At 38.3% G+C, this 57,671-nt stretch carries 53 protein-coding genes, 1 pseudogene and 1 riboswitch (2 of these 55 cut by a window edge); of the genes and pseudogenes, 39 read left to right on the top strand and 15 right to left on the bottom strand.

The features are described 5' to 3' along the window. The 4 genes from M1D60_RS00280 to M1D60_RS00295 form a co-directional block, all read left to right on the top strand. A protein-coding gene (locus M1D60_RS00280) for a malate:quinone oxidoreductase (RefSeq protein WP_456277237.1) crosses the window boundary here: on the top strand, positions 1-1,101 show its 3' portion. Its footprint begins 435 nt before the window's first position; 1,101 of the gene's 1,536 nt are visible here — the last part of the coding sequence; its start codon lies off the left edge, out of view; the stop codon is at positions 1,099-1,101. Between the two features lie 276 nt (positions 1,102-1,377). Continuing rightward, the gene (locus tag M1D60_RS00285; protein ID WP_456277238.1) at positions 1,378-2,580 is read left to right on the top strand and encodes a chromate transporter; all 1,203 of its coding nucleotides are present in this window, start codon (positions 1,378-1,380) and stop codon (positions 2,578-2,580) included. Positions 2,581-2,714: 134 nt separating this feature from the next. After that, entirely contained in the window at positions 2,715-4,772 is a 2,058-nt protein-coding gene (locus tag M1D60_RS00290; protein WP_456277239.1) for a bifunctional diguanylate cyclase/phosphodiesterase, read from the top strand. 413 nt (positions 4,773-5,185) lie between these two features. Then, entirely contained in the window at positions 5,186-7,582 is a 2,397-nt protein-coding gene (locus M1D60_RS00295) for a S8 family serine peptidase (protein WP_456277240.1), read from the top strand. Positions 7,583-7,701: 119 nt separating this feature from the next. Here the strand turns inward: M1D60_RS00295 and M1D60_RS00300 are convergent, their stop codons facing one another. After that, positions 7,702-8,529 (bottom strand): hypothetical protein, encoded by an 828-nt coding sequence (locus M1D60_RS00300; protein ID WP_456277241.1) that lies wholly within the window; start codon positions 8,527-8,529, stop codon positions 7,702-7,704. A gap of 314 nt (positions 8,530-8,843) precedes the next feature. Between M1D60_RS00300 and M1D60_RS00305 the strand changes: the two genes are divergently transcribed. The 3 genes from M1D60_RS00305 to M1D60_RS00315 all read left to right on the top strand — a co-directional run bounded on the left by M1D60_RS00305 (position 8,844) and on the right by M1D60_RS00315 (position 11,753). After that, positions 8,844-9,992 (top strand): iron-containing alcohol dehydrogenase, encoded by a 1,149-nt coding sequence (locus M1D60_RS00305; protein WP_456277242.1) that lies wholly within the window; start codon positions 8,844-8,846, stop codon positions 9,990-9,992. 48 nt (positions 9,993-10,040) lie between these two features. After that, positions 10,041-11,459 (top strand): NAD-dependent succinate-semialdehyde dehydrogenase, encoded by a 1,419-nt coding sequence (locus tag M1D60_RS00310; RefSeq protein ID WP_456277243.1) that lies wholly within the window; start codon positions 10,041-10,043, stop codon positions 11,457-11,459. Between the two features lie 99 nt (positions 11,460-11,558). Next, positions 11,559-11,753, top strand: coding sequence for a class F sortase (locus M1D60_RS00315; RefSeq protein WP_456279535.1), 195 nt, complete (start codon positions 11,559-11,561; stop codon positions 11,751-11,753). 58 nt (positions 11,754-11,811) lie between these two features. Here the strand turns inward: M1D60_RS00315 and M1D60_RS00320 are convergent, their stop codons facing one another. Continuing rightward, entirely contained in the window at positions 11,812-12,687 is an 876-nt protein-coding gene (locus M1D60_RS00320; RefSeq protein WP_456277244.1) for a MerR family transcriptional regulator, read from the bottom strand. Positions 12,688-12,865: 178 nt separating this feature from the next. Here M1D60_RS00320 and M1D60_RS00325 point away from each other — a divergent pair, with 178 nt between their 5' ends. The 8 genes from M1D60_RS00325 (at position 12,866) to M1D60_RS00360 (ending at position 21,409) form a co-directional block, all read left to right on the top strand. Beyond that, positions 12,866-12,940: a DUF378 domain-containing protein gene (locus M1D60_RS00325; protein ID WP_456279536.1), complete on the top strand. Its 75-nt coding sequence runs from the start codon at positions 12,866-12,868 to the stop codon at positions 12,938-12,940. Positions 12,941-13,120: 180 nt separating this feature from the next. Beyond that, on the top strand, positions 13,121-14,596 hold the full coding sequence (locus M1D60_RS00330; RefSeq protein WP_456277245.1) for a phytoene desaturase family protein: 1,476 nt from the start codon (positions 13,121-13,123) through the stop codon (positions 14,594-14,596). Between the two features lie 212 nt (positions 14,597-14,808). Further along, entirely contained in the window at positions 14,809-16,068 is a 1,260-nt protein-coding gene (locus tag M1D60_RS00335) for an ATP-binding protein (RefSeq protein WP_456277246.1), read from the top strand. A 235-nt stretch (positions 16,069-16,303) separates the two neighbouring features. Continuing rightward, entirely contained in the window at positions 16,304-16,996 is a 693-nt protein-coding gene (locus M1D60_RS00340) for a Na-translocating system protein MpsC family protein (protein ID WP_456277247.1), read from the top strand. Between the two features lie 245 nt (positions 16,997-17,241). After that, positions 17,242-17,655, top strand: a complete 414-nt coding sequence (locus M1D60_RS00345) for a hypothetical protein (protein WP_456277248.1) — start codon at positions 17,242-17,244, stop codon at positions 17,653-17,655. Positions 17,656-17,788: 133 nt separating this feature from the next. Then, positions 17,789-18,526: a Na-translocating system protein MpsC family protein gene (locus M1D60_RS00350; RefSeq protein WP_456277249.1), complete on the top strand. Its 738-nt coding sequence runs from the start codon at positions 17,789-17,791 to the stop codon at positions 18,524-18,526. A gap of 13 nt (positions 18,527-18,539) precedes the next feature. Then, positions 18,540-19,217, top strand: coding sequence for a Na-translocating system protein MpsC family protein (locus tag M1D60_RS00355; protein ID WP_456277250.1), 678 nt, complete (start codon positions 18,540-18,542; stop codon positions 19,215-19,217). A gap of 347 nt (positions 19,218-19,564) precedes the next feature. After that, the gene (locus tag M1D60_RS00360) at positions 19,565-21,409 is read left to right on the top strand and encodes a sensor domain-containing diguanylate cyclase (RefSeq protein ID WP_456277251.1); all 1,845 of its coding nucleotides are present in this window, start codon (positions 19,565-19,567) and stop codon (positions 21,407-21,409) included. Positions 21,410-21,457: 48 nt separating this feature from the next. Here the strand turns inward: M1D60_RS00360 and M1D60_RS00365 are convergent, their stop codons facing one another. Next, on the bottom strand, positions 21,458-21,973 hold the full coding sequence (locus tag M1D60_RS00365; protein ID WP_456277252.1) for a GNAT family N-acetyltransferase: 516 nt from the start codon (positions 21,971-21,973) through the stop codon (positions 21,458-21,460). A gap of 12 nt (positions 21,974-21,985) precedes the next feature. Then, on the bottom strand, positions 21,986-22,996 hold the full coding sequence (locus tag M1D60_RS00370) for a glutathione S-transferase family protein (protein WP_456277253.1): 1,011 nt from the start codon (positions 22,994-22,996) through the stop codon (positions 21,986-21,988). A gap of 222 nt (positions 22,997-23,218) precedes the next feature. Between M1D60_RS00370 and M1D60_RS00375 the strand changes: the two genes are divergently transcribed. Beyond that, complete coding sequence (locus tag M1D60_RS00375; RefSeq protein ID WP_456277254.1) at positions 23,219-25,159, top strand: electron transport protein; 1,941 nt, start codon at positions 23,219-23,221, stop codon at positions 25,157-25,159. Between the two features lie 143 nt (positions 25,160-25,302). After that, positions 25,303-25,671, top strand: a complete 369-nt coding sequence (locus M1D60_RS00380; protein WP_456277255.1) for a hypothetical protein — start codon at positions 25,303-25,305, stop codon at positions 25,669-25,671. A gap of 295 nt (positions 25,672-25,966) precedes the next feature. Here the strand turns inward: M1D60_RS00380 and M1D60_RS00385 are convergent, their stop codons facing one another. After that, complete coding sequence (locus M1D60_RS00385) at positions 25,967-27,391, bottom strand: cryptochrome/photolyase family protein (protein ID WP_456277256.1); 1,425 nt, start codon at positions 27,389-27,391, stop codon at positions 25,967-25,969. Between the two features lie 108 nt (positions 27,392-27,499). Here M1D60_RS00385 and M1D60_RS00390 point away from each other — a divergent pair, with 108 nt between their 5' ends. The 12 genes and pseudogenes from M1D60_RS00390 to M1D60_RS00445 all read left to right on the top strand — a co-directional run bounded on the left by M1D60_RS00390 (position 27,500) and on the right by M1D60_RS00445 (position 36,846). Beyond that, a complete protein-coding gene (locus tag M1D60_RS00390) occupies positions 27,500-27,940 on the top strand; it encodes a hypothetical protein (RefSeq protein WP_456277257.1) in 441 nt (146 codons plus the stop codon). A gap of 282 nt (positions 27,941-28,222) precedes the next feature. After that, positions 28,223-28,525, top strand: a complete 303-nt coding sequence (locus tag M1D60_RS00395; RefSeq protein ID WP_456277258.1) for an urease subunit gamma — start codon at positions 28,223-28,225, stop codon at positions 28,523-28,525. A 12-nt stretch (positions 28,526-28,537) separates the two neighbouring features. Further along, positions 28,538-28,858 carry an urease subunit beta gene (locus tag M1D60_RS00400; protein ID WP_456277259.1) on the top strand — a complete coding sequence of 107 codons (321 nt, stop codon included), beginning with the start codon at positions 28,538-28,540 and terminating at the stop codon, positions 28,856-28,858. Continuing rightward, entirely contained in the window at positions 28,859-30,568 is a 1,710-nt protein-coding gene (ureC, locus tag M1D60_RS00405; protein WP_456277260.1) for an urease subunit alpha, read from the top strand. 11 nt (positions 30,569-30,579) lie between these two features. Continuing rightward, positions 30,580-31,026 carry an urease accessory protein UreE gene (gene ureE, locus M1D60_RS00410; protein WP_456277261.1) on the top strand — a complete coding sequence of 149 codons (447 nt, stop codon included), beginning with the start codon at positions 30,580-30,582 and terminating at the stop codon, positions 31,024-31,026. Further along, positions 31,019-31,705 carry an urease accessory protein UreF gene (locus tag M1D60_RS00415; protein WP_456277262.1) on the top strand — a complete coding sequence of 229 codons (687 nt, stop codon included), beginning with the start codon at positions 31,019-31,021 and terminating at the stop codon, positions 31,703-31,705. The genes ureE and M1D60_RS00415 overlap by 8 nt, the downstream gene beginning before the upstream one ends. A gap of 27 nt (positions 31,706-31,732) precedes the next feature. Beyond that, complete coding sequence (gene ureG, locus M1D60_RS00420; RefSeq protein WP_456277263.1) at positions 31,733-32,347, top strand: urease accessory protein UreG; 615 nt, start codon at positions 31,733-31,735, stop codon at positions 32,345-32,347. Continuing rightward, complete coding sequence (locus tag M1D60_RS00425) at positions 32,344-33,162, top strand: urease accessory protein UreD (RefSeq protein WP_456277264.1); 819 nt, start codon at positions 32,344-32,346, stop codon at positions 33,160-33,162. Before ureG ends, M1D60_RS00425 begins: the two co-directional genes overlap by 4 nt. Before the next feature lie 114 nt (positions 33,163-33,276). Further along, a pseudogene (locus tag M1D60_RS00430) lies at positions 33,277-33,543 on the top strand (urease accessory protein UreH); the annotation flags it as partial. 279 nt (positions 33,544-33,822) lie between these two features. Then, positions 33,823-33,908, top strand: a riboswitch (cyclic di-GMP riboswitch). A gap of 46 nt (positions 33,909-33,954) precedes the next feature. After that, positions 33,955-34,821: an amidase gene (locus tag M1D60_RS00435; protein ID WP_456277265.1), complete on the top strand. Its 867-nt coding sequence runs from the start codon at positions 33,955-33,957 to the stop codon at positions 34,819-34,821. Between the two features lie 122 nt (positions 34,822-34,943). Next, complete coding sequence (locus M1D60_RS00440; RefSeq protein ID WP_456277266.1) at positions 34,944-35,912, top strand: phosphotransferase; 969 nt, start codon at positions 34,944-34,946, stop codon at positions 35,910-35,912. A 229-nt stretch (positions 35,913-36,141) separates the two neighbouring features. After that, on the top strand, positions 36,142-36,846 hold the full coding sequence (locus tag M1D60_RS00445; protein WP_456277267.1) for a Dps family protein: 705 nt from the start codon (positions 36,142-36,144) through the stop codon (positions 36,844-36,846). A 49-nt stretch (positions 36,847-36,895) separates the two neighbouring features. Here the strand turns inward: M1D60_RS00445 and M1D60_RS00450 are convergent, their stop codons facing one another. Then, a complete protein-coding gene (locus tag M1D60_RS00450; RefSeq protein WP_456277268.1) occupies positions 36,896-37,990 on the bottom strand; it encodes a nitric oxide synthase oxygenase in 1,095 nt (364 codons plus the stop codon). Between the two features lie 216 nt (positions 37,991-38,206). On the opposite strand from M1D60_RS00450, the gene M1D60_RS00455 reads away from it, so the two are divergent. Both M1D60_RS00455 and M1D60_RS00460 read left to right on the top strand, forming a co-directional pair. Then, positions 38,207-38,467 (top strand): YuzF family protein, encoded by a 261-nt coding sequence (locus tag M1D60_RS00455; protein ID WP_456277269.1) that lies wholly within the window; start codon positions 38,207-38,209, stop codon positions 38,465-38,467. Positions 38,468-38,578: 111 nt separating this feature from the next. Next, positions 38,579-38,830, top strand: coding sequence for a DUF2642 domain-containing protein (locus tag M1D60_RS00460; RefSeq protein ID WP_456277270.1), 252 nt, complete (start codon positions 38,579-38,581; stop codon positions 38,828-38,830). 53 nt (positions 38,831-38,883) lie between these two features. On the opposite strand, the gene M1D60_RS00465 is transcribed toward M1D60_RS00460, so the two are convergent. Then, the gene (locus tag M1D60_RS00465) at positions 38,884-39,015 is read right to left on the bottom strand and encodes a hypothetical protein (RefSeq protein ID WP_456277271.1); all 132 of its coding nucleotides are present in this window, start codon (positions 39,013-39,015) and stop codon (positions 38,884-38,886) included. A gap of 66 nt (positions 39,016-39,081) precedes the next feature. Then, a complete protein-coding gene (locus tag M1D60_RS00470) occupies positions 39,082-40,338 on the bottom strand; it encodes an MFS transporter (RefSeq protein WP_456277272.1) in 1,257 nt (418 codons plus the stop codon). 254 nt (positions 40,339-40,592) lie between these two features. On the opposite strand from M1D60_RS00470, the gene M1D60_RS00475 reads away from it, so the two are divergent. Further along, positions 40,593-41,861 carry an L-lactate MFS transporter gene (locus tag M1D60_RS00475; RefSeq protein WP_456277273.1) on the top strand — a complete coding sequence of 423 codons (1,269 nt, stop codon included), beginning with the start codon at positions 40,593-40,595 and terminating at the stop codon, positions 41,859-41,861. A gap of 44 nt (positions 41,862-41,905) precedes the next feature. On the opposite strand, the gene M1D60_RS00480 is transcribed toward M1D60_RS00475, so the two are convergent. From M1D60_RS00480 to M1D60_RS00490, 3 genes are read right to left on the bottom strand one after another with little or no spacing between them, the layout of a single operon-like run. After that, a complete protein-coding gene (locus M1D60_RS00480; RefSeq protein WP_456277274.1) occupies positions 41,906-43,732 on the bottom strand; it encodes an adenylate/guanylate cyclase domain-containing protein in 1,827 nt (608 codons plus the stop codon). Between the two features lie 16 nt (positions 43,733-43,748). Further along, positions 43,749-44,090 carry a DUF3307 domain-containing protein gene (locus tag M1D60_RS00485; protein WP_456277275.1) on the bottom strand — a complete coding sequence of 114 codons (342 nt, stop codon included), beginning with the start codon at positions 44,088-44,090 and terminating at the stop codon, positions 43,749-43,751. Next, on the bottom strand, positions 44,087-45,241 hold the full coding sequence (locus M1D60_RS00490; RefSeq protein WP_456277276.1) for an HD-GYP domain-containing protein: 1,155 nt from the start codon (positions 45,239-45,241) through the stop codon (positions 44,087-44,089). Before M1D60_RS00490 ends, M1D60_RS00485 begins: the two co-directional genes overlap by 4 nt. A 229-nt stretch (positions 45,242-45,470) precedes the next feature. Between M1D60_RS00490 and M1D60_RS00495 the strand changes: the two genes are divergently transcribed. Then, entirely contained in the window at positions 45,471-46,157 is a 687-nt protein-coding gene (locus tag M1D60_RS00495; RefSeq protein ID WP_456277277.1) for a spore coat protein, read from the top strand. 260 nt (positions 46,158-46,417) lie between these two features. Here the strand turns inward: M1D60_RS00495 and M1D60_RS00500 are convergent, their stop codons facing one another. Further along, the gene (locus M1D60_RS00500) at positions 46,418-46,813 is read right to left on the bottom strand and encodes an acyl-CoA thioesterase (protein ID WP_456277278.1); all 396 of its coding nucleotides are present in this window, start codon (positions 46,811-46,813) and stop codon (positions 46,418-46,420) included. A gap of 229 nt (positions 46,814-47,042) precedes the next feature. Between M1D60_RS00500 and M1D60_RS00505 the strand changes: the two genes are divergently transcribed. The 4 genes from M1D60_RS00505 to M1D60_RS00520 all read left to right on the top strand — a co-directional run bounded on the left by M1D60_RS00505 (position 47,043) and on the right by M1D60_RS00520 (position 53,005). Continuing rightward, positions 47,043-48,788, top strand: coding sequence for a sigma 54-interacting transcriptional regulator (locus M1D60_RS00505; RefSeq protein ID WP_456279537.1), 1,746 nt, complete (start codon positions 47,043-47,045; stop codon positions 48,786-48,788). A gap of 147 nt (positions 48,789-48,935) precedes the next feature. Beyond that, the gene (locus M1D60_RS00510; RefSeq protein WP_456277279.1) at positions 48,936-50,132 is read left to right on the top strand and encodes an iron-containing alcohol dehydrogenase; all 1,197 of its coding nucleotides are present in this window, start codon (positions 48,936-48,938) and stop codon (positions 50,130-50,132) included. A 31-nt stretch (positions 50,133-50,163) separates the two neighbouring features. Next, positions 50,164-51,507: a GntP family permease gene (locus tag M1D60_RS00515; protein ID WP_456277280.1), complete on the top strand. Its 1,344-nt coding sequence runs from the start codon at positions 50,164-50,166 to the stop codon at positions 51,505-51,507. Between the two features lie 40 nt (positions 51,508-51,547). Beyond that, positions 51,548-53,005: a CoA-acylating methylmalonate-semialdehyde dehydrogenase gene (locus tag M1D60_RS00520; protein WP_456277281.1), complete on the top strand. Its 1,458-nt coding sequence runs from the start codon at positions 51,548-51,550 to the stop codon at positions 53,003-53,005. Positions 53,006-53,053: 48 nt separating this feature from the next. On the opposite strand, the gene M1D60_RS00525 is transcribed toward M1D60_RS00520, so the two are convergent. Then, positions 53,054-53,479, bottom strand: a complete 426-nt coding sequence (locus M1D60_RS00525; RefSeq protein WP_456277282.1) for a hypothetical protein — start codon at positions 53,477-53,479, stop codon at positions 53,054-53,056. Positions 53,480-53,621: 142 nt separating this feature from the next. Here M1D60_RS00525 and M1D60_RS00530 point away from each other — a divergent pair, with 142 nt between their 5' ends. Beyond that, positions 53,622-54,944 carry an ATP-binding protein gene (locus M1D60_RS00530; RefSeq protein ID WP_456277283.1) on the top strand — a complete coding sequence of 441 codons (1,323 nt, stop codon included), beginning with the start codon at positions 53,622-53,624 and terminating at the stop codon, positions 54,942-54,944. Between the two features lie 29 nt (positions 54,945-54,973). Next, complete coding sequence (locus tag M1D60_RS00535; protein ID WP_456277284.1) at positions 54,974-55,861, top strand: DMT family transporter; 888 nt, start codon at positions 54,974-54,976, stop codon at positions 55,859-55,861. Between the two features lie 43 nt (positions 55,862-55,904). Here the strand turns inward: M1D60_RS00535 and M1D60_RS00540 are convergent, their stop codons facing one another. Continuing rightward, a complete protein-coding gene (locus M1D60_RS00540) occupies positions 55,905-56,510 on the bottom strand; it encodes a CPBP family intramembrane glutamic endopeptidase (protein ID WP_456277285.1) in 606 nt (201 codons plus the stop codon). An 86-nt stretch (positions 56,511-56,596) separates the two neighbouring features. Continuing rightward, positions 56,597-57,671: the 3' portion of a peptidase T gene (gene pepT, locus M1D60_RS00545; RefSeq protein WP_456277286.1), read on the bottom strand. 158 nt of this gene lie beyond the right edge of the window; only the last 1,075 of its 1,233 coding nucleotides appear in the window; its start codon lies off the right edge, out of view; it ends in the stop codon at positions 56,597-56,599.

Raw genomic sequence — 57,671 nt, forward strand, 5'->3', positions numbered from 1 at the left:
GAGTACTCTGAGGATCCTGAAAAGCTAAAGGAATGGATACCACTTGTGATGCAAGACCGAACATCCAATGAACCTATAGCAGCAACGAAAATCGACTCTGGAACAGACGTCAATTTTGGTGCGTTAACACGCATGTTATTTGATCACTTAAAGAGTAAAAATGTAGATATAAATTACAACCACAGTGTGAACGATATTAAACGTAATAGCGAAGGCTTATGGGAGCTGAAAGTACGGAATCAGGGTAGCGGTATAGTTGAACGACATACTGCGAAATTCGTCTTTATTGGAGGCGGAGGAGGAAGCCTACACCTATTGCAAAAAGCCGGTGTTCCTGAAGGGAAAAATATCGGTGGATTCCCAGTAAGTGGAATATTTATGGTGTGTAACAACCCTGCGGTTGTCGCCAAGCACCATGCAAAAGTTTACGGTAAAGCAAAAGTTGGAGCACCACCAATGTCTGTCCCACATCTGGACACACGTTTCATCGACAATAAAAAATCACTACTGTTTGGACCGTTTGCTGGTTTCTCACCGAAGTTTTTAAAGACAGGCTCTATGTTTGATTTAATCACTTCCGTAAAGCCAGACAATCTCCTAACTATGCTGGCAGCTGGTGCAAAAAATATGTCACTGACAAAATATTTAATTCAGCAAGTGATGCTATCAAAAGAACAGCGAATGGAAGAGCTCCGTGAGTTTATCCCGAATGCCAAAAGCGAAGATTGGGACTTAGTCGTAGCGGGTCAACGTGTGCAAGTAATCAAAGATACCGATGCAGGTAAGGGGACTCTTCAATTCGGAACTGAAGTCATTACTGCTGCTAATGGTACAATTGCGGCACTACTCGGAGCATCTCCAGGTGCATCTACTGCCGTCCATGTAATGCTTGAAGTTATCACAAAATGCTTCCCTGATTACACAGAAGAGTGGGAGCCAAAAATTAAAGAAATGATTCGCTCTTATGGTGTATCCTTAATGGATCATCCCGAGCTTTTACAGGAGATTCATACTTCCACAGCAGAAACATTAGGTCTAGGTGGAAAAAATGGATCCAATCCTTTGGATAAAAAAAACAAAGTTTTAAATGAGAAAATATAAGCAATATGCCTAAGGAGTTACCTAAATATAATTGAAAATAAAAGAAGCTGTTTTCACAGCTTCTTTTATTTTTTGCATGAATTCTTACTTTCATATAGGATCGGATTTATAGAGAGTTTTGTTCTTTCAGGTATCCGGATGGTAAAATCTAATGGAAAAGTCCTAACTTGAATTAGGGAAAAGTTGATTACATACATCTTTCTATAAAACTATGAGCAAACATAAAGAAACTGAAGCTAACCAAATCATAATGAGTATAAGTGAGGGGGAAAAGATATGAATCAACCTAGTAAAGAAAAGCAAGATTTATTTAAAACCTTATTAGAAATATTAATGGTTTCTACAAGACTTGGTTTTACATCCTTTGGTGGTCCTGTTGCACATTTAGGTTATTTCCATGAAGAATATATTCGAAGAAGGAAATGGATGGATGAGAAGAGCTATGCAGATTTAGTAGCACTATGTCAGTTCCTTCCTGGCCCAGCAAGCAGTCAAGTAGGAATTGGTATAGGTGTGATGCGGGCAGGTGTTCTAGGTGGAATTGTTTCCTTTTTGGGATTTACATTACCATCTGTCCTTGCTCTTATAATCTTTGCTTTAGTACTTCAAGGTTTAAATGTAGGTGATGCAGGCTGGATCCACGGATTAAAAATTGTTGCGGTTGCGGTTGTCGCACATGCAATTTTAGGAATGGCTCAAAAGCTAACACCAGATCTGAAAAGAAAAGCTATCGCACTGTTGGCATTAGTGGTCACTCTATTTTGGCAAACTGCCTATACACAGGTAGGAATTATCTTATTATCTGCTTTGATTGGTTTCCTCATTTATAAACATCAAAAGGAAGAGCTCGATTCAAGGGTTCAATTTCCTATAACACGAGGCTTTGCATCTGTTTGCTTAGTGCTATTTTTCGGATTGCTGATCATTCTGCCAATTTTAAGAGAGGCAACATCCCTTGAATGGGTGGCGATGTTCGATAGCTTCTATCGTTCTGGTTCTCTGGTATTTGGGGGAGGTCACGTTGTTTTACCGCTCCTAGAACGGGAATTTGTACCGACCGGTTGGCTGACTGAAGAAGCGTTTTTAGCTGGTTATGGAGCTGCACAAGCAGTTCCAGGACCTTTATTTACATTTGCAGCATACCTGGGAGCTATCATGAATGGTTGGACAGGGGGAATACTAGCAACGGTTGCGATATTCTTACCGGCTTTTCTATTAATTTTAGGAACATTACCTTTTTGGGACCAATTGCGTCGGAATCCAAAGGTAAAGGGGGCCTTAATGGGAGTAAATGCAGCCGTAGTAGGTATTTTAATTTCAGCATTCTATCAACCAATTTGGACTAGTTCTATTTTAAGTCCTATTGACTTTGCGTTTGCATCAATATTATTTAGCATGCTAGTGTTCTGGAAGCTCCCACCTTGGATTATTGTGGTGACAGGTGCAGTTGGTGGAGCGATATTAGCAACAATTTTCTAAATTTCCTTCATAAAACAACTGGGAATATATTTTCCTGGTTGTTTTTTTGAATAAAATAAATTATTAAATGCAATATTATGCCGATATAAAAGTTATATAGAATCTAAATTAAAACAAACGAGGTAGTTATTAATATGTTCTCTGTACCAGATTTGCATAATCAACATATACTCCATGGGGAATATTCTCTTTCAATCGTTATTCTTTCTGTTGTGATAGCTTGTTGTGCCTCATATACTGCTTTATCCATGAATCAGCGTATGCAACAAAATACTTTCTTTCATAGATCCTTCTGGCTCTTACTTTCATCTATTGCTATGGGACTAGGAATTTGGTCCATGCATTTTGTTGGAATGAGTGCATTTATGCTGCCAATTCCAATGGAATACGACCTGCTTCTAACGACTATTTCTATACTCCCTGCAGTCTGTGCCTCGTATTTAGCCTTTTTTATTGCAAATGGGAAATATAAAACACATCGTCCATATATAATGGCAGGAATTATTATGGGAATCGGGATCTCAGCCATGCATTATATTGGTATGGCTGCTATGGAGATGGAGGCTAGCTATTATTATCGAGTTTGGATATTAATAGCATCTATAGCTATTGCGATTACTGTTTCATATGTTGCCTTGTATATTTTTTCTACCTTGCAAAAGTACATGGGAAATATACTAATTAAATTAGTCACTTCACTCTTAATGGGTGTTGCAATAACTAGTATGCATTATACGGGCATGTCTGCAGTTGTCTTTTATGTGGAAGAATCAATGATTGATAGATTATCACACATGCATGAAATGGATGTCACGTTATTAATCATAGTAATAACGATTGGAATCTCAATCCTGTTTGCTATATCAGGCTTAACGAACCTATTAGATCGATATGTAGAATATCGCCTACATCATTTCGATGCACTCACTCTATTTCCTAATCAGAGACAATTTGAGCAAGATTTGAATCAAACAAAGAAACTTGCAAGTATTGCCATCCTTCACATCCAAAACCTAGAGAGGTGGATTAGTAGTCAAGGGTATACATTTGGTGATGAATTGATTAAGGAAGTAGGTAAACAAATTCAAGAATGTAAGCCTGCTTCTATTAAGGTATATCGTATTGAAGGAAATCGATTTGCCCTAATTAACCATGAAGAAGATAGAGATAAAAATATGAAGGTTGTAATGGGAAAAATCTTATCAATCTTTAAGAAACCTATTTTAATAGATAAAAACTATATTGTGGTTGATATGGTCTGTTCAATAGCTAAATCAGATCAAAAAAAGAGTGCTAGGGAAACCTTTTCCAATAGTATGGCAGTCCTTCAAGATCCTTCTATAAGATTTAAACATGAGGTAATAGAGTATGATCCGGCTATTCATATGTTTAGCTTTGAGAGACAGATCGTCAGTGATATTAGTAGAGCCATGGAGAATGATGAACTTTTCTTACAATATCAACCGAAAGTTTGCTCAAAGTCATTACAAACTTCTGGGGTAGAAGCATTATTACGTTGGAAGCATCCTGAGTTAGGAATGATATCCCCTGGTGTTTTTATACCGATTTTAGAGGATAACGGCAAGATTTTTGATGTAACAGACTGGGTGATTCAAGCAGTTTGCAAACAAATATCAGCTTGGATAAAGGGAGATATTCCATTTCATCAAGTTTCTATTAATATCCCGGGGCCATATGTTACTTCACCAAGATTATTAATGATGCTTAGCCAAAACCTATCTACTTATAAAATTGATAGTAATATGATAGAACTTGAAATCACTGAAACAAGTGTCATCGACGATATCGAAAACGCCATTACTGCGGTTAGCAAGTTTAGAGAGCTAGGTTTATCTGTTGCGCTTGATGATTTTGGAACAGGATTATCATCCTTGTCGTATTTAAAAAGAATTCCAATCTCAACTATTAAGATAGATAAATCATTTGTTGATGGAATTCCAGTATCTGAAAAGGACTCAGCTCTATTAAAAGCAATCATAACTCTTTGCTATTCGTTAAATTTACAAGTAGTCATTGAGGGAGTAGAATCCAAGGAACAAATGGAATTCATTATATCTATGACAAAAACACCTCTGATCCAAGGGTATTATTTCTCACGACCATTACCAGCTAAGGAACTAGTCGAGTGGTTGCAGGAAAGGGAAAGTGCGCAAACAGGAGTGAGTAGATAAAAGTTAGATTAATGTCCTATATTAAGTTGAATCCAAACTGGAATGAATTCCATTGGATTCAGCTTTTTTATTTGCTTTTTAAATGAAATACATTGTCAGAATTTGAATGCAAACCAGGATGATAGACCTACTGTAAATTCCAGTAAAAGGTAAAAAACTAATAATTCCATCAAATTATGTAATTTTAGGTAATTTTATGAGAATTAAGTACAATATTTATTGTCGTAAATAGTCAGAAATTTAAGACTATTTTACCAAGGATATTGAGAAGAAATCTATAATTATATAGGATGTAAGAACTTTTCGAATTTACTTACTATTCAATGTTTAGGGGGTGCCTTTTTACATAGGGGGATGAGTAGGGTCGGAATTGATTCTTAACAATTATTTAAGAGAGAGGATGTATGAAGAGGATGAAGAAAAAGTTTTCAAGAAATTTATTTAGTCTCTTAGCATTTGTTCTTATTATTTCAACATTTAGCTTTGGGGCAGCAGCAAATGAAACATCAACTACATCAGTTAGAGAATTACCTTTAGCTGAAATTTTTGGAGAAATTGAATTATCCTCAAGTAGACCAACTTCAGTAATTGTCGAGATAGATGCTGAATCGATTGTAGAAGCAAAACATAAAGGGAAAAGCCAATCAAAGGCGAACCTAAAGTCTGAAAGAGGAAAAGTAGTTAAGGCATTAGAAGCAGCAGTTAAAACTGCTGATGTAAATAGAGAATATGATTATGTATTTTCTGGATTCTCTGTAGAGCTTCCAGCCAATGAAATTATTAAACTATTAGCAGTTCCTGGTGTAAAAGCTGTATATCCAAACGTACACTATACGGCTGAAGTTATCTCTGCTGAGGAAGTGTCTGCAGAAGAGTTCAGCCCAGCTATGGCCGATAGTGCACCATTTATTGGTTCTAACGAAGCATGGGATGCTGGATTCACTGGTGAAGGTGTAACAGTAGCAGTTATTGATACAGGTGTTGACTATACTCATCCAGACTTAGCTCATGCATTTGGTGATTATAAAGGTTATGATTTTGTGGATGACGACACAGATCCACAAGAGGGAGAAGGACAATATCATGGTACACACGTATCTGGTACAGTAGCAGCAAATGGTGCAATTAAAGGTGTAGCTCCTGACGCTACATTATTAGGGTATCGTGTATTAGGTCCGAATGGTGGTTCAACTGAAGATGTTGTTGCTGGTATTGAAATGGCAGTTCAAGACGGTGCAGATGTTATGAACTTATCTTTAGGAAATACATTAAACAACCCTGACTGGGCAACTTCAATTGCTCTAGACTGGGCAATGGCTGAAGGGGTTGTAGCGGTAACTTCAAATGGTAACGCAGGTCCTGATAACTGGACAGTAGGATCTCCAGGTACTTCTCGTGAAGCGATTTCTGTAGGGGCTACACAGCTTCCTTACAATGTGTATACTTCAGACATCTCAACTTCTGAAGGTGTTGAATATCCAACTGCGAAAGTAATGGGATTCCCTTCTGATGAAGAGTTATTGGCTTTAAATGAAGGTGAGTATGAGCTTGTATATGTAGGTCTTGGAGCAGCAGAAGATTTTGAAGGAAAAGATCTTGAAGGTAAAATTGCTTTAATCAGCCGTGGTGGTTTTGCATTTGTTGATAAAGCTGATAATGCTAAGGCAGCAGGAGCAGTTGGTGCAATTATTTTTAACAATGTTGCAGGTGAGCATGCGGATGTTCCAGGTATGGCAGTACCGACTATTAAAACTGAACTTTCTGATGGACAAAAGCTTTTAGCTGAATTAGAAGCTGGTAATAACACAATTTCGTTTGACATTGCATTTGATAGTGCTGTTGGTGAAACAATGGCTGACTTCTCATCTCGTGGGCCAGTTACATTAACTTGGATGATTAAGCCAGATGTATCTGCACCTGGTGTCAATATTGTAAGTACATTCCCAGGGAATGGTTATGCAGCACTACAAGGTACTAGTATGTCAGCACCACATGTAGCAGGTGCAGCAGCATTAGTACTTCAGAAGAACCCTAATTGGGGAACTGAAGATGTAAAAGCTGCTTTAATGAATACAGCAGCTGATGTCATTGATCCCGCAACAGGCGAAGCTTATGCACATAATTCACAAGGTGCAGGAAGCATCCGTATTGTTGATGCATTAAATACGAAAACACTAGTAGCTCCTGGTAGCCATTCATTTGGTAAGTTTGTGAAGGATAGTGGGAAACAAGTAGAAAAACAAAGCTTTGAAATTAAAAACCTTTCAAACGAAAGAAAGAATTATAGCTTTGATGTAGAGTTTGCTGGGAATCCAAAAGGTATTAAAGTAATGACTAGTAAAAATACAAAGGTTAACCCTGGAAAGTCTCAAAAAGTGAACTTCAATGTTCAAGTTGATACTTCTAAGTTAGAGCCAGGTTATTACGAAGGAACGATTGTTGTGAGTGATGGCTCTCAGACATTCGATGTGCCAACTATCTTATTCGTTGGTGAACCAGATTACCCTCGTGTAACTGGTGCATATATGGAGAACGCTGGTGAAGAAGGCTACTATGTTGGTGCTTACTTACCTGGTGGTGCGGAAGTGCTAGAGTATGATTTATATGAATTAACTGCAGCTGGAGGAATTGGTGGTTTAGTAGATACATTAGGGTCATTTACTGATGCTCCAACTCCATATCATGAATTCCTTTGGGATGGCACGGTTCAAGACGGAATTGAAATTCCTAATGGGGACTGGGTACTAGGTGTTTATGTAGAACAAGCAGGTGTGACTGAGTATAAAGCCTATTTAGTGACAAAAGAATAAATTAAAAAACTCCAGCTAGGATTCTAGTTGGAGTTTTTTATGGTAAGTGAAAATAACCTCATCGTATTAGGAGATTTAAATTAACCCTATAAACTCCTTACTACTAATAAAAAACAAGCCTATGAACGAACATAAACAGGATATAAGGTTCGTATACTTTTTCTATCAGGACTCATATACAATCTTAGTTTATACTTTATATTATTTATTATAAAATCAACTGAATCAGTTTCGGAAAAGGCTGCCCGCACAGTTCCCATAGCCAACAGCCCCTCTGCACTTAACCCCAGAAAAAATGCACATTTCCTTTTATGTAATTCGACCAATCTCCTTTTCTTATAATCAAAGGCATGAAGGTGATAATTAATTGAAATAAAGTCAGAAGTAGTGGGCTGATCATCGTGGTCCAAACTGACTCGTTCAACCTGATCTTTATAACGAGCACTTTCTTCAAGCCAAAACTTATACCAAAAATGGTGACCTACTAGATTTCTTTCTTTTTGTTCTCCGATAAAGACATGTTCAAATCCTGATAAATCCCTTCCACTGTCGTAATTAAACGGTTTAAACCAAAGGTCATATAGATGTGTAAACCATTCCTTCTGATTAAATTGTTTATTAAACTGTTTCTCAACAAAACCTTTTGCTAATTGACCGGGTGCTGAATCAATCACCATTACTAAGAATTCTTTTATTTCTTTTGATTCAGAGGGAGAAACTCTTTCCTGGTTATTCTGGTTTAAACTATAATTATCAAATAGCTTTTCAACTAACTGGTAACTGCCTAGTTTTCTGTCAGGGATATAGACTTCTTTAAAAATGAGCTGGCTCCTCTTTGTGTCGACCCAAACATATCCATCTGAATGATTGATAGTTTCAGTACTTACAACCGGTTGAACACCATTTCCATCCATGTCTGCATCCCAAATTTCTTGATAAATCTCCATCCCGATTCCCCCAGCTTGTCTACCTCAAAAGTTAACTTCTTACGTGGAGTTGATTTTTAATAAATATCCCTATTATGTATCAAATAATGGATGTTTATTCTTTATTAGGGAATACGGAAAACTCTACGATGCTGATAGATGGTAAGAAAGGCGAGTCAACCAAATAGAATATGGTCGTAATAAATTTAAAAATATAATCTTTACGCTAAAGCCATTCATTCTTAGAGTGGCTACTTCTATATTTTTTACTAGTAACATTATATAATAGTATTTAGATAATTCAGATTAGATAGATAGGGGGAGGAGCAAGGTCTATGAGTATTTCAGTTTTCAAGATTGCCAATAAGCTAATCACGGGTGCAGGATCCATTGAACGATTACAGGAAGAAGTGGAGCGTCTTCTGATTAAAAAACCACTTATTGTAACAGATGAAATCCTCCAAAGTATTGGAGTTGTCGAAAAGGTACAAGCAAAATTGAAAGGGGTTACATCTGGAGTATATACAGGTGTTAAACCAGAGCCTGAAATTGAAATTGTAGAAGAATGCACCTCCGTATTCCGAACCGGGGAGTATGATGGAATCATCGCATTAGGTGGGGGAAGTGCCATCGATATTGGAAAAAGTGTTTCAGCTTTTGCTCACTTTGCTGGAACTATCCATGAATTATTTGGGACAGATCTTGTTCCTCAAAAAGGTGTGCCAATCATCGCCATACCGACTACTGCCGGAACCGGATCAGAAGTGACTAATATCGCAATTCTTTCAGATAAAGAAGCTCAACTAAAAAAGGGAATTGTCAGTGATTATCTTTTACCTGATGTAGCTATTGTGGCACCAGAGATGACGGTATCCATGCCGAAGTCTGTTACCGCAGCAAGTGGAGTGGATGCACTTGTCCATGCGATTGAAGCCTATATCTCTGTTCATGCTTCACCTATTACAGATGCGCTTGCACTAGGAGCCATGAAGTTAATAGCTATTCATTTACCAAAGGCTTATGCAAATCCAAATGATTTAAAGGCTAGAGAAAACATGGCAACAGCTAGTTTAATGGCAGGGATGTCATTTGGTAATGCAGGTGTAGGAGCAGTTCATGCGCTAGCTTATCCACTTGGTGGAAGATATCACATTGCTCACGGTGTGAGTAATGCCTTGCTATTAACCTATGTGATGGAATGGAATAAGATAAGCTGTTTAGAGAGGTTCCGAGATATTGCTGTGGCCCTTGGGGAGAATGTGAGTGGACTATCAGACTATGAAGCTGCTGATCGGGCAGTAGAAGCTATGCGTAGGTTATGTGAGGCTGTTAATATACCAAAAGGCTTACGCGCATTTAATATTCCTGAAGAGGAGCTTCCAGCAATGGCAGAGGACGCTAGCAAAATTGAACGACTCCTTAAAAACAATCCGAGAAAATTTTCAGTCGATGAAATTGAAAAAATTTACAGGGAAGCTTATTAGTTTAGTAGATGTATTAAACGGTAAATAGGTAAAAGGGAGGTTGTTAACGTGGAAAGATATTCTATGTACATAAATGGACAGTGGATGGGACAGGAGCTAGACTTAATCGAAGTACTTAATCCTGCGACAAATGAGGTGATTGCTTCTGTACCCAAAGGAGGGAAGCGGGAAGCAAATCTAGCAATAGATGCTGCTTTCGATTCATTTAAGGAGTGGTCAAAGTTTTCTGCTTATGAGCGGGCTGCTCTCATTCGAAAATGGTTTGAGCTAATTAATGAACATAAAGAAGACCTAGCAAAAACAATGACACTAGAACAGGGAAAGCCTTATAAGGAAGCTTTAGGTGAAATAAACTATGCGAACGGATTTTTAGAATGGTATGCAGAAGAAGCAAAACGTATTTACGGAGAAACCATTCCTGCGACAGGAAGAGATAAACGTCTATTTGTTCAAAAGCAACCTGTTGGGGTAGTAGCTGCCATTACACCTTGGAATTTCCCAGCAGCTATGATCACTCGAAAGGTTGCTCCAGCAATAGCTGCCGGTTGTACGGTGGTCGTGAAACCAGCGGAACAAACACCATTAACAGCTCTTAAACTAGCAGAACTAGCTGAAAAAGCAGGCATACCAAATGGTGTCGTGAATGTCATTACCGGTGACGCTCAAGAAATTGGCGAAGTCTTATTAGAGGACCAACGTGTGAGAAAGCTAACCTTTACCGGATCGACTGAAGTAGGCAAAATATTAATGAAAGGTTCAGCCAATACAGTTAAGAAAATTTCCTTAGAGCTAGGTGGCCATGCACCTGTGATTGTGATGGATGATGCCAATCTAGAAAAAGCCGTTAATGGTGTCATCCAAGCAAAGTTCCGAAATGCAGGGCAAACATGTATATGTACAAATCGTGTATATGTTCATGAGTCCATATATGAGTCTTTTGTAGATAAGCTAACAGCAAAAGTGAAAGGTCTCAAAATGGGGAATGGCTTGGATGAAGGGACAGATATAGGTCCTCTTATAGATGAAGCTGCAATCGAGAAAGTTCAAACACATATTAAGGATGCAGTAGGGCAAGGGGCTAAGGTTGAAATAGGTGGAAAAGTAAGAGAGGGCTTGTTCATGGAGCCTACAATTTTATCCAATGTATGTGACCAAATGCTTTGTATGTCAGAAGAAACATTCGGGCCTTTGGCACCAGTTACCTCTTTCAAAACAGAGGAGGAGGTCATTAAGCGCGCTAATGATTCCATTTATGGACTAGCGGCCTATGTATTCACTGAAAATATTTCCCGGGGTATTCTCCTAACAGAAGCACTAGAATATGGGATAATTGGACTAAATGATGGTCTACCTTCCACTCCACAAGCTCCATTTGGAGGATTTAAACAGAGTGGATTAGGACGTGAAGGTGGGCATCATGGAATTGAGGAGTATTTAGAGGTTAAGTATATTTCACTAGGGTTGTAAAAATAATGAATAAATTAAGGGCGAGTCAGCAAAATTGCTGACCGCTCTTTTTGTAGTTTTGCGAACTTACATGAGCTCTCGACCCAAAATGAAATTATCATTTCGGATGGAACTAAACAGGTAACCTATAAAGTCATTTCTATAAAGTCTTATCCATTTGAAGAGGGACCCATTGAGGAAATCTTTGGGTTTACTTCTCAAAAACGACTACATTTAATTACATGCTCGGGAGATTACAATCTTCTTAAAAGAACGCATGAAGAAAGATTAGTCATAACCGCGATTGCCGAATAACAATAAAAGCAGCTGACGGTTGATTCAGCTGCTTTTTCTGATTATAAAAGGGAAAGTCTTACCTAATCGTTGCTTGAAACCATTCGTTCCATTCCACCTTCTGAAGATTCACTACTGATGGTGAATGGAAGAGCTCGGTATCTTGTATAGCTTTTCCTCCTAATACAAACTGTAGATGAGGTTCAGTATTAAGGGATTTCTTAATCCAATTTTCAAGCTCATCGAATGGTTGAGGGTTTGTTAAGGAGATGGCAATAATGGAAATCTCCTTCTTTTTTATTAATTCTGTAAGCCCTGAAAGGGGAGTGTTTGGTCCTAAGTAAATGACATCGATTCCTTTTTTTCTGAGGAATAGACTAAACAGCAGTAACCCAATATGATGGTGTTCTCCTTCAGGACAAAAAGCAAGTACTTTTGGCAGAGAATGATCAGTTGGCAGAATTCTTAAAAACTGAGTACATCTTTGAATAATGAATTGAGAAGAGAAATGTTCCTGGGCCGTTGTAATCTCTCCCTTTTCCCATTCATCCCCGACTTTATAGAGTACATGAACAAATATATGTTGAAAGACATCTTCATAGTCATATAAGGTGAAAGCAAGATCAGTTAAAGCATTCGCTTGCTCGGTATTAATTTCAACCAATGCATCATAAAGCTGATCAACTAAGCCATCGTATCCCTTAGGAGTATCGAAAATAATGGGCTTCTGCTGTTTAGTTTGTTGTTGTAATAACCTCACAGCTTCCCCAATCTTTATATTGTTTTCTTGCATTTTTTCCTTTAACCAACTAAGTGTATCAATATCCTTTTTGCTATATAAACGGTGCCCACCATCCGTACGAGTGGGGGAAATCACCTGATATCTTGTTTCCCATGCTCGAATCGTAACAGTTGGAATGTCTAGTAGCTCGGACACCTTTTTAATATTGTACATAAGATTTCACCTCACTATAATTATACATAATTTATACAAAAAAGCTTCGTAATTTCCCTATTTGTATAAAATTTAAAAATAAAAGATAAAATTGTTGTTATAATTGTATAGTATTTGTATAATATATATAGAAAAACTATGCAAACGTTATACAAAAATAAAGGCGCACGTAATGAAGATGTTATACAGTCTTGCTTTAATTTTATATATTGTTGGTGGGCTTAATTGGTTATTGATTGGATTATTAGAGTAGGACTTAGATGGAGGAATGGATTCAATCTTAGCTAAAATTGCTTAAATCTTATTAGTTTAGTAGCCATTTATAGCAATTGATTATTTCCATGTATAAATAGTGAATACTAAAGAAAAGGACATTTGATAATGTCCTTTTCTAATTCCTTACATGCAGTCGGAAACAAAGGAGCGAATTGAGTTGTCTAAGACAGTTTGTATAATTGGAGCGGGAATAGGTGGTTTAACAGCAGGGGCGTATTTAGCTAAGGAAGGCTTTCAAGTGACAGTATTGGAGAAAGCTTCAACAGTCGGGGGCTCCGCTGGTGCTTATATTAGGAAGAATCGTATATTTCCAACAGGCGCCACGATTGCATTCGGGCTGGAAGAAGGCGGTGTGCTAAGGAGCATCCTCAATGATTTACAGGTATCGATTTCCTTTGAAGAACTACAGCATCCAATGGATGTAGTGACTCCTGCAGGGAAAATATCAATTTATCAGGATGCTTTATTATGGGAACAAGAGTTGCGAGATGTATTTACGGATCAACAAGACCAAGTACTTGCATTTTGGAGGGAGCTTCACCGAATTGGTCAAGCGGTTGAAAAAGTTGTGAAAGGGAGAGTCTACTTACCTATTCAACGGTTAGCCGATTTGAACCGTTTACTACATGTAATCCTCCAATCTCCTACAAATACTTTACGTTTAAGTAAATATGCGTTCATGACGGTTGAGGATTTGCTAAGAAAGTACAAACTGGAGAATTTAATTCCCCTTAGATACTTTTTAGATGCACAGCTAATGGATGCTGCGCAAACAGATGTGAAGAACGCCGCTCTACTCCCCTCTAGTTTAGCTCTAACGATTTATCGAAATGGAAGCTATGCCATTGAAAACGGGTTATCTACACTGTGTCAGACAATTGCAAATCGAATGACTGATTATGGAGCAACTCTCCATTTATTATCACCTGTAAAGGAACTGAACTATAATAAACAGCAAAAAAAGTGGGAAGTTCATAGCAAAAAAGTGAATGGGCACTATGATGTGATCATAAATAATTCAGGGATATCTTTTGGACCTAGAACAAGCTATATAGACGAAGAAGGATTTTCATGGGGAGCCTTTCGAATAGATGCCCTTATAGATAAGGAAAATGTGAATGAGCTAAAAGAACGCAAGCTCCCCTTTGCCATTCAAGTTGTTCCAACTAAAGACCAACAAGAACTTCTGAAAAATGTTCATGGTCCTATATATGTCACCTTTCACCAATCAAAGGATCGATTGAGTAGTGAGGTAGAGAGTGAAATTATGATGACCGTGTCTGTTCATACGATTCCATCCCCATGGTTATCCATATCAACTGAGCAATATAAGCTTGAAAAAGAACGATTGATGAAAGATATACTTACTATTATTAATCAGAGCATTCCGATACAGGATCACATTTTATATGCTGAAGCAGGATCACCTAAGACCTATAAGAAGTTTGTCGGGAAGGCTGAAGTTGGAGGATTTCCACTAACTGTGAGAAATGCAATTATCAAACCTAAAAGTATTCGTTCAAGTCATCGTCAATTGTATATAGTAGGAGAGCAAGCATTTCCAGGACCAGGGACACTGTCAGCTGCCCTAAGTGGCTATCATGCAGCCCGTGCCATTATAGGTGAGTCGTAAACCTATTGAATATTCATACAAATTAATATATGATAATAAGTGGATAGAGGGAAAAAATGCCCTGATCTACTTACTTACGATTCTATTAAAAAAATAAATATAGGTTACGAATCTAGTTAAAAGAGGCTAGATATTAAAGCCAAAATAAGGTAGAGCAAGCTCTACTCTTATTTTGGCTTTTTTGTTTACTTATAATGGTGGAGATTACACTGATGGATATCCTTAAGGATCTTGTTTTGAACTTTTTTCTAATTTTTATATGCTTCATACTGGTAGTTTCCACAAAAGCAAAGAATGGACAGGTATCCAAACTATTTCTATTTTGCCTAGCTTCTCTTGCTGTAATATTTTGTATCACCTTTCCCATTCATTTAAATGAGGACTTCATGATTGACCTTCGGATGATTCCTATTATGGCTGTTGGTTTATATGGTGGTTGGTTAATTACTGTTGGGTTAATGCTAGTGAATATTGGTTATCGATTGTGGATTGGTGGAACGGGTAGCTATTCAACCATTATATTAGCCGTGTTAATCGGTAGTGTGATTAGTATTGTATCTCCCTTTTTCCTGTCACTTTCTTATCGAAAAAAGCTAGTGTTTAGTCTTATAATCGGTGGATTTACCTCATTACTTAGCATTGTAGTGATTATATATCTGTATGATCAGTCAATCTCGTTTAAAATGGCATTCATTAAAATGATTCTACAAGCAGCAGGGCTTTTCTTTATTGTTCTGTTATGGGAAAAAATGACCATGTATATGGGATTTCATGAGCGCTTATTGCGGACAGAAAAGATGGAGATAGTTAGTCATTTGGCCTCCAGTTTTTCACATGAAGTGAGAAATCCAATGACGACCGTAAAAGGCTTCTTACAATTGATGACGGATCCCAAAATTGATCGAGAGAAGATTACTAGATATGTATCGATTGCCATAAGTGAAATTGACCGTGCGGAAGCGATTATTAAAGAGTATTTAGCTTTTACGAAGCCGAATTCGGGAGAATACCAAAGGATAGATGGAGACGATTTACTGAAAACCTCCATTGAAGTGATGCGACCTTTAGCGAATGCTAATTCTATTAGTATAAATTACAGGAGTAGTAGCTTTTATATAGAAGGCAATAAGCAGCGAATGCAGCAAGTATTAATGAATCTATTCAAAAATTCGATTGAAGCGATGCAGAGCGGTGGTACGTTATCAGTATACACTGAGGTAAAGCAGAAGATGGTCACAATTCATATAGAAGATACCGGCATAGGGATGACAAAAGAACAAATTAGCCGTTTAGGCGAACCCTATTTTTCAACAAAAGGGGACCAAGGAACGGGCTTAGGGATGATGGCGGTTTACCATATCGTAGAGTCGATGGGAGGTTCCGTTGAGGTGACTAGCCAAACAGGACAGGGGACAAAATTCTCCTTACTTTTACCAAGCTATGAGAAAGAAGTGGAACCTAATCCCACTTGATAATTGGTTGTTTTCTTGCAACATCTATTTTTCTTTGGTATAATATTTGTGGACCATTTTCTAGCTGTCAATGGTTTTACTTGAGGAAAATAATAATTAAAAAATGCAACGATATGAAAAATAAATAAAAGCATGGGTAAATGGAAGAAACTATATTTAAATAGATCGTCTTTCCATGGCCTAACTTCTTTTTGAGGAGTTAGGCCTTTTTCTATGGAAAAAGGAGGAAATTCACATGAGGAAGCTGCATATGGCTAGTCAAGAGCACCTCCTGCAGCTAGGTAGTACACTAAGTAGAATGTTAAAAAAGAGGTTTGGAAAAGGTCCTGAAACCTGTTATGTCACTTTTCATTCAGAACGATTAACCATTTATATGAGAAATTTTGTTACACCGGCAGAAGAAGTATTACTTGAAAGAAATCAACATAAGTTGGCGCAACAATTTAGAAATAGTGTAATGGAAAGAGTATTTCAGCAATTCACTGAAGAAGCCTATCATTTACTTCATCTACACTTTGATCGTTATTTTAGTGATTGGGACTATTCCTCTAACACTGGGATTCTACTTGTTGAAAATAAAAGCCTACATCTTGACTGGGAGGATGCTAGACAGGTTCCAAATCAGCTTTTGGAGGTAATTGTTAATATTTCTTCAGCAGCACATAAGATTCCTGACAAATTAAAAATGATTAGAATTACTCCCAACATACTAGCCATCCGTTATGAAGGAATCCTTCTACAGACGGAAAAGGTCTTGATACAAAGAGGTTACACCGAGCTTTTATTAGAGCGATCATTTGAAATTAAACAAATCTATATGAATCATAAACATGAATTTCACCTTCCCCTTGGAAGAACAATTGCTGGCATTTATATGACTTGGGACTATCAGTGTGATGAGTGCTACCTATTTTTTTACTTACATTAAAGGGTTTACACAGTTTTGAATTTTTTATAAAATAATCTTGTAAAAAAGATGATTAAGCTTTTTTACCAGACAAGAACTAGAAGCAACACCATAGTTTGATATAAAGATGCGGAAAAAATTTTATAAAGATTTGGTAGGAATGATTTAGACAGTTAGCTAAACGTAAGCCAAATTAGCAAAAAGGACATACCTTTTTGCTAATTTGGCTTATTTTTTTTGAAATTCAACAAGGGGGATTAGGCAACATGAGTCAACAGGTAAGAGGCTATAAGGAGTTAGAATACTCCCGGTCTATCAAGAACTTAGATCAAATTTCTTCACAAATATTAGTAGAAGTGAACCGACTAATGGAGGAAATAGACAAATTAATTGGAGAGAAATATCATATAGGAGAAGAAATAGATTTTAATTACAAAGAAACCTTTTTAAATATTCTCAATGTAAAGGAATATTGTATCACTGTACTAGAGGGGCAAATTATTGATAAACAATTACTTATTGACTTAGTATCTTCAATCCTTGAATTAATGAGTAAACTATACGAACAAGTTCATCGGTTCATTGAACATTTACCTACAAGTAATCTTCCAATAGAACTGATGGTAGAGGTAGAAGTGAAGCTAATTCAGGTCAGTCATTTAGTGAAGGATATAGTGTAAGGTGAAGTTATTTAAACTACATGTTTGCAAATTGCCCAGCACGTGGTTTTTTAAAATTTGTTATAAAACCGTTTTTAACCTCCTTAAAAAGAACATACTATAATATTGATTATTTCGGGGGAGGAGTACTAGTATGGATGAAACCATTGTTCATTTACAAAAAGAAATTAGTGGATATATAGGTAAGCTGTTTAGAGAGATTTTTGGGAAAGGACCTCAATCTGTTAATACGACGATTGGATATACTTTCACCACGATTTATATGAGGAATTTTTTATCACCCTCTGAACGGGTACTTTTAGATCAAGATCAAGAGATGACGATTTTACAACTAAGAGATAAGTTGATGGAATCCATTACCCCTGAAGTACGGGCATATATTGAAATCCAAACAGGTAAAAAGATCAGAGAGGTTTACTATGATTGGAATTTACATAATAAGTCTGCAATGATTACATGTATTAGCGATGAGCCACTTACCCTATTAGATAATATTGATGAAGAATATAAGGGTAAAGAGGCCATTAATCAAGAGATTTCATTAATAAGTGAACAAGCTCAAAAAGTCCCAGAAGAGATCTATTCCTGTCAACTAAATGAACGTACCATTTTAATCATTCGAAATGGAATATTAGTCAGAATTGAAAAGGAATTAATTCGCCTTGGTCATGGTGATCTGCTTAGAAGAGTAAAGCGGAATTTAGAAAAGACCTATCTTCATAATACGAATCAGTTTCAAGCCATATTAAAAAATAAGGTAGTCGATGTATTGGTAGACTGGGATTTTGAGCTGGATAAAAGTGTGATTATGCTTATTATGAATCCAACAGAGCCAAGGAAATATGGATATAGTCAGATTGATAAAGAGTGAGAGGAGGTCATAAATGGAACAGGACACTTTGAACTTGATTAGTAGTTATGCTAGTAAGCTGCTTAGACAAAATTTCGGGAAGGGCCCGCAATCTTGTCAAACTACGATCAATAGGAATTTCGTAGTAGTTTATATTCGAGGGTTTATTTCTCCAATGGAAGAGGCACTACTTACTCAAGGGCAGAGAAACGAAGTCGAAAAGGCAAGGAACTTCATTATCACCCCTTTAATGAAAGAATTAAAAGGTATGGTTCAAATCACATTGGATTGTGAGATAGAAGGAATCTATCATGATTGGAATTTCCCTAATAATTCAGGAGTCATTATATTTATTATAGATCAAGAATTTAATCAGGCCTTAACCGATTCCACAGTTAATCTTTCATTATTAGAGAAAGAAGTAGCTAGAATTAGTATGCTCGTTCAAAAGATACCTGACCAAATATTCATTACTCCTATTTCTCCAACCATCTATTTAATCGAGCGAGTAGGCATTTTAATCAGAATCGAGCAATCATTAATTGAAAAAGGTTTTGAAGAAGAGCTCAAGATCACAAAGGATGAATTAGAAAAAAAATACTTTCACCACCACGGGAAATTCCATGAAATCTTTAATCGTTCAGTTCGAGATATATTTATCGATTGGGATCTTAGAGATGACAAATCAATGATGGCGTTTATTTTGGATTGAGGGAGCGAGTTACTATTATAGTTACATAACTTTGATGGTAGAAATTTTTTATGGACTAAACAAGGACTGAGTAGGCTTTTCTTTACTTGGTCTATTTTTATGGATACTTAGTGGAAATGTACATTAGGGCCTTTCATTAGGAGAATCAGCAGATAATGTTTAATTTTCCGCAATTATAGACTAAAATGTTATAATTAAAGCTGTCGATAAATGTCGAAGATTAATTGTTAAATAGCTAGTAATACCTGTTAAAATAAAGTTCATATATAGTCCAAAAGTAATAGGTAAAGATATAAAGAATGGTTTTCTATCATTCACTAAGAGTGTTGTTGGGAGGCATGGAACACATGTCCTTTAAGAAGGGTATTTTTATTCTAGTATTAGTAGCTGCTTTTCTGTTTATGTTTAATCTACAGGATCAACAAGGTTCCAAAACCATCCCAATTAGAAATGGAGAAGTAGATATTAAAAATGAGTCTTTCTCTGATTTTGGCTCGTTAAATTTACATGGAGAATGGGAGTTTTTTTGGAATGAGCTCATCGAACCAGACCAAATAAACAACAGAGGTCAGATGGTAAGCGTTCCAGACGAATGGTCTACACTAGAACAAGAAGATGAAATGGATCTTGGGTATGCGACGTATCGATTGAAAATTAATAATATAGATACAACAGATTCAAATTTATTAGCAATAAAGATCTCTAAAATCCCATCAGCTTATAAATTATTTGTAAATGGTGAGTTAATAGGTGGCGATGGGGTAGTTGGAAGAACAAAGGTAGAAGAGAAACCAGCCTATAAACCTGCAGTACATAGTTTTATGGCTAATGGAAACGATATTGAGCTAGTTCTTCAAGTATCTAATTTTCATTACCGTTCAGGTGCAATTAGAGGAGAGCTTGTATTAGGCGAAGCAAGTCACCTATTAAAAGAGAGAGAAAGAAGTATAGCATTTGAAATGTTAATGTTCGGTGGACTCTCTCTGCTAGGACTTTATCATATCTCCTTATTTGCATTTCGAAAGAAAGAATATATTCCATTATTCTTTGGTTTATTCTGTATATTAATTGCATTAAGAATCAGTTTTATTGGTCAAGTCTATTTTGTGGGGATTTTCCCAGAAACACCGTTTTTACTTCAAACAAAGTTAACATATCTATCTTTTTACTTATGCGTTCCATTCTTTATGTTGTTTCTTTATTATTCCTATCCGGAGGAAACATCTAAATTATTAACTAAAACCGTAGCAGTCATTTCAGGATTTTGTTCATTGATTGTGCTATTTAGTCCAGTTTCTATCTTTACTAGTACAGTCAAATTTTACTTACCATATACCATTTTAATAGCTTTTTACAGCTTTTTTATCTTTATTAAAGCATATATTCGTAAAAGATCAGGCTCATTTATTACAACGATCTGTGGAGGTGCATTATTAATGGCCTGCCTGCATGATCTTTATAATTACAGTCAAAATATAAGCAAAGGCGAATTGATTCCTTTAGGCTCGTTAATCTTTGTACTAGGTTTAGGATTAGTAAATTCTCAAAAGCTAGCAAATACCTTCTCGAAAGCAGAAGCCACGCATGTCTACTTGAGAAACTGGGCTAATGAGCTTGAACAAACGGTGGAGGATCGTACTGCTGAATTACAAAAGGCAAATAAGAAATTAAAGGCGTTATCCTTTAAGGATGGCTTAACAAATGTAGCCAATCGACGTTATTTTGATGAAAGATTAAAAGAGGATTGGAATGAAGCTATACACGAACAAAAACCGATTTCATTAATCCTTTTAGATATTGACTACTTTAAGCAATATAATGATCTATATGGACATCTAAAGGGAGATGAGTGCTTACGTATTGTAGCACAGACATTAGATCAAGGTATTGGTCATAGTCACGCTACTTTTGCTAGGTATGGCGGAGAAGAGTTTGCTGTCATACTAAGTCTTACGGATCGTCAGGAAGCAATGAAGGTCGCACAGGAAATCAAAGAAATGATTAGAAACCAGGCGATTGAACATAAAGAGTCTCCAAAAGGCTATTTAACAATGAGTATTGGGGTCGCAACGATTATTCCGATTCATGAGGAAAAACCACAGCTACTCATCTCGTTGGCAGATGATGCTCTATACCAAGCAAAAGAAAATGGTAAGGACCAAGTAGAATCCTATGAGAAGGTCATCATATAAAAAAGGAGCCATTGTGAACTGCAGCTTAAGCAGTTCACATGGCTCCTTTTAATCATTCAATTCTAAAACGTACGCTCTAACAATGATTCCATCATTTGCTGGCTCAAAGTCGTATTGAGGTAATCTTCTAAAACCGAATTTTTCATAAACACTCATGGCATTTTTCATAAAGTCTCCAGTATGCAAACCAATTGAGTGGATTCCTTTTTCCTTAGTACGCTTCAAGCATTCAGAAATTAAGGCATTTGCCACGCCTTTTCCACGTGCTTCAGGATCAACGGCAAGCATTCTTATTTCAGGATAATCCAATTCATCTACCAATCCGTCATAGGCATCTGATTTAGGAGGAAATAACACGATGCTCCCGACTATTTTCCCATCTAATTCCGCAGCTATGATCTCTACGCCTTCTTGAAGATCAGCATCACTCGATAAAGCTTTCTTCAAAGCATTCCAATGATCTGCAGGTAGCACGTTCGCATATTCACTATAAGCTTTTATTCTTTGTTCCCTAATAAAGGGAAGTATATCCTGATTAGCATCGAGAATGTTGAGATTACTCATTGTATTCGACTCCTATTTTTGAATTAAGAACTTCTCTGCTTTCCCACTAAGCTCTGCTCGGTTATGGGGAGTTTCATAAATCGAAACTTCTGGCCCTAAAGGTAAAACAGTCGGTTCGACCTTATCAGGTGAGATTGTAATGGATAAATGATAATGTCTTTTAATTGAATCAAAATCAGTCGTTTCACCAAATCCAGGAGATTGGTATAAATCACGCACATACCCCCATAGGTTAGGAAATTCACGGATTAAATTACGATTTGTATTAAACGCTGTAAAATAAGCCGCATCAAAGCGAATTAATGTTGTATAAAATCTAACATCGGAATCTGTAATGTAATCACCAAGTAGGAAGCGATTTGTTGATAAATGTTCCTCCAATTGATCAAGTCTTGCAAACAATGTTTGATAGGCCTCTTCATAAGCTTCCTGTGATTGGGCAAATCCACATTTATAAACCCCATTGTTTACTTCATGAAAGATGACCTCATTTAATGCATCAATTTCAGCTCGTAAGACTTCTGGATATAAGTCGGGTGCATTCTCTTTATGAAGAGGTGCCCACGCTGTTTCAAAATAGTTAGTCAGCTTAAAATAATCATTGTTAACGGCCTTTTTTTCCTTAATATCTACCATTACTGGAACGGTTGGACGACCCGTATATTCTGGGTCAGCGTTGTGATAGACCTCACTCATATATTGAACTCCAAGCACAGGATCTATATTATTTTCATCTAAAGAAAATTCCCAATCCACACGAGAAATACGAGGTCGCATCGGGCTTGTTGTACCAAGGCTGATTGCATCTTCTAGTCCCAAAATCTTCCGAACAATAACTGCTCGGTGAGCCCAAGGACAAGCTGGTGACCAAAGAAGTCGATAGCGTCCAGCTTCTACTGGTAATTCATCAGGCTGTTGACCAAATGGGGTAGTAAATCGGTTTGTCTGACGATTAAACGAACCATCCGCTTTAATTTCCTTCGGCTTTCCAATCGCACAGCTCAAATTTTCATTTTGAGTCATATATCATCATCCCTTCTAATCGGTTGATAAGTTAGATTTTTTTTAAGCGTATTATAATCAAAATATTTAAGCAAGTTTAATGCAACCAGTTCGTTTTAAGAATTAAAAAGCATTTGTTTAAAAGAAGAAACAAGATTCAAGATTCATTTATTGGGAATCGTGATTATTTTGACAAAACAGGTAAAAATAAAAAAATCATCCCGAACACTCAAGGAGGACAACATGAAGCGCAGGTATTATTTATACATAGTAATAGCTCTTATCGCGGTCGGAGCCATCTTTATATATACAAATGAGTTTGAATATGCGATGATCCCTGATCAAGAAAAGGTCTATGATCACACTCGGAATGACCGTAAAGGTGTTGATGTGTGGGGAAGATTTGTGAGTAAAGATTCAGAATCAATAAGAAATGTAACCACAAGTGAAGAGACCTTCGAGGAGGGGGCGATCGAAATAGATGAAGAGCTCCTTGAGCTTGGTAGAGAGGTCTTTTATAAAGAAACTTTTGGCAATGAGGTATTTCTAACGGATATTATGGGAGTAATCAATGGTCCTCTGTCAATTACTAATATCGGGAAAGCTATTCTTGCACTTAATGGTGAGGGTACAAGCAATCTAAGGGTTGAGCTAGCGGAGGATATTACCCTTGGTGAAACAATCTTTAAAAAGGGAGATATAGTAGATACAGGAATTGATGTTCCAAAGGGATCGCTAACTCCGCTTGGAATGCCAATGTCTTGGGGTGATGGGAGAGTAAGAGTTGGAATCAGTTGTGCAGCCTGTCATGCTTCCGTTGATCCGGTAACGAAGACAGTGGTTGAAAATGCCCCTAATGCTGATTTGAATGCAGGTTTGATTATGGCATTGGCAACCAATTCAACGGCTTTCTTTTCCCATTCACAAATAGAAAGTATCGAAAAATATGTACGGGAAACGAGTCCGAAGATTGTGGACTCTAAAGGTAAACAGACATCTTTGCCAGATGCGGAGGAACTAGAGAAAGCAGTAGACCAAATGTTAATCAAATGGCCAAGAGGAAACTTCGACTCGACGGTTGATATGATTGCCAACCCATGTCAAATCCCGGATGCTTATACGTTAGGTGACCACCCATATGGATGGAGTGGCTTTTCAGCTGCTGGACCCTTTAAAGGGTTAGCCTCCTTTAGTAATAATGTTCATGCACAAAATGCAGATTCATTGACCCAAGTAAAAATCAGTGATGAATTAGTGGATATAGATCCAGAGGTTTACATGGGCATGATCCTGCAAAATGCAGCCAATCCAAAATTCCGATACAATCCTAATTTGGAGGAGAAGCCGACTGAATTTTTTGAGTCAGTAGACCCGACACCGGGAGCGGTAGGTGTGAATGAGATTGTAGCTCAACCTGAATTTCCAAAAGTTTCTATAGTAGCCCCAGCGGGTGTGTTTGTTAGTGGGGAAGGATTTACATTTAATGAACAGAATTATGCAGTCAGTGCTTGGCAAAACACCATTAATCCACCAAAACCGAAGTACGAGATATCAGATGAGACTATTGCCCAGGGTAGAGAGGTGTTTGTCAGTGCTGGTTGTATCAGCTGTCATGCTGGGAATAACCTAACGAATAATCAAGTAATTTCAACAAAAGTAGTGGGGACACAACCATCACGAGCTAAAGGCTTGAGTAAAACAGAAAAGGTATTTGGAGAATCATATTTATACGCTCCTGATACACCAGTCCCACTTCCGGAGAATCCAAAAGTGCTAAAAGTACCAACCGAGCATCTTGATCCAGAACAAGTTAAATTAGCGTTTGGGCATGATAATTCTCCAGGTGGTTATAAAGTGCCAAGCTTAATTGGACTTTATTGGACCGTTCCTTATTTACATGACGGCGGCGTTGCGGTAGGTCAGAACGGAGAATTAGGTATGACGAATACTATAATAAAAGGAGTAAATCCAGATCCAAAAAACAGTTTATTGGCCATGGTGGACCGTGACTTACGTCAAAAGGTAATCGAAGCGAACCAGTCTAGTGAACGTCTCCGAGATGTTCGTGTGACAGGTGAAGGACACTCCTTCTGGATTGATGAACAAAGCGGGTATAGCAAGGAAGAGCAAGAGGCCGTAGTGGGGTATTTACTATCACTGTATAAGCAGTATGGGGAGAAGTAGTTGTTAGTAGAGAAGGTAATTTTGGCCATCTATTTAAGAGGTTCAAGTTTTTATAGGAAGGTATTCCTATTCAAAGAAATTCCTCCATCATCTAAACTAAAGGAAGCAATGTCTTATAATATATAGATGAGAGGAATTCGAATATGGAACTTAAAGAACTGATCTCCAAGATTAATAAGGCTGTAGATGAATTGGATCTCGTGAGTGCTAGGAAATACATCGAGGAAAATCACGAAATACTTAATGCGAATAGAAGTCTGTTAAAAGGTAATGCAAGAGAGCTCTTACTATTTATTACAAGCAGAGTGGAGTCCGGTCAGGAGCAGTTAACAAGAAGTGAGCTCGCTACTGTTAGTGCGGTTAATAAATACGCAACAAACTTTGATATAAGATCAGTCAAACTGGCGATAAAAGATAAACAGCAACTTTTATTAAAAGCGGATTTTATCAATCACCTTAACTCAGATGCAAAAGTATTGTTAGAGGGTATGGGCGCCATTCAGCGTAACTAAAAAGAGATGACATCGATTTTGATGTCATCTTTTTGTGCTTTTAAAGCATTCTAGTGATTCTTCAACTTAATTTAGATTTGTTTTATTGAAATTACTCATTTCAGCCGTTTTAGGAAGACAAATAGTTAGTATTGACTCTGTCAAAAGTAACTTATCAACGAAATAACTAAGTTTATCAACGATATTTTGTTTTTAACATCGATTCTTGACCTCTTAACGACGAAAAACGCAATTTATCAACGAAAAGACTAGTTTTATCAACGATTTACCTTTTTCTTACAAATAGAAAAGCCAATTACTTAATCTCCTCATAAGCCCGAAGTGCACGCTCTCTTGCCGATGTATGGTCAACGATAGGGAAGGGATAGGTTTCACCTAAAACAATATTAGCTTCCTCTAAAATATCAGCGGGTGCATCCCACGGCCGGTGGATATAAGGTGCAGGGAGCTTTGAGAGCTCTGGAAGCCATGTGCGGATATACTCTCCATCCTTATCAAATTTTTCACTTTGAAGGATGGGATTAAAAATACGAAAATAAGGTGCAGAATCGAAGCCCGTTCCTGCAATCCATTGCCAGCCCATTGAATTATTAGCAGGATCAAAATCAACCAATGTATGACGAAACCAGCTCAATCCCTCGGTCCAATTAACTAACAGATGCTTCACAAGGAAAGAGGCAGCAACCATTCTCACTCTATTATGCATGGCACCTGTTTCCCATAGCTCTCGCATTCCTGCATCTACAAGGGGATAACCAGTTATTCCTCTTTTCCAGCAATCTAGATGTTCACTCTGGTTCATCCATGGAAAGGATTCAAACTGATGACGTAGCGGAGTATTGGTGATTGATGGATGATGCCAAAGCTGATAATAACTAAACTCTCTCCAAGCCAGCTGGCGGAGAAAAGCATCAACTTGACCATGTACATCCTTGTTCTCGTCAACATGTCTTTTAGCAGCATACCAAATCGCTCTTACACTAATATTTCCTGATGATAAATAAGGTGAAAGTCCTGAGGTTGCTTGTGCTGCCGGTACATCCCTCTCATCCGGATAGCGATGCACCCCCTGTTTTAGAAAGCGCGTCCATTGCTTGATGGCAAAATCTTCACCAGGTATCCAGTAGCGATGAAGCTTTTCATCCCACCTTACTAAAGGGAGTAGGTCTAGTTGCTCAACATAAAGTGATTTAATTGGTGTTTTATAGCCAGAAATCTCCTTAGGGATTGGATAGGGTCTAGGGATTGACTCTTTCATAAGGCTAGAGAAAAAGGGAGTAAACATCTTGTACGGCTCCCCTGATTGAGTAAGTATATACGACGGATGATAAAGCAGATGAGAACGAAAGGTTTTGGTCTGAATACCTAATGCTTTTAACCCATTTAACGTCTTCTCATCATTATGAATAGCACTAGGTTCATATCGCTCATTATAATAAACAACCTCTGCACCTGTTTCCTTTATTACCTCTTGAAGCTCATCTAGATAGTTACCAGCACGAATGATGAATGGTATGTTAAGGGAGTAAAAGGCTTTTATTATTTCAACTAGTGAATGATGGAGCCACCACTTTGCCGTTGGACTAGCGTGTAGATCTATCTCTTCTTCTTTGGACCATATAAAGACAGGAATAACCATTCCTTGCTGAGCTGCCTCCCATAATGCAGGATGGTCATGGAGGCGTAAATCTTTGCGAAACCAAACAATAATTTTTTTCATAATTCCCCTTTTCAAACTAATCGTAATGAACAATCTATTTATGTTAAAGTATAATATATGTGTACAATATTTGTATAGATTTTGTAAAGATAAAAAGGGGGATAAGCTTTGAGAATTTTAATTAAAGGAGCAATTATCGGTATTTTTTCTGGTGTTTTACTTGGTCTTTTTTTAAAGCTAGTTGAAGAAAAAGTAGGGACAAAGGTTTACACCCTATTACTAAATGTTGATTATATCCCTTATATAAAGGAGATCCATTTATCAGAAGTTGTGGAGTTTTTCCTGCATTTAATTATTTCAATTATGCTATCCATCATCTTACTTCTGGTTATTACTAAATACCGTTGGAACAATCGTGAGATCATCATTCGGACTGTTTTAATTTGTCTATTCATAGGAATCTTTCTCTATCCGACGACAGCATTGTCTGAACGAACGCCACCAATTACCTCCTTCCAGGCAATTGCTTTTTGGTTGATTGGACATATTGGTTATGGTTTTATTCTTGCTAGTTTCTTTATCAAAAAATCGATTAAAAACGAGAGCTGAATTTTGGCTCTTTTTTGTTTTTACTCCTGGAATCTTCATAAAACACCCCGTTAACTACCGCTGTCTCTATTCGGTACTACCTCATTTCAAAAAAATTCCTAATTTAATTTTTCAGAAAATTTAGTTGTTTAGCAGGTTGATTCATGTTAATTTATATGTAAGGTTTTATTACATACGATGTTAGGTATTGATGATTTTAGCTCGCTAGTCTCATTTAATTATTACTCAAGGTATTCTGATGGTCTAATTTAGAGTTCTTTTAGCAGAGAAAGGAGAACGGGAATGAAATTAACTTCACGTGAGATGGAGAAGTTGATGATTGTAGTGGCAGCAGACCTTGCTCGACGCAGGCAAAGCCGTGGATTAAAGCTTAATTATCCTGAGGCGATTGCGATTATTACATATGAGGTAGTAGAAGGAGCACGAGACGGAAAAACCGTTGCTCAGCTCATGCAATATGGGACAACGATCCTTAAAAGAGAGGATGTAATGGAGGGTATTCCCGAAATGATTCCTGATATTCAGGTAGAAGCAACCTTTCCTGATGGAACCAAGCTCGTTACTGTTCATGATCCAATTCGTTAAGGGGGGAAGGCTATGATACCAGGAGAATATGTATTAAAAAAGGATCCAATCTTATGTAATGAACACAAACAGGCGATAAAAGTAATCGTATTAAATCGAGGGGATCGTCCTATCCAAATTGGCTCACATTTTCACTTTTATGAAGTGAATCAATGGCTCCGTTTTGATCGTGACCAAGCATTCGGAAAGCATTTAAATATTCCTGCTGGGACGGCCGTTCGGTTTGAACCGGGAGATGAGAAGGAAGTAGAGCTCGTCCATTTCTCTGGAGAACAAAAGGTATATGGGTTAAACAATTTAACGAATGGCTCGGTAGCAAGGGAGGGTAAGTAAATGAGCTTTAAGATGTCGCGAAAGCAGTACGCAGATATGTTTGGTCCAACTGTGGGCGATGCTGTTCGTTTAGCTGATACTGAACTATTTATCGAGATTGAAAAGGATTATACGACCTACGGTGATGAAGTAAAGTTCGGTGGTGGAAAGGTCATTCGTGACGGAATGGGTCAGCACCCCCTTGCAACGAGTGATGAAACGATGGACCTTGTTTTCACCAATGCAATCATTTTAGATTATACAGGGATTTATAAAGCGGATATCGGTGTGAAGGACGGATTAATTGCTGCGATCGGCAAGGCTGGAAATCCGTTGTTAATGGACGGAGTTAATATTGTTGTTGGAGCCGGGACAGAGGTAATTGCTGCAGAAGGTAAAATCGTAACAGCAGGTGGAATTGATGCCCATATTCATTTTATCTGCCCACAGCAAATTGAAACAGCCATCACGTCGGGAGTGACAACCATGCTTGGTGGTGGAACTGGCCCTGCTACAGGGACCAATGCGACCACTTGTACACCTGGACCATGGAATATTCATAGAATGCTAGAAGCAGCTGAGGAATTTCCGATTAACCTAGGTTTTTTAGGAAAGGGAAATGCTTCAAGTGAGCTTCCTTTAAAAGAACAAATTGAAGCAGGAGCAATCGGGTTAAAGCTTCATGAAGACTGGGGAACGACTGCCTCTGCAATCGACAATAGCTTAAAGGTGGCTGATCAGTATGATGTTCAAGTGGCAATCCACACAGATACCTTAAATGAAGGAGGATTTGTCGAGGATACATTAGCGGCGATTGGAGGAAGAGTGATCCACACCTATCATACGGAGGGAGCGGGTGGAGGGCATGCTCCGGATATTATAAAGGCAGCAAGCCTTCCGAATATTCTCCCTTCGTCTACCAATCCAACAAGGCCCTATACAGTGAATACACTTGAAGAGCATTTAGATATGCTTATGGTCTGTCATCACTTAGATCCAAGTGTACCAGAGGATATTGCCTTCGCGGATTCCCGAATTAGAAAAGAAACAATTGCAGCAGAGGATATCTTGCATGATATGGGGGTATTTAGCATTATTTCTTCTGACTCACAAGCAATGGGTCGTGTTGGTGAAGTAATCAGTCGAACGTGGCAAACCGCTGATAAGATGAAAAAGCACCGAGGTAAATTTAAAGAGGATCAAGGGATAGGAGACAACCAGCGTATAAAACGGTATATAGCTAAATATACGATTAATCCAGCTATTGTCCATGGACTTTCAGAGCATGTTGGTTCCATTGAGGTTGGGAAACTGGCAGATTTAGTGGTGTGGGATCCAGCCTTTTTTGGAGTAAAACCTGACCTCATCATTAAGGGTGGGATGATTTCTCATAGCCTGATGGGAGACCCGAATGCAAGTATCCCAACCCCGCAGCCTGTTTTGTATCGGCCGATGTTTGCTTCCTTTGGAAGTGCAAAGTATAAAACATCAATTACCTTTATTTCCAAAGCTGCCTTTGAAAAAGGGGTTCATACAGAGCTAGGCCTCAAGAAAATAGTGAAGACTGTTTCTGGAATTCGTAATCTTTCAAAAAAGGATATGGTATTCAATGGTGAAACACCAACGATTGAAGTTGATCCGCAAACATATGAGGTAAAAGTAGATGGAGAGCTCATTACATGTGAGCCAGCAGAAGTTGTTCCAATGGCACAACGATATTTCTTATTTTGAGGTGATAGACAATGATCATAGAAAAAATAGTTGGAAATATAACTAGCTTAGAAAAAAGAGCTCCTCATGTAGAAAGAATTTATATGAGAAGCGATGATCTCGTTAAACGAATTCAACGTGTTGTAACCGACCATGGCAATGAACTTGGCATTCGCTTAAAGGAAAACCGGGAGTTAGTGGACGGGGATGTTTTATTCATGGATGAACGGAATATGATTATCATCTCCGTTGAAGCCGATGATTTAATTGTCATCAAGCCAAGATCAATTGGCGAGATGGGGGACATTGCCCATCAATTAGGAAATCGTCATTTGCCTGCACAATTTGAAGGAGATGAGATGCTCGTTCAATATGATTATTTAGTAGAAGAGCTTCTTCAGCAGCTAGCGATTCCATATGAAAGGGAACAAAGAACGGTTAAGCAGGCATTTCGTCATATCGGACATAGCCATGGCTAATCTTTTATACCCTCTCCTTCAGCTGAGTGATTCAAACTTCCCTTCAGGAGCTTTTTCTCATTCATTTGGACTTGAAACATACATTCAAGAAGGAGTTATAACGGATAAAGAAAGCTTTGCTAAAGCTATTAATGTTTATATTCGAAAGCAGCTTGTATTTATTGATGGTCTCGCCTGTAAGCTCGCCTATGATGCTCTTTTACGGGAAGATTTAGCTGAAGTAGTAGAGCTTGATGAACGACTATATGTATCAAGCCTTGCGGAAGAAACGAGACTTGGGAATCGCCGGATTGGAGAGAGGATGGCAAAGCTCTGCATGGATCTTTACCCATCCAACTATTTAGAAGAGTACTTCAAGCTGATTCAACAAAAAAAGGCATATGGACACTCCGCTATCGTGTTTGCTTTAGTGGCGCATGATTTAGGTGTGCCAAAGGAAGCTTGCGTGCAAACCTATTTATTTTCTACGATGTCCTCGATTGTTCAGAACGCAGTCAGAGGAATTCCGCTTGGTCAAACTGATGGACAGAGAATATTAGTGGAGGTCCAGCCTCATTTAGAGAGTGCCGTTCATAGCATTTATGAATTATCGAAGAATGATTTTGCCGCCGTTAGTCCTGGCTTGGAGATTGCACAAATGCGACACGAACGTTTACATGTTCGCCTTTTTATGTCGTAAATCTAACTAAACGAAGGAGTAGAATGAATGGAACCCATTCGTATTGGAGTAGGTGGTCCTGTAGGGGCTGGAAAGACAATGCTCGTTGAAAAACTAACAAGAGCCCTGCATAAGGAACTAAGTATGGCTGTGGTCACAAATGATATTTATACAAAAGAGGATGCCAAATTTTTAATAACAAATGGAGTGTTACCAGAAGACCGAGTCATCGGTGTGGAAACCGGAGGCTGTCCACATACAGCGATTCGAGAAGATGCTTCGATGAACTTTGCAGCCATTGAAGAATTAAAGGAATTGCATCCTGATGTTGAGTTGATTTTTGTAGAAAGTGGTGGGGATAACCTGGCCGCAACCTTTAGTCCTGAACTAGTTGATTTCTCTATTTATATTATCGATGTCGCTCAAGGTGAGAAGATTCCTCGAAAAGGTGGTCAAGGGATGATTAAGTCTGACCTCTTTATCATCAATAAGATCGACCTTGCCCCATATGTTGGTGCGAGCTTAGAAATTATGGAGAAGGATACGATAGCAGCAAGAGGAAATCGACCTTATATTTTTACTAACTTAAAAGACGAAACGGGTTTAGAACAGGTGGTCGAATGGATTAAAAAGCAGGCTCTACTCATCGGATTGGAATCATGAGTCATACCGGTGTACTAGAGTTAACGGCAAGGAATCGTCGTGATAAAACGATGATTTCAGATTGCTATTATGAGGGAGCTTTTAAAATTACGCGTCCAGTCTATATTGAGGATCACTCCCCGTCCATTTATCTCATTCATGTTGGGGGTGGGTATGTAGATGGTGACACGTATTTGACGAATCTTACTCTAGAGGACGGAGCGGAACTCTCAGTCACTACCCAATCATCAACTAAGGTATATAAGACTGTCCGTAAGCCGGTTCTTCAAATGATGAATATAAAGCTTGGCAAGAATAGTGTACTAGAGTTTGTACCAGATCCGCTCATCGCTTATGAAAATTCCCGGTTTATTCAGGAAACAAGCGTCTATTTAAAAGAGAGTGCCTGTTTGATTTATAGCGAAATTATTACACCAGGTTGGGCAGAGGATGGGAGCTATTTCCGATATGATTGGATTCGTTCTAAATTAAAGGTGTACAAAGAGGAGAAGCTCGTTTTATTTGATCATCTATTACTAGAACCGGATCAAGACATGACGGGAATTATGCAGATGGAAGGATACACCCATGTGGGAACACTCGTGATATTTCATCCATTGATTAATAAAAGTTTTCTTCACTCACTATATGAATTTTTATCGGTTGATGATCAAACGATTGCTAGAGTCGGTCTAACTACAGTACCGGGAAACGGAATCGTAGTTCGTATCCTCGGTATGAATACTAGAGTAATAGAAGGACTTATAGGAAAAGCTCATCTATTTGCTAGAAAGGAACTGCTCGGAAAAGAACTTCTCAGCCTGCGTAAGTATTAGTGGTTTGGAAAGGCTGTTTTTTTGTATAGATTGTTGTTTTATAAAAATCCCAAAAACCGCATTTTTACCCTAGTTGTAAGGCTCTACTCTACATGAAGAGAGTTGCTCTTTTGAAGTGCCGCCATGATTTTATTAACAATGAGCACAGTAAATGGAATGTGGGAAGGTATTTTCTACATACTTATATTTGGAGTCGGCACCATTATAGGCATGCTAGGCTTCACCACCATTCTAGGAATACCATTCATATTAAGCTCCAAAAAACTAGGCATAAACAAACTATTTACCCAAGCAACGGGAGTAATCAGTGCCGTATTTGGAGTGTATTATATGTACAACCTAGGAGTAACAGAAGGCTTGTTTAAACTATGGGTTCAATAGAAGAAGTTCTTTTATAATGGGTATTGAAACAATAACCAATTTAATTGAAGTTGTTGGAGTGAAAGGTATGAGACTCCTGCGGGAGAAGCGTGTTGAGAGAGACCCCACAGGTGCAGAGCGCCGAGGAGGCTCACGAGACCGCCCGCGGAAAGCGAATACCTGTAACGGAATCAACTGACTAGGTTGATAGGCTGAATAATTCCAAATTTTATAGCATCTGAAACCGCTAAAAAACAATATACGAATCTCCATTGATAGAATATAATGAGGGTAACAAATTAACTGAAAAGGCAAACTTCACCGAAAGGGAAGGACGCAAAGCCATGAGCCTAAACGCAGCTGCGTACGGTCGTCAGGTTGCCAGGTTCTCATTCTAGGGGCCTTGGGCTTCAGAATGGAGGACTTTTTTTTATGCAAAAAATTCTAGTAATGATGCTTAGTATTTTTGTTTTAACTTTTAGTACAGTGGTAAACACAGAAGCCTCCACAAAGGATCAGGCTACTTGGCTATGGAACCCATGGATGCTTGTAAATGATGAAGCAGGTACCCTTGAGTTTTTAAAAAGTAAACAGGTCAATAAGGTGTATATCCAAATTGATCGTGATCTACAGATGAAAGTTTACAGAAGCTTTATTGAAAAGGCATCGCTACATGGAATTCGTGTATATGCTTTAGACGGGGCACCATCTTGGGTTGCACCGAAAGGATATATCGAACAAAATAGAACGTTGAACTGGCTTGGAAATTACCAAACAGGATCTACCGATTCACAAAAATTTTCAGGTGTTCACTTAGATGTAGAGCCATACTTGTATAGCGGGTGGACTTCAAATCAAGCTACCACCATTAAAAAATTTCAAGAGCTCATTTTAAAGGCAAAAACGAGGACAGATGCTTTACAGCTTCCATTAGAAATGGATCTGCCATTTTGGTTTGATGAAATAACCTATAAGAATTTGTATGGTAAAGGCATTCTAGCTGAATGGATCATTTCTAAAGTAGATGGTGTTACCCTCATGGCTTATCGTGATTCAGCATCTAGTATCATTGAGATTGTCCGCAATGAAATCGCCTATGGAGCTAAATATGAAAAACCTGTCGTGGTTGGCGTAGAAACGGGACAAACCCAAGAGGGCGACCAAATTTCCTTTTATGAAGAAGGAGAAGCCTATATGAAGCAAGAGCTGGAAGCCGTTGAACGCCATTATTCAAGCTATTCAGCATATGGTGGAATTGCCATTCACCATGTTGGCAGCTGGATGGAAATGAAGCAATAATAAAGCAGGATTAGAATCCCAAGAATTTTTGGGATTTTTTTGTTGTTAAAAGAGGAATAGGAATAGATTGATATTATATAATGACAATAGTTACGATATGAAAATGAATGAGATGATGAAAATTGAACGTATTAAATCAAGTGGTATTGCCAACTGGTGAACTCAATAGTGAAATGTTATATAAAAGAGAAATACTTTACAAAGGTATGAATGGTAGGTATGTCGAGCGCATTTATATAACTCCTACAGAGAGTTATATTTTTAAACCGCTGACAAATAATGACCAGTTAGGGAAAGAAATTTGGATTCAAACGAATATCCTTACATCCATAAACCCAACTATGTATCCTAAGATTCTCTCCTATTCCCTTCATAATGTACCTTATTTAAACTGGTATATCATTGAGGATTTAGGAACATTGCAGCATGCATATAATGAGGAGACCTTATTAGAGGTTACGAATCTAATGGCAAAGTGGCATGGAATATCTATAGATAGAGCAGAATTAACAGGACTAAACGGGCCAAAGCCATTAATTGAGGACATGATTAGCCATATCATTAGTAATAAGAATGTAATTAGTCAAAAGCTGAATACTTTAAGTATTTCTATGGATACAATTGAACACTTATATAATTTACTGAATCAACAGGAGTTTTCAACAGAAAAAGTTTTTTCGCATGGTGATTTACACCTTGGTAATTATGCGTTTTCTTTAAATAAGATGTATGTTTTAGATTGGGAACATGCTCACTTGAATTCTCCCTATTGGGATCTTTATCATCTAATTGATCTATCTCATCCTATATTTCCGAAGAATGAAATAACTAGTCAATTAAGAAATCAGGTGCTAGCTCATTATCTCAATCAAATGGGTCAATTAACAGAAGAGAAAGAGAAACAAAACTTTAAAAATAGATACTACCTATATGCATCAGCATTTTCCATATGGATGCTACTTTTAATATGGAAGGACCTTGAAGAAAAAGAACTAAAATGGCCGAAGGAATCTTTATTGAATCAATTAAGTGAAACAACCTTAAGTCTTCAGCAGTGTTTGTCAGAATTAACAACAACACAACTAATATAAAGTATTTGTTATTAGAAGAAAGCTATCCACTGGATCAGCTTTTTTTTTTGATTTTAGTGTAGCTTTGCAGTCTTGGTGTTAGCAACCCTTGTAATGTGAGGGTCCTTTGCCTTTACAGTAATTAGCATATTGAACGATATGAATAAAGGGGAAAGTATTGATGTTAGGAGACGTTTCATGTTTCACATACTCCTTTACAATTATTTATTAAGAAAAGAGGGGAAATGAGATGCAAACACAGGGTGGTAATGGTTTTTCACCAGGAGAATTTAAGCTTTCTAAATCTGGATTTGATCCGAATATGCCAGGACATATGAATCAACATAGTGATGAAATGATTTTACGTCAGGAACCAAGAACTGCACGTCAAGAAGGGTCAGGAATAAGTCTTCCAGTCGATACCCGATTAGAGATGGGACTAATGCTAGACGAGCATTTATGTGCATTAAATGTGGCTCTACATCAATATACGAAGCACCATTGGTTAACAGAAGGTGCAGAGTCTTTCGGAAGTCTTCATCATATCCTTGATGAGCATATTGAAGTCACGCAAAAACATATAGATATGGTTGGTGAGCGGGTAGCAAGGCTTGGGGTGGTACCAACTGCACATCCAGTCACACAGCATGAGATATCCTATATTAAGCATGAAGCTGAAGGTCGCTATACCATGCGTGATTTTTTACGTAATGACCTGGAGCATGAAATAAAAATTCAAGGAATGATGAGAAAGACCATTAACCGTGCACATGAATTAAATGACTTTGGTACGGTTCAAGTGTTGGAAGAAGTTCTCTTGAAAAGAGAGGATTTTGGATATCATATTTGGAGTTTATTAGAAGATGATACATTAGTAAGAGGAATGAACCATTTATTAGATGGTCAAAACGACATTGCGTCGAACCGCCATTTAAATAACAAGCTAACCCAATAAAGTAAAGAAGTGAAGAAGGGCACATCCTTTTTCACTTCTTTTTTGGTTTTTATTCATCATTAGTTCTGTAAGGTTGCTCCTGATAAAAGAAATTCGGATAAACAAGCTTGTCTTGATATGAGTGATGAAAAATTTGAGTTGCGGCAGGTGATACCGGTGGAATTAGCCAAGTCCAGTCTCCGGTAACCTCTCGTCCAGCTTTATCTTCATTTTCTTCAAAGCGCTTAAACTGGGCTGCGGCAGTATGATGATCGACAATGCTCACACCAGCTGATTTAAACGATTCGATTACTGCAATATTTAACTCCACTAATGCTCTGTCCTTCCATAGGGTTGAATTCCTGCTTGTATCTAACCCTATGATGGAAGCAACCTTTGGCAGCAGATTATACCGAAACGAATCTGCCAGGTTTCTTGCACCAATTTCAGTTTCCATATACCAGCCGTTAAAAGGGGCTGCCATGTACTCAATTCCGCCAATTTCTAATTTCATATCAGAAATAATCGGTACAGCATACCATTTAATCTGTAAATCTTCAAAAGCTGGGTATTCAGGATGGTGAATAGGCACTTCAAGTATGGTCTCATCAGGGATCTCACACCACTTTGGAGCCTCATCATTAATTTGGATGACTAATGGCAAAACATCAAAATTCGTATAGTTACCCTTCCATCCTAGTGATTCACATACCTTTGTAAAAGGAATCGAAGCAGGATCGCCGAGCACACCATCCTCGGTCTCATAGCCTGCATACCTTACGAGTTGATGATTCCAAATCCGTATTTGACCATTCAAATTTGGTTTAAAAACCGTGATCATCGGCCTAATCTTTCCGTTATTTGTGGCAGTTTTGATGTGGAAAAGCAAAGCCTTAAATATTTCTTCCTCTGTTTGAGATTGACGAGCATCAACAACGTCAAGCGTTTGCCAGAAAAACCGACCAATACATCGATTGCTATTTCTCCAAGCTAATTTTGCTCCATGGGCTAGTTCTTCGTATCTATGCACGTAATAACCAAATTCATTAATTTGAAGCTCAACTTCACGTAATCTATCACTAATTTCACTTTCTCTACCTAGCTCTGTATAACAAATTGTAATAAAATCCTTTGCTTCTTGAAAAAGCTCATTGGCCTGTTTCAAGGTTAAACCCCCATTTATATTCAATTAAATATTGATCGTAAAATAACATGTAATTAACACTTATTCTATATATTAACCTATCCAATAGAAGGATGAAAATAAATAGAACTGGCAAATGGTCATGTACTTGGTTAAAGAAAATAGATTGATGCCTAGGGCAATTTACCCACACCTGCATAAATTGAAGGTGTATGTTAAAACAAGGAGGCAAACAAAATGCATAATATGATGTACCGTCAAGTGAACCAACCCCAACAAATGATGATGCAACCAAAACAGGTAGTAGTGGTAGAGCCCTATGTATATTCTGCGGTTAGTTCACTTGTAGGAAAACGAGCAGTGGTGGAAACAACACGAGGAAATGTGTCAGGAATGGTAATCGATGCCAAGCCGGATCATGTTGTACTTCAAGAGCGGGAATCAACTTTTTTTGTACGATTATGTGAAGTTGTTTGGATTATGCCGGATCCGTCATAGTATTCGAATCTATAGATTTCTTTAATCGGTATAATAGATAGTTTTTATAGACCTTTATATTTAATACTAGTTGGAGGGAATAAGATGAATCATATGTATAGAAACCAGCCGATGACTATGATGCCCATGCAACCGGCTCAAACCATGCAACTAGAGCAGGTTATTGTAGTAGAACCCTATGTATACTCCGCCGTTAGTACACTCGTGGGTAGAGCTGTTGTAATGGAAACATCAAGAGGTCGCGTCAGCGGAATGATCATGGATGTAAAACCAGATCACGTCCTCCTACAAGAACGAGAATCAACGTTCTTTGTACGTCTCTGCGAAATAGTCTGGTTAATGCCCGATCCTCTAAAACAATAAAGAAAAAACAATTCCGATTATAGAATTGTTTTTTGTGAATGAATATATGAAAATTATTTCTTACCTTTATCCTTAGGTGAAGACGTCTCATTGCCAGTTAAATACTCATAGCTGGCTTCTACTTTTGACTCCTTCGCCTTTGGACCTTTTACGACCTTATATTGATCATTATTTCGTTGAGACATAGCCGATCCACTCCTTTTTCATATAGTATGTACGAAAGAGAAGTGGAATATGCCGCTAGCCATTTACTATGCTGATGCTACCTTATCCTCAGGAACAAAAGCTAAGATAATAATCCCGATAATGAACAAGATCACTAGACTGAATACACCAAAACTAGAATTTCCGGTAACCTGTGCCGTCACCCCTACGAGTAAAGGACCCATGATGGATGCAAATTTCCCAAAGATATTATAGAAACCAAAGAACTCATTCGAATGCTGTTTCGGTACAAGCTTCGCAAAATAGGAACGACTTAAGGCCTGAATACCTCCCTGTGAGGTCGCCACTAGCATCGCAAGAATCCAAAAATCCAAAGTGGTTTCTAAGAAATAAGCATAAATACATACGATAATATAAACGATAATTCCAACGTACAACATCTTTTTGCCGGTAAATTTCTCAGCAAGTCTTCCGTATAATAGTGAAAAAGGTGCCGCGACAACCTGTGTTACAAATAATATAATTAACAAGCTAGTCGGACTGATTCCTAAGTCTGAACCGTAAGCTGTCGACATTGTAATAATTGTCCCTACTCCGTCAATGTAAAAGAAATAAGCAAGCAGGAATAAAAATAGTGCTCGATATTTTCTAATTTCTTTAAGTGTTCTGCCTAGGCGTTTAAAGCTACTTACGACAGGATTAGGCTCTCTCTTAATAAAATAACGTTGATGAACATTTTTCAGAAGCGGAATCGCAAAAATACCCCACCATAATGCTGTGATGACAAAGGCAATCTTACTAGCGGTCGGAACTGCAATCGGAAGAATCTCATTTTGAGCTAATACAATGATTCCAATACTAATAATGAATGGAATTGTACTTCCGATATACCCAAGCCCGAAGCCTCGTGTAGAGATCCGGTTCATTCGTTCCTCGGTGGTAACATCTACTAAGAACGCATCATAAAATATATTTCCCCCTGCAGAACCAACTGCAGCAACCGTATAAAAGATTAATAGAAGAAGCCATTGATCAGTAGGTATAAAGGCAAGAGCTCCCGTAAATAACACACCCAATGAAAAGAAAAAGCTAAAGAATTTCTTTTTAAATCCTTGATAGTCGGCAATTGTTCCAAGAATAGGACCGAGCATGGCCAAGATAAAGGTTGCGATCGCAATGGTATAACCTAAATAGGCAGTTGAATTGGCTGCACTTACACCTGCCTCGGTTGCAGATGCTTTATAGTAGAGTGGAAAAACGGCTGTAGAGATAATAACAGAGTATGCAGAATTTCCCCAATCATAAAGGACCCAGCTATTTTCTTCCTTGGTAAAGCGCTTCATTCTAGTTTCCTCCCCTATTAACTCCCTATTATTTATTGTACGAAAAAGATTCTTTAAAAAAAGCGGTTTTATATTAATAGTTTGCGAAAATATCATAAATGTTTTGTAAATTTTTACAGGTGCTTCTTCAACTAGAATAACTTATAAAAAGGAACAATTGTGTATTTTTTATAAAAATAAAATATTTTGACTATTTTGCATGTAAACGTTATCATAAAATAATACTTGGAAAAATTAAACAACTAAGGGGGATTATGATGACTCATACAAAATTAAAAAACAGATGGCTAATTGCACTATCCGCTATTGCAATTCACCTTTCAATCGGTGCTTCTTATGCTTATAGCGTATATAAAAAGCCACTCATTGAAACAATGGGCTGGTCTGAAACGAATGTAACTCTAGCTTTCACCATCATGATGGCTCTTGCAGGATTTACCGCTGCAGGTTTCGGTAGATTCGTTGAAAAATGGGGTCCTAGGAAGTCAGCCTTGATCGCAGCAGTGTTGTTTGGGTTAGGTCAAGTGGGTTCCGGAGTCGCTGTCCTACTCGACTCATCAATTGCCTTTTTACTTACATATGGATTATTGAGTGGACTTGGATTAGGTATTGGGTATATCTCGCCAGTTTCTACTCTTGTTAAATGGTTCCCAGATCGAAGGGGTCTAGCAACAGGGATGGCTGTCCTTGGATTTGGTGCAGGTGCATTGATCACAGCTCCAGTTGCTGCAAACCTTATTGTCACAACAAGCATTTCAACGACTTTTTTTATTTTAGGAGCATGCTATTTCATTGTCATGATTCTCGGTGCTTCCTATATTGCTCCACCAAAAGAGGGCTGGATGCCAGAATCTATGAAACAAGGAAATGCTGACACAGCTCAGAAAAAGGTAAAAGAGGACCTTAGACAATTAACAGCCCAAGAGGCTGTGAAAACGAAACACTTCTGGATGCTATGGACGATGATGCTCATCAATACAAGTGCAGGAATTATGATGATTTCGGTTGCATCACCGATGGCACAAGATGTCGTGGGATTGTCTGCTGCTGCCGCTGCGACCATGGTGGGAATCATGGGGATTTTCAATGGTGGGGGAAGACTTGGTTGGGCGACAGCCTCTGATTATATTGGTCGCTACAATATATTCATCATCTTCTTTATTATTCAAATTGTCGCATTCGCGGTGCTTCCGAATACAACAAATGCTCTCTTGTTCCAAGCTCTTATTTTACTAGTGGTTAGCTGTTACGGAGGAGGCTTCTCCAATCTTCCGGCATTTATCGGAGACTTATTTGGAACAAAACAGCTTGGTGCTATACATGGATACCTTCTAACCACCTGGTCTCTTGGTGGGATTATTGGACCAATGTTAGTAAACCAAATTAGAGCAGCAAGCGGTAGCTATATTCCAGTCTTTTATGTGTTCCTTGGTATGATCACGTTTGCGTTTATTATCTCGATTCTACTTCGTGCTGATATTAAGAAGTATCAGGAAAATAGTAAGCTGAAAAAGGCTGCGTAATCAAAAAAATAGATAAGCGAGGGTCTTTTAACCCTCAGTCTTATCTATTTTTTATGTTTAAATTGAAGTCTAACGAGGTTTAAGGAATCTGCTACTCCCCTTAACCTAGCCTGGAAATGTTCTAAAGTGATGTCTTCTTCATTTAAGATGGTTTTAATGGCAGGTCTGTCTAAGTACTCTTGACTAAAGACAATATCATTCCCACTACTTTGCCCTTGGATCCTAGCTGCATTATTGACCGTTCTACCGAAGTAATCAAGACGTTCATTTAAATTAACGGCAATCGCAGGACCACTATATAACCCGATTTTTAAGATAATCTCTCCACTGTTCTTCTCATTGAACTCAGACACAAATTTTTGAATATCAAGAGCTGCTCTCATGCCATCCTCAGGCTTATGGAAAACAGCCATGACCGCATCTCCAATCGTTTTAACAACCCCACCTGAATTCTTGGAGATCCATTCTGTTAAATAATCAAAGTGTCTACGAACCTGTCCGTAAGCTTGTGCGTCCCCGACGAGTTCATATAGAGAGGTAGACCCTTGCAAATCACTAAATAAAATGGTGACATTCTCGATGCCAACCTGCTGACCAGGTGCTAAAACTTCTGATGAAAACAGGTCACGAAACTCCTGTAAAGCCGTTACCTTTGCTGCAGTTACGACCTCTTGGCTCCACTCACTTTGCTCAATGACCGCCACGATATCTTCTGAACTCGTATTTTTAATCTTGATTAGCGTATTTTCCTCCCCAAGCACTATGTTAGAAAGTGACCAACCAGTGTCACGATATTCAAGCGGAACAGGTTCTACATTACCGGTTGATTTTTTGCTGATTTCCAACATATGATTGGCTTGAAGTACCCGAATCCGTAACTGCTCTGGGCCTCTAGGTATAGGTAACTCAACGGTCTCATCCTTTTCAATCACCCTTTGAACCTTCACATGAGGTGAAATCATTGGACCTCCCACACAGTATGTTTGTGCGTATGCCTTTCTAATCGAAGGATGGACCGAAAAATATAGTTCGACATAATTCTCAAAATTGGTATCATAATTAATTCCACATAAATCACAATGGAACTGATTTTCAAGCTGTGATAATGTCTGGTAATGAACCTTTGATACTCGGCAATTAGGGCAGATTAAATTCCAGCTCAAATTAAGGATTCCAACCTTTGTGGCATATAAGAACAGTCTGAGGAGTTCTTCTGGATCCACATCCCAAGCCTGTGCTAACTGGTACGGCCTCATTTCAGTCACATCATGGTCTAGCTTACTAATGAGATGTTGGTGAAGATGTGAGATGTAGTCCGTTTTAACCGGCATGCTATAAAGTTGTTTTTCTAGCTTATTTAATTCTGGAAGATTGACTTTGTTTGTTACATTTTTAGGTGTAAAGGATGGTTGTTTTTCTTTGGAGGTAGCTAGAAAATCCTTCAGATATTTCATTGTCAGATGCATGGACCGGACCCCTGTAAACGGAAGAGCTACTTTGCCGATGATATTGCGGGGCGTAAATTCACCAATTAATCGGACTTTTGTCCCGTTTTCTTGTTGGAATAATTCAATTCCGCCTTCAAAGTGATATAGGGGCCCCTTCTCATATCGACGTTCGACTGTATAGGATTCATTCTCCACCCATTGGAAGGGATATTCTCGCCATGAGATTGGAACTAAGCCTGCAACTTTTGCTTCAGCCAATCGGTAAAAGGTGTCAGAGCCTTTCTTTTCCGCAGGACTAAACGTAACAGGAAATAAGCCAATAAACCGATTTAATCGGTCAGTATCACCTAGCAGCTCCCACACTTTTTCCTTTGAGAGTGGAAAATCTTGTTCTATGACATATTTCTTAGCTGAATGCTTCATCTACCTAACTCCCCTACTACACATATATCGCGATGGCTAATAAAATGAGATGGAAAATCTGATCGGCGACAATTGACAGCCATCCCTTACTTGGTCCTTCTGCTCGCTGAACCTTTTCTACCCAAAAGGTAACAAAGCGTTTCCGATCAAGTATCACATGACCAATAAAGATAATGGCAATTCCCCAGACTGAAAGTCCTCCTGAAAGAAACCCAAAGATTGCAATGACAATGGTATAGACAGTCACATGCGTTAATAAAGGTACCCATCTTGTTGCTTTATACTGTGCCATCCATGATGTCTGCAGTAGAAAATCACCAATCAAATGGCCAATTAATAGAAATTCAAACTGACTCATAGAAACTCCCTCTTGTTATAGCCAGCATTTTCATATTGATCAGGCTGATAACCACATTCCTCTAAAATAGCCGTAAAAGCATCAACAATTGTTGGATCAAATAATGTGTTTTTACATCTAATTAACTCGGCTGCTCCCTCTTGAAAGGTATGCCCCTTACTATAGGGTCTTACCGTTGTCATCGCGTCAAAGGTATCGGCAACTCCCACGATTTTCGCGAAGAATGGAATCTGATCACCTGCTAAACGATCGGGGTAGCCACTCCCATCCACTCTTTCGTGGTGAGATCGTGCCGTTTGAATGGCATGCAGCATCGATTTTTTTGGTTCCATATTAGATAAAATGGTTGCACCAATGACAGTATGCTGTTTCATTAAATCGTACTCTTCATTTGATAATCTAGTCGGCTTCCTTAACACTTCATCGGAGATTCCGATTTTTCCAATATCATGAAGCAAGGCAGCCTTATAAAGCTCATCACATTCCTCTGCTGAAAGACCTAAACGGTGGGCAATCCAAACTGAGTATTTTGCAACACGCTCTGAATGTCCTGCTGTATAAGGGTCACGAGCATCTAATACCTTGGCAAGTGTCCGAATCACACTGATGAACATTTTATATAAATGATCGTACATTTGACTATTATGTAAAGCGAGGGCAGATTGACTAGCTAATGCCAATGCAAGGTTTACATCCTGTTCGGTAAAAAAGGTCTCATTTTTCTTATTAAGAAGCTGTAATGCACCAATTGCTTCCCCTTTTGCAATAAGAGGAACGGTAATCATCGAACGAGTTACAAATCCACTCTTCTGGTCAACCCTCATAGCCCAGGCAGGATCCTTTGACACATCCTCAATAAGCTGTGCTTCACCAGATGCAATCACCTTACCAACAATGCCCTCTTCCTTTTTTAACCTTATATTTAAAATAGTTGAAGAATTGGGGCCTGAGGCTGCACTTGCCTCAATGAATTGATGTTCCTCATCCACTACCCAAAGAGTACCTGCTTCTGCTCCTACAACCTGCACCATTTGATACAAGATATTTTCAAACACATCCTGTATGGCAATATTCGAATTCAATTTTTTGAAGGCTTCAAGCAGACTATATAGCTCTTCAATCTTATGCTCTAGTTCTCTTATGAGTTCCATGAATGAAGGCCCCTCCTTACTCTACATATATCGTTACCTCAATTATAGACAAAATTCGTCATAAGTGCTTTACATTTATTTAGAAATTCAACTAATTCTATTCAAAAAAATCTATAAGGACTGCTATTGGAAAAAACTACCTTACAATTACCAAATCAATTATGAAATAGATTTCTCCGCTTAGAGAATAATATATCCGTATCAAAACTACATTAATGGGGGTAATTTCATGCAACATCAACAGTACAATCAGCTTCAAACCAACCATGTCAACATGCCAGATTCTACTCAGGTTCCACATATGATGAACCATGGAGGACATGAAGTGTTAGATATGCAAGAGGTCATCTCTTGTATGATTAGCACATTAGATCAATACATGATGCATCGAATGTTTATCAAGGATCAAGAATTAATTGATATCCTAGATCGTCAATACTACTTCATGCTAGAAGAGTACAATCTAACTATCGAATGCTTCCAAACAGGCCAAAAGCCTTCTCAAGAAACAAAAACTTATATGATGAAGCAAAGCAACAATGTTACTTACGGCTTAAAACAAAGCCAACCAGCAAAGCCAATGCAATCCATTGATCAAATTAGTGACAGCAAGGTTGCAGGTCATTTATTAGGGTTAGTAAAAGCTAGTGTATCTGGTATGTCAATGGCAGCTCTAGAAGTTACAAACCCGGTGTTACGTCGTGTCATTGCTGACAGCGTGCCAAACCATATCGAAATGGCTTATGAACTTTTCTTATATCAAAACAAACAACATAATTACCAAGTACCACAATTTTCTCAACAAGAAATGACTCAAATGACTACTGGCTATGCGTCCATCAACCAACCACAAATGCCTGGTCAAGGGCAGTATGGAATGATGGGTATGCCAAACCAAAACCACAACTTAATGTAAGGGAAAAAGCAGGCTTTTGGCCTGCTTTTTGACTAAGTGGGGGACATATAGTCCTCTATTTTTCTAAAAACGTACTGTTTTCCAAGGTATGAGGACCCTCAGTCCTTTATTTTGAAGAATTTCTCTACTTTTAGCCTATATTGGCTAAATAGAGGACCCAATGTCCGATAAAGTGTGAAAATCCTATTTTTGGTTAAAATAGAGGACTCAGTGTCCCCTAGCTAATCGGCTCTCTTTGTTACTAAAGCTATTTTTCTAGTTTAAGTATCCAGTAAATGCTTCTCCAATTGTCTTCTGATTCCCTCAGGTATAACTTCTTTAGCCTGCTTATCAAAATCAAAATTCACATAAACAGCGGTACTTCTTGCACACAGCCTTTCTTCTTGAAATAGTTCTTCATACAAAGTAAAGCTAGTATTTCCAATCTTGCTTACCCACGTTTTAACCTCTACTTCTTTTCCATAGTAAATTTGGCTAACAAAATCGATATTGGAATTTAGTATGACGCATCTCCAGTTTTTAAAGGAATGATCAGGTGTAAACATTTCAAAGATTTCTTCTCGTCCTGCCTCAAACCATACTGGAAGAGTCGTATTGTTAATATGTCCAGCGCCATCTGTTTCAGAAACGCGAGGACGAATGATTGTTTTTAACATAATTCGCACCACCTTTAGATTAAATATTATGTATGAATCTTTAAACTCCTGCCTACTCCATATATAATCCATAAGAAAAATGTAAACATTTACATGAAAGCGTTTCAAATGGTATTTTATAGTAAAGATAATATTAGTCGAAGGAAGGGAAAATGCTTTGACAATACAGGGAAATCTACAGAGTAATACAGAGAAGCAAATAGATGATCTTTTACAAGTGAAAAATTGGATGACACCAAGTCCACATTGTATAAAAGTAGGCTATACCCTTCGTAATGCAGCAGAAATGATGAATCAGCTTGAGGTTGATGGTTTACCTGTTACAGACCAAAATGGAGTATTTGTCGGGATGATCACTCTAAAAAGACTCCTAAGCTATTTTTTGCAGAATCCTAGCGGAGATGAACTGGTCAACACGATTCCTACTCGTAATATAGCTATCATAAATGAGACAGATTCTATATTAGATATTTACTCCCTTCCATTTAATCAATTACCAGTTGTCAATCATGAGGGTAAATTGAGCGGAATTTTAACTAGAAGAGATTTATTAGATGGTTTTTCTAAATATATATACCGACTTCAACAGAAACATTACAACACAGAAGTCCTAAGCATTATAATGGATAGTGCCTATGAAGGCATTGCTGTAGTTGATGAAAATGGTATATTACAAGAATTTAATGAAGCATATAGTCGCTTTACAGGAATAAGTAGAGAAGAAGCTATTGGTAGACATGTTACAGAGGTGATTGATAATACTAACCTTCATCATACAGTCAAAACCGGTATTCCTGAACGTGGAGTCTTACAAAATATTCAAGGTCAGGACATGGTTGTTCACCGTATTCCTATTTGGAAGGATGAGAAGGTAGCTGGAGCAATTGGAATGCTTATCTTTGAAGGTGTCACCGAGGTTTATAAAATCTATGAACGGCTCCAAAAAAACCATCAAATAGAGCATTCGAATCCACAATTATTAACAGTAAAACAAGAACAGGATAGTAGGATTACCTTAGATCAAATCATTGGAATCAGTGATGGCATTACTTCGACTAAGAGACTCGCCAGAAAAGCAGCCAGAACAGCTGCCACGGTTCTGATTACTGGTGAAAGTGGAACCGGAAAGGAAATGTTTGCAAAAAGTATCCATCATCTAAGTCCATTTGCAACTGGTCCATTTATAAGTGTAAATTGTGGAGCAATTCCTGAGCATTTATTTGAATCAGAGCTTTTTGGGTATGAAGATGGAGCCTTTACAGGTGCAAAAAAGGGAGGAAAGCCAGGGAAATTTGAGTTGGCCAATAACGGAACTCTTTTTCTAGATGAAATAGGAGAAATGCCCTTACATATGCAAACAAAGCTCCTTCGTGTCCTACAGGAAAAAGAAGCAGAACGTGTTGGCGGGACGAAAAAATATCCAATCCAAGTAAGAATTATTGCGGCCACTAATCGGAATTTAGGAAAAATGGTCGATAGAGGAGAATTCAGAGAGGACCTATTTTATCGGCTAAATATTATTCAACTCCATATTCCTTCCCTTCGTGAGCGAAAAAAGGATATACCTGTTTTACTCTCTCATTATGTAAAGGAAATTTGTGATAAATATGGAACACATCGAAAATCATTCACTTCTCAGGCAGTATCTGCGCTCATGAACTATATGTGGAAAGGCAATATTCGTGAATTAGTAAATACGATTGAGAGACTTGTCACCTTAATGGACCAAAATATTATTGATCTTCACCATCTACCAGAAGCCATTAGAGCAGGCAATCAATATACAATATTTTATAGAGATGATGTTAGAGCATCCGTTTTACAGGAGGCAAAGTTCCTTGGCGATGAAAGGGAAAAAGAAATCATTATTGAAAGCATTAGGAAAGCCGGTGGGAATAAGTCAAAAGCAGCTGATATATTAGGGATTCATCGAACCTCTCTTTATAAAAAAATAAAAAAATATGGAATAAGTTAAAAAGTGTAGCTAACCGGCTACACTTTTTCTACATATGTAGTCTACAGTCTACATAATTGTACATAATACCGCTTGATAAACCTACTTTTTATCCTTGGCACAGTTCTTGCTTATAGTATAGGTAAATCATAAAAAGGAGGTTTATGTATGGATAGCTTTGCAGTATTTCGAACACCACAAACTATTCTCTATGGAAGAAATGCTTTTGAAAATGTAGGAAAGGAGGCTTTGGCTCGAGGGAAAAAAGCGTTAATCGTTAGTGATAAAGTTATGGATCAGCTTGGCTATGTAGGTAAGTGCCGTAATTATTTAGACCAACAAGGGATAAATAGTATCGTTTATCTTGGAGTCAACTCTGAACCAACCGATGAATATGTGACAGAATCTTTAGAGCTTCTTTTAGCAGAAAAATGCGACTTAGTAATCTCTCTTGGTGGGGGAAGTTGCATTGATACGGCTAAAGCGATTGCTGTTATTGCCACAAATGGAGGGTATATTGGTGACTATCGTGGTGGTCAGAAGCTTGCAAGTGAACAACCAATTCCGCATATCTCGATCCCAACCACCGCAGGTACTGGTTCTGAGGCAACAGATGTAACCGTTATCACAAATACATCTAATGATATTAAAATGATGATCAAGCAATCTGTGTTTATGCCAGATGTGGCCATTGTGGATCCTCTATTAACACTTTCATCACCTAAAAGTGTAACAGCTGCCACTGGTGTAGATGCCCTTAGTCATGCGGTAGAAGCGTACTTATCTAAAAAAGCACACCCAATGACTGACACGGTTGCTCTTTCAGCCATGAAGTTAATAGTAGAAAATATTTTAACCGCTTACAATGACGGTAATAATGTTGATGCCCGTGAAGCCATGGCTCTTGGTTCACTTCAAGCAGGAATGGCCTTTACAAATGCGTCTGTTTGCTTAGTACACGGAATGTCTCGTCCAATTGGGGCATTGTTTCATGTACCGCATGGATTCTCTAACGCGATGCTTCTACCAGCAGTATTAGAATTTAGTAAAGAACACTGTGTTGATCGGTTAGCTGACTTAGGACGGATTTTCCAGCCAGATCAAAGAGGTCTATCAGATGAAGCAGCTGCAGATATTGCGGTTAACTCAGTAAAAGAACTTTGTCAAAAATTAAATATTCCTAACCTTAAAGGCTGGGGAATTGATCAACAAGCATTTGAACAAGTAATAAGTAAAATGGCAGATGATGCAATAGATAGTGGTAGTCCTGCTAATAACCCGAGAATTCCTACTAAGAATGAATTAGAAGAGCTTTATAAAGTTTGCTATGATTATCAATTTGCTACCAAGGAAAAAGTAAATTAACAGTCACAGACGTGTTAGAGGAGGAACATAGATGTTAGGTATTCTTGGGTTAATCGCATCACTTGGTCTATTAATCTATTTAACAATGAGAGGAATTAATATCATTGTTGCAGCAATCATAAGTGCAATCGTCGTAGCGTTAACAGGTGGACTAAACCTGGAAACAGCATTAACCGACCATTATATGACAGGCTTTACAGGATATTTTAAAAACTGGTTTCTTATTTTCTTATTAGGAGCCATCTTTGGGAAAGTTATGCAAGAAACACGGGCTGCTGATAGTATTGCGAACTGGGTGAAAAATACTTTAGGTCCGTCTCGTGCAGTATTTGCAGTTGTGGCTGCAGCCGCCATTATGACATATGGTGGTGTGAGTCTGTTCGTAGTAGGGTTTGCGGTATATCCAATTGCGGTATCTTTATTTAAAGTGGCAAATCTCCCACACCGCTTTATTCCAGCGGCATTAGTATTCGGGTCGATTTCATTTACAATGACGGCACCAGGTTCTCCAGAAATTCAAAACCTAATTCCGACACAGTTTTTTGAAACCAAGCCAACAGCTGGAGGGTGGATTGGGGTATTAATGGCAATCATCATTATGATTGTAGGTGGACTACTACTCGGTCGAATGGTGAAAAAAGCGGTACAAAACGGCGAAGTCTTCTCTTTACCAAATCAATCAAAGGCAATAAATGAAATGGCGGCAGGTCTCTCGACAGAAGTACCAGGTTTAGAGTCAAATCCTAAAGGAAAGCAATACCCGCATATTGTATTTGCTCTACTGCCACTGGTCATGGTAATTGCTTTATTGAATACTCTAGCACAATTTACTTCTTCGACAGCTGCTGCTTTAATATCACTTGGGGCTGGAATATTCTTAGCATGTGCGTTAATGTTTAAATATTTACTAGAATTCTGGGGAGCACTTGCGCAAGGGGCTCAGGATGCCCTTGTTGCAGCTGCTAATACTTGTGCAGTAGTCGGATTTGGTAGTGTCGCGGCACAGGTTGCTGCTTTTGATACGGTAGTCGATGGACTTGTAAATATTCCTGGGCCTCCATTAATGGGCTTAGCGATTGCAGTTACGCTCATTTGTGGAATTACAGGTTCAGCATCAGGTGGACTAGGGATTGCACTCCCAATATTGGCTCCTATGTACATGGCACAGGGTTTAGATTCTGGATCGATGCATAGAATTTCAACACTCGCATCAGGTGGTCTTGATTCCCTCCCACATAACGGTTATGTTGTTACAACTATTCGTGCGATTTGTGGTGAGACACATAAACGTGCCTACTGGCCAATATTTATATTAAGTGTTATCCTACCGACAATTGTCTTACTTTTAGCCGTTGTTCTTTATTCAATTTTCTAAGATTCATAAACTGATAGTGAAGAAGAAAGGGGAAATAAGCATGACTACAACAAAAACACAAATGTTAAAAAATTATATTAATGGAGTTTGGGTAGAATCCCAAACTGAACAATATCAAGTCGTACCAAACCCAGCAACTGGTGAAGAGCTTGCACAGGTACCTATTTCAACTAACGAGGATGTCAATGACGCTGTTCAAGCTGCCAAAGAAGCATTTAAAACTTGGAGCAAAACGCCGGTACCAAAGCGCGCTCGTATTTTATTCAAGTACCAACAGCTATTAGTTGATAACTGGGATGAGCTAGCTAGACTAATAACGATGGAAAACGGGAAAAGCTTTAAAGAAGCATATGGTGAAGTGCAACGTGGAATTGAATGCGTAGAGTTTGCTGCAGGGGCTCCAACTCTTATGATGGGCAAGCAGCTCCCAGATATTGCGTCCAATATTGAATCAGGGATGTATCGTTACCCGGTTGGGGTAGTTGGTGGGATCACCCCTTTCAATTTTCCAATGATGGTACCATGCTGGATGTTCCCATTAGCTATTGCTGTTGGTAATACCTTTGTCTTAAAGCCATCCGAAAGAACACCACTATTGGCTAACCGTCTAGCCGAGCTATTTACAGAAGCTGGCTTACCAGCGGGTGTACTTAATATTGTTCACGGTGCTCATGATGTCGTAAATGGTTTATTACATCATAAAGATGTACCTGCGATTTCATTTGTAGGGTCTCAACCTGTTGCTGAATACATTTACAAAACAGCTGCAAACAACGGAAAGCGAGTTCAAGCACTTGCCGGTGCCAAGAATCACTCCATCGTAATGCCAGATGCAGACTTAGATGCAGCTGTAAAAGAAATCATTGCAGCAGCTTACGGTTCAGCTGGTGAAAGATGTATGGCGTGTGCAGTCGTTGTAGCAGTAGGTGATGTCGTTGATCCACTAATCCAAAAACTTAATGAAAAAGCCGATGAAATTACAATTGGAAACGGCCTAGATGAAGATGTTTTCTTAGGACCAGTAATCCGTTCAGAGCATAAACAAAGAACAGAAAGCTATATTGTCAGCGGTGAAGAAGAAGGGGCAACCCTAGTCCGTGACGGTCGTAAAGATGAAGCTTATCACCAAGATGGCTACTTTATTGGACCAACGATCTTTGATCACGTACTGCCTACCATGAAAATCTGGAAGGATGAAATCTTCGCTCCTGTGCTCTCCATAGTCCGAGTTGGAAGTTTAGAGGAAGCAATTGAACTGACCAATCAATCTGACTTCGGGAACGGAGCATGCCTCTTTACACAGGACGGCAGCAATGTTCGCTATTTCAGAGAGAATATTGAGGTGGGTATGCTAGGTGTGAACATCGGAGTTCCAGCACCAATGGCATTTTTCCCGTTCTCTGGTTGGAAAAACTCATTCTATGGTGACCTTCATGCCAATGGTCCAGATGGGGTTGAGTTTTATACTCGCCGAAAAATGCTTACGGCTAGATGGTAATCTAGGAATAAAAAAAGCTGACTCAGAAATGAGTCAGCTTGAATATATTTAACGATTTTGAAGCTCCTTATAGGCAATGACTTTTAACGCCAAGATTTCTTCCTCTGTTAACGTTTCTTCTAATCTACTAATAACTTCCTCTTTCGTCATGGCACCACTTTGAACCTGCTCCTGGATTTTCATTAATTCAGAAACACCAACTTTTTTTATCACTACTCTTGTTGCCTCTTCCTTTGTAGTAAACGGCAGCTTTGTTTGATCGGCTTGTGCAGCATCCTCAATAATGGCTAGCAACTCAGGGTCTTCTTCAATTTCTAGCTTAATAGCCTCCATTTCACCACTAGCTTCTAGTTCTGAGGAGAGCGTCCCAACAAGCTGGTCAGAAGCTAGATTTGTACCCATGTAGTAAATTCCCCAGCCAAGTCCAATACATACAAAAACCACTACCATCAATTTTATAAAAAACTTCATCATACTCCTCCTCTTTCCAGTTATTAGCATACTATAGGTTCAGTTTAGAGAGCACTATATTTTTTAATATCAGAAAAGGAAAACCTATCTCTATTAAATTGTAAGAAAAATTAGTAAGATAGTCATATCAATAAAGAAGGACTAGATGAAAATGAAAAGCAAAAGAATTAAGCTCATTATCGTTTTATCAATTATGTTAGTTTTTCTATTTACAGCTATTAATATATATACCTCTTATTCTAATATCCAACAGTCTGTGGAAGAATCAATTGCAAGAAAAAGCTTGGAAAATGCCAAGTCCATTGCAGCTTCAATGGACGTTAAAGAATACAAGGAGTTTTTAGCGAATCCAGAAATGGACGAGCGCTATTGGGAGATCAGAAGCTACTTAAATGATGCTAGAGAGAAAATTGGGGCTTTATATGTTTATACATTGAAGATCGATAATCCAAAAATATCCTATGGTATGATTGTTGGCATGCCAGAGGATGCTGATGATGAATATCCAATAGGATTAGTGTGTACGCTTCCAGAAAAACAGGTTCAATTAGCTTATAGAGGAGAAAGTTATTTTACATCTATCCTTGATGATGCCACATATGGAGTAAGTTACATATCCGTGGGAGTGCCGATTTTTGATGAAAACAAGGAGATTATTGGCTACCTTGGAATTGATATTAGCTCAGAGGTTTTAGATGATATAGGAAATAAAGTGTTAGCAAACAGTATACCTACCCTTGTATTCAATGGGGTTTTTGTCCTTCTACTTTTGCTTGCATTTATAGCCATTCAGAAATGGTATCAACGTGAGCTCAAGCTAGAAATCGGAGATACAGAGGACACCTATTACAAAGAATCACAAACCCTACTTTCCTCTGTACAGTCATTACGTCATGATTTCATAAATCATATCCAAGTCCTTCATGGGCTATTAAAGCTAGGGAATCATAAGCAAGCCTATGAATATGTCACACATCTATTCAATGAGGCCCAAACAGTTTCTCCAGCTACATTAAAAATAAACAACCCTGTATTATCTGTCCTATTTCAAACGAAAAAGCTAGCTGCCCAAAACAGAGGAATTCAAATTAATTTCGAGATTAGCCATGATACTTTTGACAAAATCAAAACAACGGACCTAATAAAGATTCTCTCCAATCTCATGGATAATGCTATAGAAGCAACCGAACTGCTTCCTGAAAAGGAGCGAAATGTATCAATACGATGTACCATTGATGGTAATCATTATGTCGTTGAAGTGAAAAACACAGGTCAAAAAATAGAGGAGAAGGATTTAGAGAAGGTGTTTATGAGAGGCTTCTCAACCAAGCATGCTACTCCTAATCAAGTTAGAGGTCAAGGGTTGCCCATCATAAAAGAAATAGTGAAGAAGTATGGTGGCAAAATTTCGTTCGATTCAACTGAACAGCATACAACAGTTACAGTAAGAATACCTATAGAACCATAGTAAAAGAGGTCAAGAGGAGAAGGTAGAAGATGAGAGATAAATTACCGTTTATGTTTATATTACTAGCCGCTATTCTATGGGGAACCACTGGAACCACACAAGCACTAGCACCAGAAGATACCCATCCAGTTGGTCTAGGTGCTGTCCGTTTAGCTGTAGGTGGTGGGTTTTTGTTTCTATTTGTCCTTTTGACACGAAAACTCAGCTTGAAAAACTGGCCATTTAAAGTAACCCTCATATCAGCACTTTCGATGGCATGCTACCAGCCTCTCTTCTTTTCAGCCGTTAGTATGACTGGAGTGGCCATCGGAACCGTCATAGCCATCGGTAGTGCACCGATTCTTTCTGGCTTTATAGAATGGAGATTTCTAAAGAAAAATCCGACAAGAAAATGGTGGGGTGCAACAGGGATCTCAATTCTAGGCTGTCTCCTTCTGTTTATGAAAGCAGGCTCTGTCCAGGTGGATGTAGTGGGTGTGGTATTAGCACTAGGAGCTGGTTTATCATTTGCCGTTTATACAATCGTAAGTAAAGAACTCGTTCAGCAATACTCACCGATCAGCGTCGTTGCGGTTGTGTTTACCTTGAGTGCCATTATGTTATCGCCGTTTCTATTTATTATAGATCTTACTTCGTTTTTATCAGTAAGAGGTGTGATCGTCAGTTTACACCTAGGCTTACTCGCAACAGGACTTGCCTATGTTTTATTCTCAAAAGGACTAACAGCTGTCCCCTCCTCCACAGCGGTTACACTTTCACTAGCCGAGCCGCTAACAGCAGCCTTACTTGCTGTTGTATTAGTTGGTGAGAGATTGTCGATTGTATCCTGGTTTGGAATTGCGCTGTTGTTTATGGGAATTATGCTATTGACGTCGGGTAGTAAGGTGAAAACGGGGAGAGAAGTTAAAACTATATAATACTTGGTAGTATGAAAAGAGCTTGGATTCAAGCTCTTTTTGCTTACTCTTTTAATTTTAACAAGTTATATTTGAATAAGAGTGTCATGACTAGATTCGCTAAGAAATGGACAACAATCGGTACGATTATATTACCCGTTTCAAAATAGACCCAACCGAAAATTAAGCCTGGAATTGTAATACCCAGAAGCATGATCGGTTTTTTATAATAATGCGTATGTATAGCTACAAATAGTGCAGTTGCGATGAAGATCGCGCTCCATTCATTATTAGTTAGGAGCAATAGTACATTTTGAATAATGGCTCGCAATAGTAACTCTTCAAAAATGGCCCCTAATAGTAAAAATGAAACCAACTTACCAAGGGAGTAATTCTGGAAGGTTTTATTCGTGTCATCAATATATTTGGAAGGCGTAACAAATGTTAAAATGACACCAACAACCAATATCCCTATTAAGGAACTCACTGAAAGTACTCCCATCCTTAAAGGCTCATTCATTGATAAAAAGTGTTCAAGCGTAAACATGTCTTTCACAATGAAAATAAAAATGACAGTTAAGCAAATAAATATTATAGTAGCGAACACTAGAATGGCGTCATTTGGATTGAATTCTTTCTTTGAGTTTGTTTGTATACTTGGATTCTTCATATTTACTCCACTCTCTAATTCCTAATTTTTTACATAAAAAACCTACTCACATATACGCAATATGAGTAGGTTTGGTTTCGATTTATTTAATTTTGTTCTTCAAATAATCTAGTGATTTCCACAATTACCTGTGTAGCCTTCTTCATATTATCAACAGAAATATACTCGAACTTCCCGTGGAAGTTTTCTCCGCCTGTAAAGATGTTAGGAGTTGGTAGACCCATATAAGAAAGCTGTGAACCGTCCGTTCCGCCACGGATTGGCTCAATGACTGGCTCAATGTCAAGGTTCTTCATCGCCTTATAGGCAATATCAACAATCTCTTTTACCGGCTCGATTTTCTCTCTCATATTGTAATACTGATCATTCATTTCAAGTAGGACCGTATCTTCACCGTACTTTTCATTGAGTTGCTTTACAATGTTTTGTAACGTAATCTTTCTGCTTTCAAAGCTTGCTCTGTCAAAATCTCTAATAATATAGGAAAGTTTAGTTTGTTCCACATCCCCGTTGAAGGAAATTAAGTGGTAAAACCCTTCATAGCCTTCTGTATATTCAGGTGCTTCTTGAGCAGGAAGCATACCGTTTAACTCCATTGCGATCTTAGCTGAGTTTACCATTTTATTTTTAGCTGTCCCTGGGTGCACACTATTACCTTTAACCGTAATCTTTGCACCTGCTGCACTAAAGCTTTCATACTGAAGCTCACCAAGTGGCCCCCCATCAACTGTATAGGCAAACTTAGCATTAAAAGCAGCTACATCAAACTTATGTGGTCCTCTGCCAATTTCCTCGTCAGGAGTAAAAGCTACTCTCACTTTACCATGCTTAATATCAGGGTTTTGAATTAGGTAGTTCATCGCTGTCATGATTTCAGTGATTCCAGCTTTATTATCAGCACCAAGTAAAGTCGTCCCGTCTGTCGTAATTAACGTATGGCCTTTGTACTTTGGCAGTTCAGGAAAATTCTTTTCTGTTAGCACTACATTTAATTCTTCATTTAAAACAAGATCATTTCCGTCATAATTTTCAACGATTTGAGGATTTACATTCGCACCCGTGAAATCAGTGGCTGTATCAAGGTGAGCAAGGAAGCCAATCGTTGGTACATCTTTATCGGTGTTAGCCGGAAGCGTTGCCATTACATAGCCATTTTCATCA

The sequence above is a fragment of the Bacillus sp. AK128 genome (assembly GCF_053903075.1).

Bases quoted from the DNA above. Each gene is read 5' to 3' on its own strand.
- M1D60_RS00285 (WP_456277238.1), top strand. From the start codon at position 1,378: ATGAATCAACCTAGTAAAGAAAAGCAAGATTTATTTAAAACCTTATTA.
- M1D60_RS00290 (WP_456277239.1), top strand. From the start codon at position 2,715: ATGTTCTCTGTACCAGATTTGCATAATCAACATATACTCCATGGGGAA.
- M1D60_RS00295 (WP_456277240.1), top strand. From the start codon at position 5,186: ATGAAGAAAAAGTTTTCAAGAAATTTATTTAGTCTCTTAGCATTTGTT.
- M1D60_RS00300 (WP_456277241.1), bottom strand. From the start codon at position 8,529: ATGGAGATTTATCAAGAAATTTGGGATGCAGACATGGATGGAAATGGT.
- M1D60_RS00305 (WP_456277242.1), top strand. From the start codon at position 8,844: ATGAGTATTTCAGTTTTCAAGATTGCCAATAAGCTAATCACGGGTGCA.
- M1D60_RS00320 (WP_456277244.1), bottom strand. From the start codon at position 12,687: ATGTACAATATTAAAAAGGTGTCCGAGCTACTAGACATTCCAACTGTT.
- M1D60_RS00335 (WP_456277246.1), top strand. From the start codon at position 14,809: ATGGATATCCTTAAGGATCTTGTTTTGAACTTTTTTCTAATTTTTATA.
- M1D60_RS00340 (WP_456277247.1), top strand. From the start codon at position 16,304: ATGAGGAAGCTGCATATGGCTAGTCAAGAGCACCTCCTGCAGCTAGGT.
- M1D60_RS00345 (WP_456277248.1), top strand. From the start codon at position 17,242: ATGAGTCAACAGGTAAGAGGCTATAAGGAGTTAGAATACTCCCGGTCT.
- M1D60_RS00350 (WP_456277249.1), top strand. From the start codon at position 17,789: ATGGATGAAACCATTGTTCATTTACAAAAAGAAATTAGTGGATATATA.
- M1D60_RS00355 (WP_456277250.1), top strand. From the start codon at position 18,540: ATGGAACAGGACACTTTGAACTTGATTAGTAGTTATGCTAGTAAGCTG.
- M1D60_RS00360 (WP_456277251.1), top strand. From the start codon at position 19,565: ATGTCCTTTAAGAAGGGTATTTTTATTCTAGTATTAGTAGCTGCTTTT.
- M1D60_RS00365 (WP_456277252.1), bottom strand. From the start codon at position 21,973: ATGAGTAATCTCAACATTCTCGATGCTAATCAGGATATACTTCCCTTT.
- M1D60_RS00370 (WP_456277253.1), bottom strand. From the start codon at position 22,996: ATGACTCAAAATGAAAATTTGAGCTGTGCGATTGGAAAGCCGAAGGAA.
- M1D60_RS00375 (WP_456277254.1), top strand. From the start codon at position 23,219: ATGAAGCGCAGGTATTATTTATACATAGTAATAGCTCTTATCGCGGTC.
- M1D60_RS00380 (WP_456277255.1), top strand. From the start codon at position 25,303: ATGGAACTTAAAGAACTGATCTCCAAGATTAATAAGGCTGTAGATGAA.
- M1D60_RS00385 (WP_456277256.1), bottom strand. From the start codon at position 27,391: ATGAAAAAAATTATTGTTTGGTTTCGCAAAGATTTACGCCTCCATGAC.
- M1D60_RS00395 (WP_456277258.1), top strand. From the start codon at position 28,223: ATGAAATTAACTTCACGTGAGATGGAGAAGTTGATGATTGTAGTGGCA.
- M1D60_RS00400 (WP_456277259.1), top strand. From the start codon at position 28,538: ATGATACCAGGAGAATATGTATTAAAAAAGGATCCAATCTTATGTAAT.
- ureC (WP_456277260.1), top strand. From the start codon at position 28,859: ATGAGCTTTAAGATGTCGCGAAAGCAGTACGCAGATATGTTTGGTCCA.
- ureE (WP_456277261.1), top strand. From the start codon at position 30,580: ATGATCATAGAAAAAATAGTTGGAAATATAACTAGCTTAGAAAAAAGA.
- M1D60_RS00415 (WP_456277262.1), top strand. From the start codon at position 31,019: ATGGCTAATCTTTTATACCCTCTCCTTCAGCTGAGTGATTCAAACTTC.
- ureG (WP_456277263.1), top strand. From the start codon at position 31,733: ATGGAACCCATTCGTATTGGAGTAGGTGGTCCTGTAGGGGCTGGAAAG.
- M1D60_RS00425 (WP_456277264.1), top strand. From the start codon at position 32,344: ATGAGTCATACCGGTGTACTAGAGTTAACGGCAAGGAATCGTCGTGAT.
- M1D60_RS00435 (WP_456277265.1), top strand. From the start codon at position 33,955: ATGCAAAAAATTCTAGTAATGATGCTTAGTATTTTTGTTTTAACTTTT.
- M1D60_RS00445 (WP_456277267.1), top strand. From the start codon at position 36,142: ATGCAAACACAGGGTGGTAATGGTTTTTCACCAGGAGAATTTAAGCTT.
- M1D60_RS00455 (WP_456277269.1), top strand. From the start codon at position 38,207: ATGCATAATATGATGTACCGTCAAGTGAACCAACCCCAACAAATGATG.
- M1D60_RS00460 (WP_456277270.1), top strand. From the start codon at position 38,579: ATGACTATGATGCCCATGCAACCGGCTCAAACCATGCAACTAGAGCAG.
- M1D60_RS00465 (WP_456277271.1), bottom strand. From the start codon at position 39,015: ATGTCTCAACGAAATAATGATCAATATAAGGTCGTAAAAGGTCCAAAG.
- M1D60_RS00470 (WP_456277272.1), bottom strand. From the start codon at position 40,338: ATGAAGCGCTTTACCAAGGAAGAAAATAGCTGGGTCCTTTATGATTGG.
- M1D60_RS00475 (WP_456277273.1), top strand. From the start codon at position 40,593: ATGATGACTCATACAAAATTAAAAAACAGATGGCTAATTGCACTATCC.
- M1D60_RS00480 (WP_456277274.1), bottom strand. From the start codon at position 43,732: ATGAAGCATTCAGCTAAGAAATATGTCATAGAACAAGATTTTCCACTC.
- M1D60_RS00485 (WP_456277275.1), bottom strand. From the start codon at position 44,090: ATGAGTCAGTTTGAATTTCTATTAATTGGCCATTTGATTGGTGATTTT.
- M1D60_RS00490 (WP_456277276.1), bottom strand. From the start codon at position 45,241: ATGGAACTCATAAGAGAACTAGAGCATAAGATTGAAGAGCTATATAGT.
- M1D60_RS00495 (WP_456277277.1), top strand. From the start codon at position 45,471: ATGCAACATCAACAGTACAATCAGCTTCAAACCAACCATGTCAACATG.
- M1D60_RS00500 (WP_456277278.1), bottom strand. From the start codon at position 46,813: ATGTTAAAAACAATCATTCGTCCTCGCGTTTCTGAAACAGATGGCGCT.
- M1D60_RS00505 (WP_456279537.1), top strand. From the start codon at position 47,043: ATGACACCAAGTCCACATTGTATAAAAGTAGGCTATACCCTTCGTAAT.
- M1D60_RS00510 (WP_456277279.1), top strand. From the start codon at position 48,936: ATGGATAGCTTTGCAGTATTTCGAACACCACAAACTATTCTCTATGGA.
- M1D60_RS00515 (WP_456277280.1), top strand. From the start codon at position 50,164: ATGTTAGGTATTCTTGGGTTAATCGCATCACTTGGTCTATTAATCTAT.
- M1D60_RS00520 (WP_456277281.1), top strand. From the start codon at position 51,548: ATGACTACAACAAAAACACAAATGTTAAAAAATTATATTAATGGAGTT.
- M1D60_RS00525 (WP_456277282.1), bottom strand. From the start codon at position 53,479: ATGATGAAGTTTTTTATAAAATTGATGGTAGTGGTTTTTGTATGTATT.
- M1D60_RS00530 (WP_456277283.1), top strand. From the start codon at position 53,622: ATGAAAATGAAAAGCAAAAGAATTAAGCTCATTATCGTTTTATCAATT.
- M1D60_RS00535 (WP_456277284.1), top strand. From the start codon at position 54,974: ATGAGAGATAAATTACCGTTTATGTTTATATTACTAGCCGCTATTCTA.
- M1D60_RS00540 (WP_456277285.1), bottom strand. From the start codon at position 56,510: ATGAAGAATCCAAGTATACAAACAAACTCAAAGAAAGAATTCAATCCA.